Raw genomic sequence first — 54,912 nt, 5'->3', positions numbered from 1 at the left:
GCTCGGTGAACTCGACAAGCTGGTCGGCCTGGACAGCGTCAAGCGCGAGGTGCGCGCCCTCACCGACATGATCGAGGTCGGGCGGCGCAGGCAGCTGGCCGGGCTCAAGGCCGCGTCCGCGCGCCGCCATCTGGTGTTCACCGGCTCCCCCGGCACGGGCAAGACGACCGTGGCGCGGCTCTACGGCGAGATCCTGGCGTCGCTCGGAGTTCTGCAGAGCGGGCATCTGGTCGAGGTGTCGCGGGTCGATCTGGTGGGCGAGCACATCGGGTCGACGGCGATCCGTACCCAGGAGGCGTTCGACCGGGCGCGCGGCGGCGTGCTGTTCATCGACGAGGCGTACGCGCTCTCGCCCGAGGACTCCGGGCGTGACTTCGGCCGCGAGGCCATCGACACGCTGGTCAAGCTGATGGAGGACCACCGCGAGGCGGTGGTGGTGATCGTCGCGGGCTACACGGCGGAGATGAAGCGCTTCCTTTCGGTCAACCCCGGTGTGGCGTCCCGCTTCTCACGGACCATCACCTTCGGGGACTACGCGCCCGAGGAGCTGCTGCGGATCGTCGAGCAGCAGGCCGAGGAGCACGAGTACCGCCTCGACACGGGGACGGGCGAGGCCCTTCTGAAGTACTTCACGGCCCTTCCCAAGGGCCCCGCGTTCGGCAACGGCCGCACCGCGCGCCAGACGTTCGAGGCCATGGTGGAGCGGCACGCGGGGCGGGTCGCCCAGTTCGACGAGCCGAGCACGGACGACCTCACCCTCCTGTATCCGGAGGATCTGCCGGAACTGCCGTGACCGCGACGGGCTCGGCGGCCTCCGGCGACCGGGGGCGCGGGGCGGGCACGGCTGGCTTGAGCCGGGCGAGCAGCCGGGCGCGCTCCTCGGCGAAGGCCGGGTCCGCCTGGTAGTCGCCGTGGCCCAGGATCGGTGCGGGCAGCGGGTGCTCCGCGGTGCGTCCGTAGACCAGGGGGTCCTTGAGGGCGTCCCGGTCGACCTGCGGTCCTTCGCCGTCGGGCAGGACCCGGACGGGGCCGCCGATCGGGTCGGTCGTGCGGTGCAGGTTGCGCCAGCAGTCGACCTCGCGGTGCAGCGAGCTGAGGGCGGCCGGGCCGAAGTGGGCGGGGAACCAGCGTCCGTAGAGGCGCTCGAGGGGTGAGCCGTACGTGAGCAGGGCGACCCTTTTGCGGACGGAGGGCCACAGCTGCCAGGCGGCCGCGGCGGCCAGGACGCTGCCCTGCGAGTGGCCGGAGATGACGAGCCTGCCGCCCGTGGCGCGCGTCGCGCGGGTCCAGGTGTGCATGCGCCAGGTGAGGTCGGGGACGGCCCGCTCGGCGTAGCAGGGCGGGGCGAAGGGGTGGGCGGCGCGGGGCCAGAACGTGCCGACGTCCCACAGGATGCCGATGGTGCGGCGCGCGGACGGGTCGCGGTAGGCGCGGCGGCCCCAGGTCACGAACAGTATGAAGCCGAAGCCGATCAGCCAGGAGCCGAGCGCCTGGGAGGTCTCGGCCGCCCCTTCGAAGAAGAGGGGCAGTCCCTGCGCGGCCTCGCTGGGCACCTCCTCGCTGACCCAGGCGCCGACGAGCGCCCCGGCGCCGAGCAGCAGCGTCACCGCCGAGGTGATGCCCACCAGGAGCGGGGCCCGGTCGGTGAGGGCGGCACGCGCGCGTGTGCCCGCGATGCGGCGGCTGCGGGCCGTGTCCTTCGGCTCGCCCGGGTATTCGAGCGGGATGGTCTCCCTCTCCCGGCGGGCCCGGCGCCAGGTGCGCACTCCGAGCCAGCCGCAGAGCGCCGCGAGGACCACGAGGAGGGGCGGGATGACGGACGCCTGCCAGGTCAGGAGCACGGGCGGGCCGTCTATGGTGCCGCCGGAGCCGGGCGCCCCCGCGCCGTCGAGCCAGTCGGCCACGCGCTGCGCGCCGCCGCCGGACATCACGCCGCCGAGCGCGCAGGAGAGCATGGCGACGGCGGGTCCCGCGAAGCCCCGCAGGGCGGTGCGGGGGTCGGGGGCCGTGCGGTAGAGCGCGCGGGCGACCACCGCGAGCGCGATGACCAGGAGCCCTTGGGTCAGGGCGATGCCGCCGAAGGTCGCGTTGCCCGGCAGCCTGCCCTCGGAGGTCCAGCCGGGGCGTGACCACCCGGCGTACAGGAGGGTCAGGACGAGCAGGGTGAGTGCGCCCAGGGGCAGCCGGTTGATCAGCTTCTTGTCGAGCCGCCGGTCGAGCTTGTTCTCGCTGCGGCCTCTGCGCCAGACCACATGGACGACGAGCGCCCCTCCTAGGAGGAGGGCCACCTCGAGGGTCCAGCCGAGGACGTCGAGCAGGGCGGGCCCGCCGGGCCGCCGGTCGTGGCTCGCCGCCGATGTGCCGACCGCGGCGGCCACCGTGAGGAATCCCGCGGCGGTGTGCGCGGCGCGCAGCCGGGCCACGAGACGGCGTCCGTACCAGAAGCCGGGCCTGCCGAGCGCGGTGCGTCCGGCCTCCTCCTCCGGGTCGTCCTGGTGGGGCAGCGGCGTCTGGGACTCGTACGCGCTCCAGGTGCGCTGGGACAGGTACCAGAGCAGTCCGGTGAGCGCGGCGGGCACGAGCGCGGCGAGGGCGAGGCGGCGTCCCGGCTGGCTCCACCAGCCGCCGTGCCCGGAGGCGTCGGGCGCGAGGAAGCCGAGCCACGCGCGCTCGGCGGCGCACTCGGGGGTGCCCGCGCACTGCCAGGCCGTCAGGTCGATGGCGACCTCGCAGGCGGCGGCGACGAGCAGGACGGTGAGGGTGAGTCCGGTGAGGCGCACCAGGAGGCCGTACGTACGGACCGTCCTCCTCATGCGGCGCGACGTGGGACGCATCCAGTGCGCGAGATTGACCACCATGAAGGGCAGCAGCAGGAGCCACAGGGCCCGCGAGCCGTTCCCGGAGGTCAGATTGCACCAGACGTACGCCTCGGGGACCGGCTTGCCCCGGTAGTCGTCGGGGCGCTTCTCGGCGTCGGCGTCCTCGCTGCGGCGGAAGACGGCCGCCGTCTCGTCACCGGAGACGCGGACGGTCCTCGGATCGCCCAGCATCTCTTCCGGTGTGGTGCCCCCGACTCCGTGGACGAGGAGTTCGAGAGCTGTCTCTTCTCTTTGATCAGCCGCCACTGTTCCGCTTCCCCCGAAAGTGCGCGCGTTCCCCCGAACGTGCGCGTGGTCAGGCCTGAAGGATCTCCGCTGACGGCCCCGTCCACACCTCCCGTCACGTAATCTCCCCGTTCAGGGTGAGTGCGCGGTCTCGGGCGGTGGGTCGCCTGTCGGTGGCGCATGCGAGGATGAGCCAGCGCATTTGACGGGTGCGACGGGTGTGACGAGGAGAAGGGCCGGGACGGACGTGAGTGAGAATCAGAACCTCCTCGCGGAGCAGCGCCGCGCCCTCATCCTCGACGAGGTACGACGCCGGGGCGGGGTCCGTGTCAATGAACTGACCCGCAAGCTGGGTGTGTCGGACATGACGGTCCGCCGGGACCTCGACGCGCTGGCCCGCCAGGGCGTCCTGGAGAAGGTGCACGGCGGCGCCGTCCCGGTGGTCGAGGCGAGCACGCACGAACCGGGGTTCGAGGCCAAGTCGGGCCTGGAGCTGAACGCCAAGGAGGACATCGCGCGCACCGCGGCCTCCCTGGTGGCGCCGGGCACGGCGATCGCGCTCTCCGGCGGCACGACGACGTACGCGCTGGCCCACCACCTCCTCGACGTGCCGGACCTGACGGTGGTGACGAACTCGGTGCGGGTCGCGGACGTGTTCCACTCCGCGCAGCGCACCTCGGGCCAGCGTCAGGGCGCGGCCACCGTGGTCCTCACGGGCGGCGTGCGCACCCCATCGGACTCACTGGTCGGCCCGGTCGCCGACCAGGCGATCCGCGCTCTGCACTTCGACGTGCTCTTCCTGGGTGTGCACGGCATATCGGTGGAGGCCGGTCTGTCCACGCCCAATCTCGCGGAGGCGGAGACCAACCGGCGTCTGGTGCAGTCGGCGCGGCGGGTCATCGTGGTCGCCGACCACACCAAGTGGGGCACGGTGGGCCTGAGTTCGTTCGCCACCCTGGAGCAGGTCGACACGCTCGTGACGGATGCCGGGCTCCCCGCGGGGGCGCGGGTGGAGATCTCCGAGCATCTGCGGCGCCTGGTGGTCACGGGCGAGCCCGACGAGCCGATCGCCGAGGAACGGTCCGACCAGGGCGAGCACGGCGAGAGCGCCGGACAGGCGGAGAACGCCGGGAGCGACGCAGACATCTGACGGCCCGCCAGCTATGGTGACGGTGCGCGGTCAACCACCCGATCCTGCTTGGGGGCTGAGTTCGATGGCACGCCGACTGAGGCCCGTGGGGCTGGAGTTCGCCGAGTCCGCTCCGTTGCGTCTGGTCTTCGCCCGCGAGGTGAGCGCGCCACCCGAGACGGTGTACCGCGCCCTCGCCGAGGACACGGCCAACTGGCCCGAGTGGTTCACGGCCGTCACGCTGTGCCGGCCCACCGAAGGCGCCGACGGCGGCAAGGGCCGCGAGGTCCGCCTCAAGGGCGGCACCCGCTTCTGGGAGACCGTCGTCGCGACCGATGTGGCAGAGCGGTACGCCTACCGCGTCGACGAGTCGAACGCCCCGGGCCTGCGCGCCCTCCTGGAGGAGTGGCGGCTGACCCCGGCCGGCACCGGCACCCGCGTGCAGTGGACTTTCGCCGCGGACGGCGCCGCGCCTTTCCGCTTCACCCTGAAGCTCGCCAGGGCGGGCATGGGCCGGGCCTTCCGCGACGCCGTCACGAACCTGGACCGACGCCTGGCTGCGGCCAACGCCTGAGCCCTTTGGAGTCCACCCGCTAGACCCAAGTGCCGTTCGCAAGCAGCGACTTGATGGCAGCCTCGTACGGCGTGATGTCCAGGCCCTGTTCGGCCAGCCACGTGTCCGAGTAGTACTTGTCCAGATACCGGTCACCCGGGTCGCAGAGGAGCGTGACGACGCTGCCGGTCTGACCCGCGGCCACCATCTCGGCGACGATCTTCAGGGAGCTCCAGAGTCCGGTTCCGGTGGAGCCGCCCGCCTTGCGGCCGATCGCCTGCTCCAGGGCCCGCACGGCGGCGACGCTCGCGGCGTCCGGCACCTTCATCATGCGGTCGATCGCGCCGGGCACGAAGCTCGGCTCCATCCGGGGCCTGCCGATGCCTTCGATGCGGGAGCCGCAGTCGCTGGTGGCGTCCGGGTCGTGGTTGGTCCAGCCGTCGAAGAAGCAGGAGTTCTCCGGGTCGGCGACGCAGAGCCTGGTGTCGTGCTGCATGTAGTGGACGTAGCGGGCGATGGTCGCCGATGTGCCGCCGGTGCCCGCCGTGGCGACGATCCACGTGGGTTCCGGATAGCGCTCCAACCTCATCTGCTGGTAGATCGACTCGGCGATGTTGTTGTTGCCGCGCCAGTCCGTGGCCCGCTCCGCGTAGGTGAACTGGTCCATGTAGTGCCCGCCGGTCTCGACGGCGAGGGCGGCCGACTCGGCGTACATCGTGCGTGAGTCGTCCACGAAGTGACACTGGCCGCCGTGGAATTCGATCAGTCGACACTTCTCGGCGCTGGTCGTGCGGGGCATCACCGCGATGAAGGGCACCCCGATCAGCTTCGCGAAGTACGCCTCGGAGACGGCCGTCGAGCCGCTGGAGGCCTCGATGACCGGCCGCCCCGGCCGGATCCAGCCGTTGCAGAGGCCATAGAGGAAGAGCGATCGGGCAAGGCGGTGCTTGAGGCTGCCGGTCGGGTGGGTCGACTCGTCCTTGAGATACAGGTCGATGCCCCACGCCTCCGGAAGCGGGAAGCGCAGCAGGTGGGTGTCGGCCGAGCGGTTCGCATCGGCCTGGACCTTGCGCACGGCTTCTTTGAGCCAGGCCCGGTACTCGGCGTCGCCGCGGTCCACGTCGAGCGTGGTCATCGGCCCATCGGCTTGATCCTGCTGTGTGGTGCTCACCGCGCGGCTCCTAGGCGTCAATGCGGGCCGCGCTCCGAGCGGGCCGGACGCCTCGATCATATGCACCTTCCGCACGCTTCTCACCTGCATAAACACACCTTTGAGACCCTCAAAGGCACACCTGGCGCAGTCGGCTGGTACATAGACACGGCACACTGATGAGGGGACGTCGTCCACTTATGACCACGTCTTCATACGCACTGGTGCTCGACGCCAGGTGCGTGCAGACTGCACCGCACGGGGCGGCGGTCTCGTACAAAACGGCATACCGAATCGCTCAAGGGGGCGGAACGTCATGGCGGAGCCGGATTTCACGGCTACAGGCGTGCGGATCGGACGACGGCTGCGATCCCTCACCCGGGCGGGTCAAATCCGTATCACCGACGGCAGGTTCGAGCTACTGACCAGTTATGGCAGGGAGATCGACAGCGCGCCGGTCCAGGCCGTGCGGGCCGGAAAGCCTTGGTTCGCCGCCGACGACCGGGCCCTTGCCGAACTGAACGGCACGCGCTACCGCCTCACCCTCGCCGATCATGATCCGGCGCCCGGCAAGGCAGGTCCGCCGACGGTACGCAAGTTCATCGACGCGGTGCGCAGGGCCGGAGGCCACAGGGCACGCGCCTGAGGAACCCGCGCGCTTGCCGCGCGGGCGGTGCGCGTCCCCGCCCACAGCCCGACGCAGGCGGTGCGAGTTGCACGCCCGCACCCCCTGAGTCACTCTGGTGTCACATCACTCTGGGTTCACCGGCGATGACGCTGCGAACCAGCCCGCCGGCCGCAACAGCAGCCGGCAGACCCCGCGGCCGCTGCTGAATCCGATCGTCGCCTTCTTCCGGACGCAATTCGGGGAGTCGCAGCCGTGATCAGCCAGCCAAGCAGGTATTGCACGGTCGAGCTTCAGGCTCAGCCGTCGCGGATCGGCCAGGTCCGCAGAATCGTATCGGCGCAGTTGCGCTACTGGCATCTCGATCCGTTGATAGACCAGGCCGCGCTCGGTGTGACCGAGCTCCTGACCAACGTGCACCGGCACGCACAGCCGGACAAGGTGTGCACCGTGGAGATCGAGCTGCTGCTCGACCGCCTCACCGTCTCCGTGCACGACCACGATCCCCGCCTTCCTCAGGTGCGCGACGCGGAACCGTTCGCGACCTGTGGCCGCGGGCTCGCCATGGTCGCCGCGGTCAGCGAGAGCTGGGGGGTACGCCCCCACGGTGACACGGGCAAGGTCGTCTGGTTCACCCTTCCGGCCCCTACGTCCGCCGCAGCACTGCCGTCCAGGTACCCGGCGTACGGCGCGGCCACGGCCGAGCCCTTCGCGGACCTGGGCGCAGGGCCGCGGTCCCTCGCCGACGGCCACGCGCCCGGACATGCTCCCGCCCGGTCGGCCGTTGTCGGCTGACCGGGCGGTGACAGGCTCCGCGGGCCGGGCAGTTCCCGCCTCCGCGGGCGGGGCGTCCTACGTCACTCGGTGGCGATGGCACGCAGGACGTCCAGGCGTGCGGCCCGCCGTGCCGGACGCAGACCCGCGAGGGCTCCCGCCGCCAGGCCCACCAGGACGACCACCGACAGTTGCACCGGTGGCACCGCGAACGCGAAGGCACTGCTCGTCGCGCCGTCCGAGGCCTTGACCAGCACCCAGCCGAGGAAGCCGCCGAGCACCAGGCCCCCGGCCGTGCCGAAGGCGGCGACGAGCACCGACTCCCAGCGGACCATGGCCCGCAGCTGCGCCCTCGTCTGCCCGACGGCACGCAGCAGGCCCAGCTCACGGGTCCGTTCGTGGATCGCGAGGGTCAGCGTGTTGGCGATGCCCAGCAGGGCGATCAGAACGGCGAGCGCGAGCAGGGCGTACACCAGCGTGAGCATCATGTCGATGCCGCCCGCCGCGGACTGCGCGTACTCGTCGCGGGTCTGCACATCCGGATTGCCGTACTCCTGCGCGGTCCTGGAGACCGCGGCCTTCCCAGCGTCCGCGCTCACGCCGTCCTTGAACGTGACGGACACGAGGCTGTCCGCGTCCTGCATGCGGTGCGGCGCCCAGGCCTCGCGGCTGATGACGTAGTCCCCCGCAAGCTCCGAACGGCCGTACAGCGCGCGGACGGTGAAGGTGGCCTTCTTGCCGTCGGTGAAAGCCAGTTCGGCCTTGGAGCCGACCTTGAGGTCCTGCTTGTCGGCCTCCTCGCGCGTGATCGCGATGCCGTCGGCGCCGAGACCGTCCAGGGATCCGTCGACCTTGCCGAGGTCGAAGGACTTGGCGAAGGGCCCCGGGTCGGTGACGGTCAGGGCCCGCCCCTTCCCGTCGACCTCGGCCGCGCCCTTGCCGAGGCCGACCGCGGTCGCGACCTCCGGCCGCTCGGCGAGCGCGGGGGCCAGCTTGGGGCTGAGTCCGCTGCCGCCCGCGCCGAAGCCCGGGGTGCTGATGGCGAGGTCGCCGGCGAAGGAGCGGTTGACCGTCTGGTCCATCGTCGCCTTCAGCGAGGCGCCGAAGACCGTGAAGAGCGAGACGACGGCGACACCGATCATCAGGGCGCTCGCGGTGGCGGCGGTCCGCTTGGGGCTGCGCAGGGCGTTGCGCCGGGCGAGCCCGCCCGAGACGCCGCGCAGCCGGTCGAGTGGCCCGCCGAGAATTCGAACCGCTCGCGAGGAGGCGACCGGCCCCAGCACCACGAACGCGGCGAGCGCGAGCACCGCACCGGCCCCCGCCAGCCACATGGACGGGCTGACCAGGACGCCGGTCAGCGAGAGACCGACGGCGGCGAGCGTGAGGACCGTGCCCACCACGGCACGTGTGCGCGAGGCTCCGGAGTGGTCGACCGCCGTCTCGCGCAGGGCGGCCAGGGGTGCGGTGCGCCCGGCGCGTACGGCGGGCAGGAGGGCGGAGCCGAGGCACACCACGATGCCGACGGCCAAGGGCAGCAGCATCGACAGGGCGCTGACCACCAAGTCGCCCTCGGGGAAGGGGAATCCGATGGCTGGGAAGAGCGCCTGGAGCCCGGCCGCGATCCCGATGCCACCCGCGAGGCCGGCGGCGGACGCCACCACGGCGACCACGCTCGCCTCGACCAGCGTGGAAGCGGTGACCTGCCGACGCGAGGCGCCGAGTGCGCGAAGGAGGGCGTTCTCGCGGGTGCGCTGGGCGACGACGATCGCGAAGGTGTTGTGGATGCTGAAGGTGGCGACGAGGAGGGCGACGCCGGAGAACACGAGCAGGAAGCTGGTGAAGAGCGTCAGGAACTGGCCGGAGATGTTGTCGGTGTTCTCCGCCGCCGACGCCTCACCGGTGATTGCCTCAACTCCCTTGGGCAGTACGGGAGTCAGCGCGTCGACCAGTTCTTGCTCGCTCACGCCGGGTCCTGCCCGCACCTGGATGGTCGCGGCCTCGCCGGGCTTCGGTGTCAGGTACTTCTCCGCGTCGGCCTGCGTCATGCCGGTGAAGGTGGTCTGCGCCATGCCGTCCTCGCCGCCGAAGGTCGCGAGGCCCACGATCGTCACCTTGACGGGGTCGGGGGTGCGCAGCGTGGTCGTGTCACCGATCTTCAGGTCGCCGGTTTCGGCGGCGCCCCGGTTGACGACGACCTCGCCGGACTTGGCGGGGGCGCGGCCTTCGGCCAGCTGGTAGGCGTTCAGCTCGCGGTCGTCGATCCAGTTGCCCGCGAGGGTGGGCGGGCCTTCGCCGCCGATGGGCTCCTTGTCCTTGCCGAGGAGCTGGCCCGCGCCCTGGATGCCGGGCGCGGCGGCGGCGACGCCCTCGATCTGCTCGATCTGCTCGACGAGGGAGGTCTTGACGGGCCGGCGGGTGCCCTGGCTGTCGTCGGGGGTGGTGATGGTGTCGGCGCTGCGGACGACTGCGTCGGTGCCGCTGGTCGCGTTGCCGAACATCGTGTCGAAGCTGCCGCGCAAGGTATCGCCCATGACGAGCGTGCCCGCAAGGAAGGCGACACCGAGCATGACCGCGAGGAACGTACCCGCGAAGCGCCGCTTGTGGCCGCGCAGCGAGGACAGGCTGATGCGCGCGGACGCGCTCAGGGAACCGGTCGGGGAGCCGGTCGGGGAACCGCTTGAGGAACCGCTTGAGGAACTCATGACGGTGCTCCCTTCGTGCCGAGTGGGGACGAGGCCTTCGTGTCGAAGGCCTCGAAGGCCTCGAAGGCCTTGAGCCGGTCGAGGACCTTGTCGGCGGTCGGGGCCGCCATCTTGTCCACGAGGCGGCCGTCGGCCAGGAAGACGACCTCGTCGGCGTGGGCGGCGGCCACCGGGTCGTGGGTGACCATGACGACCGTGCGGTCCATCTGCCGCACCGCGCGGCCGAGGAGACGCAACACCTCTTCGCCGGAGCGCGAGTCGAGGTTTCCGGTCGGTTCGTCGGCGAAGACGACGTCGGGCCGTCCGGCGAACGCCCGTGCCACGGCGACGCGTTGCTGCTGTCCGCCCGAGAGCTCGGCGGGCCGGTGGTGGAGCCGGTCGCGCAGCCCCACGACGTCGATGAGGGCGTCGGTCCACTCCGCTGACGCATCGTCATCACGCCTGCCGGCGAGGTCCATCGGGAGCGTGATGTTCTCGGCCACGGTCAGCGTCGGCACCAGGTTGAAGGCCTGGAAGACGAAGCCGATACGGTCGCGGCGCAGCAGCGTGAGGCGTCGGTCGTCGAGCGCGCCGAGGTCGGTGTCGCCGATGTGCGCGACGCCCGAGGTGAGGGTGTCGAGACCCGCTGCGCAGTGCATCAGGGTGGACTTGCCCGAGCCCGACGGGCCCATGATCGCGGTGAACCGTCCGGCGGGAAAGCCGACGCTCACCCCGTCCAGGGCCCGTACGGCGGTGTCGCCGCTGCCGTAGACCTTGACGGCCTCGGTGACGCGGGCGGCGTCGCGGGTGGCGGTGCCGCGCTCTCCGGTCGCGGTGGTCATGCCGCACCACCCTTGGAGGTACGCCCGAACTCCTCGTTCAGGACGGACAGGCGCCGCCAGTACTCGTCCTCGTCGATCTCGCCGGAGGCGAAGCGACGGCCGAGGACGGCGATGGGCGAGTTCTCGTCGATGCGGTCGACGCGGTCGATGCGTACGTCGTGCTCGCCGCCGCCCCGCTGCCATGGCGCCCGGCGGCCACGCCAGACGGTGCGGCGCAGGAAGGTGATGCCGCCGATCACGACGGCCGCCCAGATGAGCGGGAAGAACAGGATCCACGGGCCGGGGCCGCCGTCGAAGTGAGCCAGGGTGTTCATGGTGTCCATCTCCTCGGGAGCGGGGTGGGTTGGTGCGATGCGTTGGTGCGATGCGTTGGTGCGATGACTCGAGAGTCGCGCTCCGAGGGGGTCCGGGTCGTCGTACGGCCAGCGGCAGTGCGTGTACCACTGCGGGAGTACGTGGGGGCTGCGGGGCTGCTCCCGGCGGGGACGGGGCGGGGTCACGGGCGGGGTCACGGGCGGGGCGAACGGCCGTGTACGGCGGTGTACGGCCGTGTCTAGATTTCTGTACCTACTAGTATGTACAGTGGGTGCATGAGCACCCCGGAGCGCCTGATCGAGTCCACCCGCGAACTGCTGTGGGAGCGCGGCTACGTGGGCACGAGCCCCAAGGCGATCCAGCAGCACGCGGGCGCCGGGCAGGGCAGCATGTACCACCACTTCACCGGGAAACCCGACCTCGCACTCGCCGCGATCCGGCGCACGGCACAGGAGATGCGCGCCACGGCCGACAGCCTGCTGGGCGGTACCGGATCGGCGTACGAGCGCATCGAGGCGTATCTGCTGCGCGAGCGCGACGTGCTGCGCGGCTGCCCGGTCGGGCGGCTGACGATGGATCCGGAGGTCGTCGCGAGCGACGAGCTGCGCGCACCCGTCACCGAGACGCTCGACTGGCTGCGCGGGCGGATCACCGGAATCGTCGAAGAGGACCAGGAGCGGGGGGAGTTCGCCGCCACGCTCGACGCGCGGGCGATCGCCGCGGCGGTCGTCGCGACGGTCCAGGGCGGCTACGTGCTGGCCCGCGCCTCGGGGTCGCCCGCGGCGTTCGACACCGGCGTACGAGGGCTGCTGGCACTCCTGTTCGCCGCCACGACTCCCACTCCGTAACCCCCGCCACCCCTCCTCGGTCACCGCCCCTCCCCCGCAAAGGACTTGAAGAGCCGTGCACATCACCCGCAACCGCCCCGACAGCCAGGCGGGCTCCGCCGAGAACTTCACCGGCACGGTGTGGCTGGACGAGATCGCCGCACCTCCGGCCCCTTCGCGGCTACGGATGTTCAACGTCCACTTCGCCCCCGGAGCCCACACCGCCTGGCACCGCCACCCGCACGGCCAAGTCCTGCACGTCCTGGAGGGCGACGGCCTGGTGCAGCGCAAGGGCGGCGAGGCGGAGGTCATCCGCGCGGGCGACACCGTGTGGATCGCGCCGGACGAATGGCACTGGCACGGCGCCGCGCCCCGCACCTTCATGACCCACCTCGCGGTCGTCGAGGCGGCGGACGACGGCACGACCACGCACTGGGACGCGCGCGTGGGCGCGGACGAGTACCCGTCGGCTTGAGCCCGAGGAGCGAACCACCATGCACGCGATGCAGTACGAGATCACGCTTCCGGCCGACTACGACATGGCCGTCATCCGCCACCGGGTGGCGACCAAGGGCCACTTGCTGGACGACTACCCGGGCCTCGGCGCCAAGGCGTACCTGATCCGTGAGCGCGGGGTCGACGACTCCCCCGTGAACCAGTACGCACCGTTCTACCTCTGGAACACCCCCGAGGGCATGAACTCCTTCCTCTGGGGGCCCGGTTTCCAGGGCATTGTCGACGACTTCGGGCGGCCGGAGGTGCAGCACTGGACGGGTCTCGCCTTCGCCGAGGGGACGGCATCGGGTGCACCCGCGAGGTCTGCCGTACGACGCCGGATCCCCATCCCGGCCGGGGCCCGCCTCGGCACCTTCGCCACCGAACTAGCTGACGAGACAGCGCAGTTGGCAGGCCGTGGTGGCGCCGTGTATGCCGCGGCGGCGATCGACCCGCGCACCTGGGAGGCACTGCTCTTCTCCGCCTGGGACCACGAATCCGACGCCCCCAAGGGGGAGGGAGAGGTGTTCCAGATCCTGCATGTGTCCGCGCCGGAGCGGGGCTTCCTCACGCGGGGGCAGCAATGGTGAGCACAGCTGCAACGGTTCGCACGGTCCTGGGAGACGTAGCACCCGAGGCCCTCGGCGTCTGCGACGCCCACGACCACCTTTTCCTGACGAGCCCTCAACTGCCCGGCCAGGAGCTGGACTCAGCCACCGCCGCGACACAGGAGCTGTCGGCATTCCGGGAGGCGGGCGGCGAGAGCCTGATCCAGTGGACACCGCACGGGATGGGGCGTCACACGGGCGACCTGCCCTTGCTGTCCCGAACGTCCGGAGTGCGCATCGTCGCAGCCACGGGCCTGCATCAAGCGGCGAACTACACACAGGAGTTCCTGGCCCGCCTCCGTACCGAAGGGCTCGCAGACGTCTTCGTGCGGGAGTTGACGACGGGCATCGCCCACACCGGCGTACGGGCGGGCCTGATAAAGGTCGCGGGCGGCTTCCACCGCCTTGACGCGCATGCCCGCTGGACGATGGAAGCGGCGGCCGGGGCCCACCACGCGACCGGCGCTCCCATCGCCGTCCACCTGGAGCTTGGCACGGGCGCGCTGGACGTACTCGACCTGCTCTGCGGGGAGTTGGGCGTACCCCCGGCGAAGGTGATCCTCGGGCACCTGAACCGCTCCCCCGACCTCACGGTCCACCACCAGGCCGCCGAAGCCGGCGCCTACCTCGCCTTCGACGGCCCGTCCCGCGCCAACCACGCCACGGACTGGCGCATGCCCGAAGCCGTGCGGGCCCTGGCAGAGGCAGGCTTCACGGACCAGCTGCTCCTGGGCGGCGACACGACGACGTCCGGGGCGCGCGCGGTGAACGGCGGCCCTGGCCTGCCGCACCTGCTGGGCGGGGTGCGGCGACGGCTCGAACTCGCCGCGGGGAAGGACGTGGTGGAGCGGATGCTGACGGTGAATGCGGGGCGGGCGTTCGCGGTGGAGTGGGCGTAGGAAGTGGGCCTTAGGCAGCGACCGTAGGAAGTCGCCGTAGGAAGTCGCCGTAGGAAGTGACCCGCCCTCGCGGCTCGCGCGGGCCGGGTGGCCTGCTCAGACGGTCGCGGTCCGGAAGTCCGCCATCAAGTGCGCGAGCAACCGGCCCGGCGCGTCGTCCTGGATCGTGTGGCCCGCGCCGTCCACCCAGGTCAGTTCCGCGTGCGGCATCCGCTCGTGCAGGAACTCGGCGAACTCCGGTGGCAGCAGGCGGTCTTCGCGGCCCCAGATGATGCGGGTCGGTACGGTCACCTTGCCGAGGAGAGGCTCCAGTTCGTCCGTCTGGGACTGGGCGAACTGGCGATACTGACGGTAGAAGGCCGCCTGCCCCTCCGTGCCTCGCCATGGGTCGACGTACGCATCCAGGACGCCCGGCTTGTAGCCGGTGTGCGTGGCGTGACGGAGGTGGCCGGCCACCAGTGACTCGTGGGCGTAGTCGGGGAGTTGCTCGAATACGTGCGCGTTCTCGCGGATGAGCTTGAAGTATCCCGTCCCCCACGCGCCCCCGCCGACCGCGTCCACCAGCGTGAGGTCAGCGAACTCCGCACCTTCCAGGAGCAGGGCCCGCAGCGCCACCGCCCCGCCCACGTCGTGCGCGACGACACCAGGGCGGGACAGGCCCCAGTGCGCGAGGAGGCGGGCGAAGATCCTGCCCTGCGCCGCAAGGCCGACATCCTGCCCCTCCCGCTGCTCCGACTGCCCGAAGCCGAGCAGGTCCCATACGTAGACCTTGCGCGTGCGGGCCAGGGCAGGGGCGATCTCGCGCCAGATGTACGACGAGAACGGCGACCCGTGAAGGAGTACCAGCGGACCCAGCGGACCCAGCGGATCCAGCGGATCGCCGCCGCCGTCCTCACCGAGCGATGCCCACCTCACGTACCCGTCCGGCGTCTCGAACTTCTCCCCCAAGTGCCACGTCATCAAGTACCTCCCACTGCTGGTGCGGTCCCGCTCCGGCGTCTCTCGCCTCGGGGTTCGACGTTACCAGTAGAAGCGGTTAAGGGGTAACGTACGAATTCGCGTATTGCACTGGTCGTTCCAAAACCTGTACCGTACCGACATGGCCCGACCGAGAACCTTCGACGAGGAACGGGCCCTGGACGCGGCGATGCACGCCTTCTGGGCGAATGGCTACGAGGCCACCTCGACCCAGGACCTGTGCGACGCCACCGGCCTGGGTCGCAGCAGCATCTACAACACCTTCAGCAGCAAGCACGAGCTGTTCACGCGAGCCCTCGCCCGGTACATCGACTCCATGACCTCCGTCCAGGTCGAGATCCTGGAGGACACCGAGCGGTCCCCGATGGAGCGCCTTCGCGCCCTGTTCGCCCGAGTCGTGGACTCCGAGTTCGAGTGCCGCGAGGACGGGCACAGCATCGGCTGCCTGACCGTCAACACGACCGTGGAGCTCGCCGGGCGCGACCCCGAGGCCGCCGAGCTGCTCGCGCGCGATCTCGCGGTGCGACTGGCCGCCATCGGCGCCGTCATCCGTGCGGGACAGAGCGGCGGCGACATCGCTTCCACGCGGGACGCGGGCGACCTGGCCCGTTTCCTCAACGCCGTCATCGGCGGCATGCGGATCTCGGCGCAGGGGGGCGCGGATCGCGCCGCACTGACCGCCATCACCGAGACCGCCCTGGATGCGCTGACTCCGATTCCCGCTCCCTGACCGTCGAGTCGAGCCGCCGCGGCCGCCACGGCCGCCACCCCCGACGCCCTCATCGCCCCCATCACCCCTTCAGCGGCCGATCGGCCGACCTGCTGAACCGGCCGACCTGCCGAACCAGCTCACTCGCCTTGCCCCCGCACGCCTGCGTTTTGCACTGACCAATCCATAACGTACGACCTCCTCATCACCCCGCCCCTCCCCCCTGAACAGGAGCCCCCATGCCCCGCGCCGTCTACCTCCTGGCCCTCGGCATCTTCGCCATGGTGACCAGTGAATTCGTGGTCGCCGGCCTGATGCCGCAGATGGCCGACGGGCTCGATGCCACGATTCCGGAGATCGGCTACCTGATCACCGCCTTCGCCGCAGCGATGGCCTTCGGCGGCCCTGTCCTCACCGTCGCGTTGCTGAGAATGCGTCAGAAGACGGCGCTGATAGTCCTGTTCGGCATCTTCCTTGCAGGCAACGTCCTGGCCGCCCTCGCCCCGGACTACCGCACCATGCTGGTGGCCCGCGTCATCACCGGCATCGCGTCACAGGCCTTCTTCGGCATCTCCATCTCCCTGTGCGCACAACTGACCCGGCCCGAAGTGCGGGGCAGGGCCATCGCGGTGGCCCTCAACGGGCTGATGCTGGGCACGCTCCTCGGTCTTCCGCTCTCCACCGTCATCGGTGAACACCTGGGCTGGCGTGCCGCGTTCTGGGCCATCACCGGGCTGACCGTTCTCGCCGCGCTCGCCACTCTCGTCGGGGTGCCGCGCATCGAGCGCGCCGACGACGGCGGCAACCTCCGCCAGGAGCTGGGTGCCTTCAGCAACCCGCGGCTCTGGCTGACGCTCACCACCAGCACCTTCGTCATCGGCGCCACGTTCTCCGCCTTCAGCTATCTCAACCCGATCCTCACCGAGGTCACCGGTTTCTCCACGGGCACCGTCCCCTTGCTGCTCATCGCGTACGGTGCGGCCACCGTCATCGGCAACACCGTCGTCGGCCGGTTCGCGGACAAGCGCACCGTTCCGGTCCTGCTCACCGGCTTGCTGCTCAACCTGGCGTTTCTCGCCGGGTTCGCCGTCTTCGCCCAACTGAGCGTGGCCGCGGTGGTGTTGATGATGGGCATCGGCCTGGTCGGGGTCACCATGAACCCGGCCCTGGTGACCCGCGTACAGCGCACGGGCAATGCCCGGCCGCTGGTCAACACCGTCCACTCCTCGTTCATCACGCTGGGCATCATCATCGCGACGTCCGTCGGCGGACCTGCCATCGATACGTTCGGCCTGCGGGCGCCGCTCTGGATCGGCGCCGCCCTCGCCGCGCTCGGTCTCCTCACCCTGGTGCCCGACCTGAAGCGGCTGCGCAAGCGCGATCACGTCCGAACTCCCGCCGCCACATCGGCAGTTGCACCGTCGAATCCGGCCACGGAGTCGAACCCGGCCTCGCAGGAGTGCGCCTCCGTCTAGCCGAGCACCCCGAGGGGGTCGTCGAGCACGGGCTGCCAGGCCAGCTCGGCGGCTCCCACCAGGCTGTTGTGGTCCAGCGTGCAGGCCAGGATCGGTACGCCCCCGCTGCGTCCCCACAGGCTCCGGTCGGCGACGACGGCACGCAGCCGCTCGGGGTCGGCCTCCAGGAGCGCGCGGTGCAGGCCGCCCAGGATGATGCGGTCCGGGTTGAGGATGTTCACCAGGCCCGCGAGCCCCAGACCGAGGCGGTCGATGAGCTCCTCGGCCGCGGCGCGGACCGACGGGTCCTGGCCCGCGTCGCGGAGCAGTTCGCGGGCCTGCAGCAGCAAACCCTCGGGGCCCGGCTCGCGGCCCGCCGCGGTGAGGAAGGCCAGCGGGTCCGTCTCGACGTCCAGGCAGCCCCGGCTTCCGCAGTGGCAGGGGCGGCCCTCCGGATTGACCGTGAGGTGGCCGACTTCGAGCGCGAGGCCCGAACTGCCCGTGTGCAGGCGGCCGTCGAGCACAAGCGCTCCGCCGACTCCGCGGTGCCCGGTCGCGACGCACAGCAGATCGCGGGCTCCGCGCCCGGCGCCGTGCCGGTGCTCGGCGAGCGCGGCGAGGTTGACGTCGTTGGCGGCGAACGCGGGTCCCGTGATGCCCGCGTCCCGTACGCAGTCGGCGAAGATCTGGCGGACCTGCGAGCCTGCGGGCCACGCCAGGTGCAGCGGGTTGAGAGCGGTTCCCTCCGGTTCGGCGACGGCCGAAGGCACCGCGAGGCCCGCGCCCACACACCGCCTGCCCGTCTCCCGCAGCAGCTGCGCACCCGCGTCGATGACCGAGCCGAGCACCTGGGCCGGGTCGGCGTCGATCGTCTCGCAGCCGGGGGCGGTGGCGACGATCCGGCCGCCGAGGCCGACGAGGGCGGCGCGGAATCCGTCGGAGTGCACCTGCGCGGCGAGCGCCACCGGTCCGTCCTCCGCGATCGACAGTCCGTGCGAGGGGCGGCCCTGGGAGCCCGCGGGCGCGCTCGGCCGCGCGTCGATCCTGATCAGACCGAGCGCTTCCAGCTCGGCGGCGACGGCTCCGGCCGTGGCACGGGTGACGCCGAGTTCGGCGGTGAGTACGGCACGGGTGGGGGCGCGCCCGGTATGGACGAGCTCAAGGGCGGGCCCGAGCGCGCCGCGCCCGCGCTCCAGGCGCGTACGCGTGGACAGATCCCCCTCGGTACGGGAGGCAGCCTTGCCGTTCATGAGGGCGAGTCTCCCATGATCCGTACGCCGCCTCGCCGTTCACCGGCCATCTGCGCGTGCACCGCCCTTCCGCCACCCTTCCCCTGCCACGCCACGAGAACCCGAGCCGCCCTTCCCCACCGCCCCGCAGGAACCGCCGCTCACCGGTGACCCCCGCCTCACGGAATCTGTCTTGTACGCCACGGGTGCGCACCTCTACCCTGACTTTGTGCCGCTCCTAAACAAAACCACGTCCGCAGCGTCGCGGGCCACTCCCCCGGGCCTCGCCCGGCTCCGTGTCGCACTCACCGTCTTCTTCGCGCTCGACGGCTTCATCTTCGCCGGATGGGTCGTCCGCATCCCCGCCATCAAGGAACAGACCGGCGCCTCGGCGAGCGACCTGGGCCTCGCGCTGCTCGGGGTGTCCGCCGGCGCCGTGATCACGATGACGCTCACCGGACGGCTCTGCCGCCGCTTCGGCAGCCATCCGGTGACCGTGGCCTGCGGAGTGCTGCTGCCGCTGAGCATCGCGCTGCCGCCGCTGACGCATTCGGCACTCTCGCTCGGCCTCGTACTCCTGGTGTTCGGGGCCGCTTACGGCGGGATCAACGTGGCGATGAACAGCGCCGCCGTCGACCTGGTGGCCGCCCTGCGGCGCCCGATCATGCCCAGCTTCCACGCTGCGTTCAGCCTGGGCGGCATGGTCGGCGCCGGGCTGGGCGGGCTCATCGCAGCCTCCCTCTCCCCCACGCGCCACCTGCTCGGCCTCACCGTCATCGGCCTGCTCGTCACCGCCGTGGCGGGGCGCGCACTCCTGCGCCTCGAAGTGCCCGTGCCTCCGGCTGACCGCAAGGACGCGGACGGCACCCCCAAGCGCCTCGACAGCCGCGCCCGCCGCCTGGTCATCGTCTTCGGCCTCATCGCTCTCTGCACCGCCTTCGGCGAAGGCGCACTCGCCGACTGGGGCGCCCTCCACCTCGAACAGGACCTCGCCGCCCACCCCGGCCTCGCCGCCGCCGGCTACTCCTGCTTCGCCCTCGCCATGACCATCGGCCGACTCAGCGGAACGACCCTCCTCGAACGCCTCGGCCAGACCCCGATACTCGTCGCCGGCGGCACCACAGCAGCCGTCGGCATGCTCCTGGGCGCACTCGCCCCCACCATCTGGCTGGCGCTCCTCGGCTTCGCCATCACCGGCCTCGGACTCGCCAACATCTTCCCCGTGGCCGTCGAACGCGCCGGCGCGATGGCAGGCCCCAACGGCGTCGCCACCGCCTCCACACTCGGCTACGGCGGCATGCTCCTCGGACCACCCGCCATCGGCTTCATGGCCGACTGGTTCACCCTCCCCATCGCCCTCACCAGCGTCGCAATACTGGCAGCAGTCGCCGCCCTCATCGGATACACCACCCGCCGCTGAACTGCCCACGCCGAGCCGCGCGGGCAGGCGGCGAGATGAATGCGACGCATCTCCTATCAGCCACGTACTTCGCAGATAGGATCCGCAGGTCGTCGTACCGGGGAGGGACCATGGCAGAGGGTCAAGAAGTCACCGACAAGAGCACGGAAGTTGCCGCCGCCGCCGATGCCGTGGGCGAGGCTGTGCAGCTGGTGTACCGCCCGCAGCCCGCCGACACACTGGTCGGTCTGCGGGTCCGGCAGCGGATCAAGCGGTGGGGGCTGGTGCTGCGGATCGTGTTCCTCGTGCTGTGGGTGGGGCAGTGGCTGCTGGCCACCCTGAGCCGGGGCGGTGTCGACGTGATCGCCACCGTTCTGTTCCTGCTCGTCGTCCTGCTGGTGGGCGGCTACCCGCGGCTCCAGGCCGCCCAGGTGCAGCGGATCGTCGGATGGCAGGGCGAGTACCGCACGACCGTGTCCTCGGCAGGCATCACCACCAGCGGCGACCACAGCACCCTCATCCAGAAGTGGTCGGTCCTCCAGGGCTACCGGGAGACGCCTGGCCACTTCGTGCTGCTCAGCAGGGACCCCAACATCCTGTGCGTCGAGGTCCTGCCGAAGCACGGGCTGAGCACGGCCGACGACGTCGACCGGCTGCGGGCCCTCTTGGACCGGCACACAACCCGCGTCTGACGTAAGCGCGTAAGCGCGTACGGGCATACGGGCATACGGGCATACGGGCATACGCGGAAGAGATCACACCGGGCTGAACCGCACGAACACCCCCCGCCCCCGCTACCGCAGAAGAGGCGTCAGCAAGCGAGGTGTGCGGTCCTCGATGGCCTGCGCCGCGTCCAGGATGCGCTCCTCCGCGTACCGGCCGCCGATGAGTTGGACGCTGACCGGCAGTCCCTCGCTCAGTGACGACGGGACGGTGACCGCCGGGAAGCCCAGGACCGGGACGGCCGTCATCGGCCACATGGCGGCGACCAGTTCCGCCGCGCGCTCGGGGCTCGCCAGGTCCGCGTCCTGTTCGAACGGCAGCTCGGCGGAGACGGGCGTGAGCAGGATGCGGTGGGTGCCCAGGAGTTGCTGTAGCCGGGTGATGAGAGAGGCGCGGCGTGCCCAGCCCTCGATGTACGCGTCCAGGGACGGGCGCTCGCCCCAGATCGCCGCCGCCGCGCCGAAGGAGTACTCCAGCGAGGTGCGGATGTCGTCGTCGCCGACCTCGTTCACCAGCGGCAGCATCGGGCGGAAGTCCTCGTAGATCAGCAGTGCCCAGATGCGCGCGGCCTCGGCGAGCAGCGGCAGTTCGTCGAGTTCCTCGACCTCGTGCCCGGCGTCCGCGAGCCGGGCGGCGGCGTCGGTGACGGCCTGCTCGACGGCGGGGTGGTTCTTGACGGTGCCGATGCCGCGCACCACGGTGACCTTGGCCTTGACGCCCTCCGGGAGCCGGGCGGGCGCGGCGGGGATGCCGTACGGATCGCGCAGATCAGGGGTGGTCATGACGTCCAGCGCGAGCCGGGCGTCGGCCACCGTCCTGGCCAACGGCCCCTCGACGGCGCACGCCTGCACGGTGGGCGGGAAGTCGATCTGTCTCCTGCCCGCGGGAGTGTCGGCGTACGCGGGCGGCATCCAGCCGGAGACGCGGCCGACGGTGGGCCGGATGCCGACCACGCCGCAGCAGGCCGCCGGGTAGCGGATCGAACCGCCGATGTCGTTGCCCTGCGCGATCGGTGTCATGCCTGCGGCGAGGCTGCTGGAGGCGCCGCCGCTGGAGCCGCCGGGTGTGCGGCCCTCGTCCCAGGGGTTGAGGGTGCGGCCGTGGAGGTCGTTGGTGGAGAACCAACGGTAGGAGAAGGCGGGGGCGTTGCTCCGGCCCAGGAGGACCGCGCCGGATTGCCGCAGGGCCGTGACGCAGGCGGCGTCCCCCTCCGCGGGACGGCCGGCGAGGGCGGCCACTCCGTGGCTGGTGGCGAAGCCGCGCTGATCCGTATTGATTTTGGTGGACACCGGTACGCCGTGCAGCGGGCCGAGTTCGTCCCCCGCGGCGACGGCCTGGTCGGCTCGGCCCGCATCGGCCAGCGCCTCGTCGGGGCGGAGGTCGACCAGCGCCCTGAGCCGCGGGTTGGTCTCCTCGATGCGCTCGAGACAGGACCGTACGACCTCCGTGGACGAGACCTCGCGCCTGCGGATGGCGTCGGCCAGATCGGTGGCGCTGCGCTGCCACAACTCGGCAGCCGGGTTCGGGGTTTCCATGATCGCCTCTCGCCTCTGAAGAAGTCTGAAGAAGGTCTGAAGAACTCTGAAGAAGGGGGCGCCCGCACCCGGGAGACTGCCCGGCCGTGCGGAAGCACGGCGGACGTCCGCGCCGCGCAAAAATCAAACGCCGTAATACAACGGCGTTTTATTGAACCCCAGACTCATGTCCGCCACCCCGCTTGTCAAGGGCAGACCAGGATCGCCGCCCTCACTCCTCCGTCGCACCCTCAGGTGCCTCAGGCGCCCCGCCCTGGAGCAGGTCGACCGCCGCAAGGACGGCCCGCGCGCCCCGCTCGTCCGACCAGCTTTCGGGGTCCTCCAGGGTGGACAGCCAGTACCCGCGGAACAGCAGATGCAGGATGTCCGCCGCGAGCGCGGGGGCGGGGGTGCCCGCGGCGACGGTCACCTCCTCCAGCTCGTCGCGCTGGGCGCGCGCCACCGTCCGGACCCGGTCGACCTCGCGCCCCGCGTCGGCGCCCGCCCCGACGATCTCCATCAGGAGACGGCGCATCACCTCGTCGTCGTCCGCGGTGGTGCACATCCACCGCGCGAACGCCGCAAGGCGCTCGGCGCCTTGGGTCCCCTCCAGGACGCCCTCGACCTCGCGCCCCCACTCCTCCTCCGCGTGCCGCATCGCGTTGACCATCAGGTCGGAGCGGCTCGGGACGTAGTTGGTGACCATGGCCGTCGAGCCGCCGAGCTGTTGTGCGACGGCGCGGATGGTCACGGCGCGCACGCCACGCTCGCGGGCCACCCGGATGGTGGCGGCGGCGATCTCGTCGAGCCGCTGGGCTGTGTCTACCTCGATCGGCATGTCATCGACCTCAATACGGAGTGTTGACGCGGTGGCGAACTGCTGCAATGTTGTCATACAACAGCGTTACACAACATTGTTGTATCTCGTTGCCGTATCTCATCTGGTCTCATCTGGTCTCATCTGGCTGGAGAAGCTCCCATGCCTTTCACCTTCGAGCGGATCGGCGCGGCACCCCCCGCCGACGACGCCCGGCAGTACATGGCCCGCATGCGCGACGGCGTGCGGCTCGCCACCGATGTCTATCTCCCCGCCGACGCCGAACGGCAGGGCGACGACGCGACGTTCCCCGCGGTGCTCGTGCGTCTGCCGTACGACAAGAACAGCCGCTACGTGTACTTCGACCGCATCGCGCGCCTGTTCACCGCCCGCGGCTACGCGGTGGTGGTGCAGGACGTGCGCGGAAAGTTTCGCTCGGGCGGCAGCACGGTGCCCTTCCTGCACGAGACGCAGGACGGCTACGAAGCCATCGACTGGATCGTCCACCAGGCCTGGTCGGACGGCCGAGTGGGCATGTTCGGCGACTCCTATTACGGGTTCACCCAGTGGGCCGCCGTCGCCGCCCAGCATCCGGCGCTGCGGGCGATCGTGCCGCGGGTGACCGCGGCGGACTTCAACACGATCTGGCAGCCCGAGGGGCAGAGCGCGCCGGTGTGGCTGGAGGGCGTCGAGTACTTCGCCCACCACTGGGTGGACAACGATTCGTACGAGTACCGGATCGACCGCTCCGGACGGCCCGTCATCGAGCAGTACGAGGAGGCGTTCCGCGCGATCGGCGCCCGCTCCCTGTGGTTCGATCTGCTGGCGCCCCGGCAGGCCGGTCTGTCGACGCAGCCGGGACTGCACCCCTTCGACGCCCGGCCGGTACCGGTGCTGCACTGCGTGGGGTGGTTCGACAACATCGTCACCGCGCACATGCGGGACTACATGGAACTGGCCTCGCGGCCCGGCTGGGACGCCGTCCAGTACCTCTGGGCCGGGGCGGTCGACCACGAGAACTACCGCCTGGCGCAGGCGCCGGTCAGCGACGAGGACGACCACAACACCAATGAGGACGCCCTCGCCCGGATGCTGCCGGACTACGCGAATCCGGCCATCGACTTCTTCGACGTGTTCCTGAAGGGCGTACGTCCGGTGTCCGCGCTGTCCAAGGTGACGTGGGAGCTCGGCCATGCGGGCTGGCGCACCTCGGCCGCCTGGCCGCCGGCCGACGCCACCGCGCGCACCTTCTGGCTCACCGGATCGCCCGGCGCGGGCGGCCCGCTGCCGGGCGCCCTGCTCGCCGACGCTCCCGGCGAGGACGAGCAGAGCGCGCAGTGGACGCACGATCCGGACGCCCCTGTGCCCTCGCTGGTCGACGACTCGTTCGCCTATCTGCACAGCTACCCGGACCTCGCTCCGGTCGCCGCCCGCGACGACGTACTCGTCTTCTCGGCGCCCGTCCTCACCGAGCCCCTGGACCTCGCGGGTCCGGTCGGCGTCGACCTCCATGTCACCGGCACCGCCCCGGAGTTCGACGTCTTCGCCAAGGTCGTCGACCTCGGTCCCGACGGGCGGGCGCACCAGATCGCGCGGGGCCAGGTGTCCGTGCGCGCGGACGGCACGGCCGACGAGATCCATCTCGACCTCGGGCACACCGGCTACCGGCTGCGACCCGGGCACCGCATCGCCCTGATCGTGGCCGGCAGCGACCATCCCCTGTTCCTGCCCACCCCGGGGACCGGCGAGAACCCCTGGACCGCGCTCACCGCCAAGCCCAGCACCCAGACCCTGCACACCGGCGGCACCTGCCCGTCCCGGCTGACTGTCACGGTCGCGCCCACGACCGGCATCTGAACCACCGCAAGCACCACCGGGACCCCAATCCGCGAACCGACTCCTCCGAGGAGCTCCCTCATGAAGGCTCCCAGAACCACCGCCCCGGCCGCCGGCGCCCTGTGCGTCCTGCTCACCGCGACCGCCTGTACGTCGGGTTCCGATGCCGATCCGGCACCGCGCACCCAGAAACTCACCATGACCACGCCCGCCGCGACGGGCGCCCTCGACCACGTCACGTGGAACTTGCCGATGGGTGAGCCCAGGACGCTGGATTCGGCGAAGGTCGCCGACTATTCGCCGAGCACCGTCAAGGCCAACCTCTGCGACTCCTTGCTGCGGCTGAAGCCCGACTACTCCACGTCGCCCGGCCTCGCCTCCTCCTGGAGCCGCCCGAACGACACCACCCTGGTCCTCAACCTCCGCAAGGGCGTGAAGTTCTGGAACGGGCACGCCATGACCGCCGACGACGTGGTCAGCAGCCTGCGGCGACAGGGGGACCCCGCGACACAGAGCGTCAACGCGAGTCTCCTCGCCCATGTGAAGACGATCACCGCGACCAGTCCGCACCAGGTGACCGTCCGGTTCAAGACCCCCGACGAGATGTTCCTCAAGGGGCTGGCGACCAGCTTCGGCACCGTCAACGAAGCCGCGTACGTGAAGAAGGCCGGACGCTCCTACGGGAGCGCCAAGGGCGGCCTGATGTGCACGGGACCGTTCGAGCTGACGTCCTGGAAGCCCGGCGAGTCCATCACCGCCACCCGCAACGCGGACTACTGGGACACCTCCCTGCGCCCCAAGACCAAGACGCTGACCTTCAAGTTCATCACCGACGGCTCCACGCTCACCAGCGCCCTGCTGTCCGGTGAGGTCGACGGCAGTTACGAGATCAGCTCGGCCGGTGCCCGCGCCCTCAAGTCGTCCGACGTCGGAACGCTCCACTACGGGCCTTCGGCGCAGACGAACTTCATCGCCGCGATCGGCGAGGACTCACCGCTGGCCGACCACAAGATCGCCGAGGCCCTCTCGCTCGTACTCGACCGGGACGATCTGATCAAGAACGTGTACGCCGGCGCCGCGCAGAAGCTCAAGACCTTCATCCCGCCGCTGGTGTGGCAGCACGGCGAGGCCGCCGATCTCTACGCCAAGGGGCACGACGCGCTGCCCGCCGTCCCCGAGGTCGACGTCGCCAAGGCCAAGAAGCTGGTGGGCCAGGCCCGCAGCGAGCGGCGCACGCTCACCGTCGCCACGGCGGCGGGGGACCAGCAGTCGCAGCAGACGCTCACGTTCCTCCAGGCGGGCGCGGAGCGGATCGGTCTGAAGATCGTCATCAAGCAGTTGCAGCCGACGCAGATGTCCGGTCTCTTCTTCGACGCCTCGCTCCGCAAGGGCCTGGACGCGACCATGGTCCTCGGGTACGTCGAGATCCCCGACCCGATCTCGTACGCCCAGCTCCTCACCGACCCCAAGTCCCTCTTCAATTGGACCAACTACCGTAACCCCAAGGTGACTTCACTGCTCGGGCAGGCCCAGGCCACGATGCGCCCCGAGAAGTCGGCCCAGCTGTTCACCCAGGCACAGGAGCGCTACAGCACGGACCTGCCCGTGGTCCCGCTGGCCTCCCCGCACGAGCGGCTGTTCCTCAACAAGCGGCTCAGCGGCGCCCCTTCGTCCTTCGCCTACATCAACATGCCGTGGGCGGCCCACCTGGGCGGCACCGGCAAGGGCACCTCGTGATAGCCCGCTTCGTCGCCCGGCGGGCGGCGACCCTGATGGTGACCCTGCTGATCGCGAGCATCGCCATCTACGGCGCCCTGTTCCTGTCCCCCGGCGACCCGGCGACGCTGCTGGTCGGCGGGGGTAAGGAGCCAAGTCCCGGGCTGCTGGCGGAGATTCACCGCCAGTACCACCTGGACGATCCGTTCCTGGAGAGCTACTGGCGCTGGCTGACCGGCATGGTGCGGGGCGACGCGGGTCAGTCCCTCAGCTACCAAGACTCCGTCACCCATCTGCTGGCCGCCCGGATCGGCAACACCGTCTTCCTCATCGCCTACGCCGCCCTGCTCATCGTCGTCTTCGGCGTCGCCCTCGGCGCCCTGGCCGCCCTGCGCGGCAAGTGGGTCGACACGGCGGTGACGGTGCTCTCCACGACCCTCATGGCGGTGCCGGTCTTCGTCATGGCGGTCCTGCTGACCTGGGGGCTCGCCGTGCGCCTGGGCTGGTTCCCGGCCTACGGGTCCGGCGCGGGCTTCGGCGACCGCCTGGAACACCTCACCCTGCCCGCCCTGGCGCTCGCCGCGTCGTGGCTGGCGTACGTAGCCCAGGTGTCCCGGGCCGCGATCCGCGCCGAACTGGTCTCCGAGCATGTTCAGACCGCCCGCGGCCGTGGCATCAGGGAGCGCGTCATCGTCCGCAAGCACATCCTGCGCAATGCCTCCGCGCCGATCGTCTCCGTGTCGGGGGTGGCCGTGGCGGGCCTGATCGCGGGCTCGTCGATCGTGGAGCAGGCCTTCGGTCTCAACGGCGTCGGCGCTCTGCTGATCCAGAGCGCCGCCAAGCAGGACCTGGCCGTGGTGCAGGCCCTCGCGCTGCTCACCGTGGTGGCGTTCGCCCTGATCAACACCGCCGTGGACGTGCTCAGCGCCGCACTCGACCATCGCGTTCCGCTGGGAGGAAGCCGGTGAGCACCTATCAGTTGGCCTCCGCGGCGGGCGACCGGCTCCCGCTCGGCCGGGTCCGCGCCCTCGCCCGCGGCCAGGCGGGGCCGATCGCCGCCGGGGCCGTCGTCGCACTGGTGGTCCTCGCCGCCGTGTTCGCCCCGCTGCTCGCGCCGTACGACCCCAACGCCGTTGATCCCCTTGCCGTTTCGCGGGGCAGCTCGGCGGCGCACTGGCTCGGCACGGACGACACGGGGCGCGACATCCTGTCGCGGCTCCTGTACGGCGCGCGGCCCAGCCTCCTCGCCCCTGCCCTCATCACCCTGATCGCGGGCCTGGTCGGCACGGCGCTCGCGGTCTCGGCGGCCTGGCTCGGCGGCTGGTACGACCGGGCCGTCTCCGCCTTCCTCGACCTCGTCTTCGGCTTCCCCGGGCTCGTCCTCGCCGTGGTGGGCGCGGCGGTCTTCGGGGCGGGCCTGGACATCGCCGTCGTCACCCTCTCCCTCGCCTATCTGCCGTACATCGCCCGCATCGTGCGCGGTGCGGCGCTGCGCGAGCGCTCACTGCCGTACGTCTCCGCGCTCGGCATGCTCGGGCTGTCCGGCCGCCGGATCTGTCTGCGCCACCTGCTGCCGAACCTGCTGCCGCTCATCCTCGTGCAGGCGACGACCTCGTTCGGCTACACGATGCTCGACGTGGCGGCGTTCTCCTTCATCGGACTCGGCACCCAACCACCCACCGCCGAATGGGGGTTGATGGTGGCGAACGGCGCCCCGGGCATCATCGGCGGACAGCCCGAACAGTCCTTGTACGCGGGCCTGGTCATCGTCGTCTTCGTCATCGCCTGCAATCTGCTCGGCGGCGGACTGTCCCGCCGGCTCCTTGGAGAGGACCGGTGAACCGCGTGGGGACTTCCCTCCTCGAGTTCGACGGGCTGCACATCACCCTGCCCGTCAAGGGCGCACACCGTACGGTCATCCACCGCGTGGACCTCACCGTGCCGACGGGCAGCGCCGTGGGTCTGGTGGGCGAGTCCGGTTCGGGCAAGTCGCTCACCGCCCGTTCGGTGCTGCGTCTGCTGCCGCCCGGCGCCCGGGTCGGCGGGGACGTCCGCTTCGACGGCTCCTCGGTCTCCGCCATGGATCCGGCTGCGCTGCGTACGCTGCGCAGCCGCGAAGTGGCGATGATCTTCCAGGATCCGCGGGCGCACATCAATCCGCTGCGCACCGTCGGCGACTTCCTCACCGAGGGCCTGGTCACCACGCGCGGCGAGCGTCGCGGAGCCGCCGAGGCGCGCGCGAGTGACCTGCTGCGCGAGGTCGGCATCGCCGACGCGCCCCGGCGGCTGCGGCAGCGCCCGGCCGAGCTGTCCGGCGGGCTGCTGCAACGCGTGATGATCGCCGCCGCCCTGATCACGGAGCCCCGGCTGCTGCTCGCGGACGAGCCGACCACGGCCCTGGACGTCACCACGCAGGCCGAGGTCATGGCGGTCATCGACGAGGCCCGGGTCCAGCGGGGGCTCGCGATGCTGTTCATCACCCACGACCTGGCGCTGGCATCGGCCGTCTGCGACCGCATCGCGGTCATGTACGCGGGCTCGGTGGTCGAGCAGGTGCCCGCCGCGCTCCTGTACGACGGGTCCTGCCACCCGTACACCCGGGCTCTCCTGGCCTCCCGGCCCGATCCGGGGGCGGGCGCCCAGCCGTTGCGCGCGATCGGGGGCAGGCCGCTGTCGGCGTCCGAAGCCGGTCCCGGCTGTGCGTTCGCGCCTCGTTGTCCGGCGGCCCAGGACCTGTGCACGGCCGAGCGCCCGCTGCCGGAGCCGACCGGCGAGGGCCGTGCCGCCTGCCATTTCCCCCGCCTCGCGCACGAAGGAGCGCCCGGCACGGACAGGAGAACACGCCATGTCTGACACCAGCGTCCCACCGGCCTCTGACACCAGCGTCCCTCCCGCCCTGGAGGCGGTCGGCCTGCGCAAGACGTTCGGGGACTTCGTCGCGATCGACGGCGTCGATCTGTCCCTCGCCGCCGGTGCGTCGCTCGCCGTGGTCGGCGAGTCCGGGTCGGGCAAGACCACCACGGCCCGCATGGTCGCTGGGCTCGAAGCGCCGACCGCGGGCGACGTCCGGTGGAACGGCCGCCCGCTGCCGGGCCGCCGGGCCCGCAAGGCCGTACGCAGGAGTTTCGCGCGGGACGTCCAGATGGTCTTCCAGGATCCGTACGCCTCCCTGGACCGCCATCAGGCCGTCGACGACAGCATCAGCGAGGTCCTGGCACACCACACCGACCTGCGCGGCGGCGCGCTGGCCCGGCGCACCACCGAACTGCTCGACCAGGTGGGGCTCACCTCGGGCCAGGCGCGGTCGCTGCCCCGCGCCCTGTCGGGAGGCCAGCGCCAACGCGTCGCCATCGCCCGCGCGGTGGCCGTGCGGCCGCGCGTCCTGGTGCTCGACGAGGCGGTCGCCGCGCTGGACGTGTCCGTACAGGCCCAGATCGTCACCCTGCTGCGGGACCTGCGCGAACAGTCCGGCATCGCCTACCTGTTCATCACCCACGACCTCGGCATCGTCCAGCACATCTGCGAGGACATCGTGGTGATGCACCGCGGCCGGATCGTCGAGCGGGGGCGCACCGTCTCCGTGCTCGAACGGCCCAAGGCCCCGTACACCCGCAAGCTGATCGACTCGGTGCCGCGCCGGGGCTGGGCCCCGAAACGCGCCGCCACCGCATGACGCCCCACCGGCCCGACCGGAACATCCGCCCCCTGCTCGATGGAGTTATGCCATGTCCTTCTCCCCCGCCCTGACCTACGCGTTCGAGATCCGCGCCCGCCTGGCCGAGTCCCTGCACATCGGCCACGGCGAGGGCGAGGTCACCGAGTTCACCCCGATCGTCGGCGGCACCGTGGACGGCCCGCTGCTGCGCGGCACGGTCCTGGCGGGCGGCGGCGACTGGAGCAGTACGCGCGGCGAGGTCTGCCAGCTCGACGCGCGCTATCTGATCCAGGCCGACGACGGCGCCGTCATCGACATCGTCAACCGCGGCTACTACCACCCCGCCACCGACGGCCCCGACCAGCACGACGGCGACCTCCAGGTCAGCCACGCCGGTCACTACTACCGCACCTCCCCCGTCTTTCGCACCGACGCACCCGCGCACCGCTGGCTCGCCGAGACGGTCTTCGTGGGCCTGGCCCGGCCCGAGGGCGAGAACGCCGTCGCCATCCGCGTGTACGCACTCAGGTAGGCGAGGCCCGCGCGTCCTCGACCGCACCCCGTCCGGCACAATCCACCGTATGGAGATTGCCGAGCACCTCGAAGTTCTCGCCACGGAAGGCCAGTTGCTGGCGCGCGCCGCCGAAACGGCCGGGACGGGCGCCAAAGTACCCACCTGTCCCGACTGGACCGTGCGCGATCTGCTGCGGCACACGGGCGCGGTGCACCTCTGGGCCGCCGCGTACGTCGCCGAGGGGCAGACCTCACGGATGCCGCTGGGCGACCCGCCGGACCTGGACGGCGCCGCGCTGCTCGACTGGTACCGGCAGGCGCACGGCGGCCTGGTCACCACCCTGCGTGCCGCCTCCCCCGACGTGCAGTGCTGGGGGTTCTTCGCGGCGCCGTCCCCGCTCGCGTTCTGGGCGCGGCGGCAGGCGAACGAGACGGCGATCCACCGCGTGGACGCCGAGTCCGCGGTCGGCGGTGCTCCGTCGCCGGTCGGTACGGAGTTCGCGGCGGACGGGATCGACGAACTGCTCCTCGGATTCCACGCGCGCTCGCGCAGCAGGGTGCGTACGCAGGAGCCGAAGGTGCTGCGTGTGCGGGCGACGGACGCCGACGCCGTGTGGACCGTACGTCTCTCGCAGGAGCCGCCCGCCACGGAGCGCGGCGACGAAGGCGACGCCGACTGCGAACTGTCGGGTCCGGCCGAGCACCTCTACCTCGCGCTGTGGAACCGCGCGCCGATCCCGCACGTCACCGGGGACACCGCGCTGGGCACGCTGTGGAGCGAGACGTCGGGGGTGTGACTCTGTTGGGGGTGCGCCTTGCCGGGGTGTGATCCTGCCGCCCCTGCGGGGGCGGCCCGCTACTCGGAGGCGCTCTCCACGAGCATCCGCCGCAGCACCGCTCGTTGCACCGGCCGCACGTCGGCGTGCAGGTGGCGGCCCTTGTCGGTGAGCACGACCCGGACCCCGCGCCGGTCCTCGCTGCACATGGCGCGCTCCACGAGGCCGTCCTTCTCCAGGCGGCCGATGAGGCGGGACAGCGCGCTCTGGCTCAGGTGCACCCGGCCCGCGATGTCCTGCACGCGGTAGGCGCAGTCACCGTCCTCCGCCGCACCCTCGGAGAGCACGTCGAGGACTTCGAAGTCGCTGGCCCCCAGGCCGTGCTCACGCAGGGCGCTGTCGAGTTCGCACAGAGTGCGTGCGTGCACCGCGAGGATGTCGCGCCATTGGTCCACGAGCCCTTGCTCGGCCTTTTTCGCCGCCATGACATCGCACGGTAGCAGAAATCCAGTCTTTGTTGCATCGGAATTAAATGCACTTGCACTCAATGCATGTGCATGTACTGTGCTCCGCATGACTTCTCCGCTCACAGCTGTCTCCGCGTCCCCGGAGCGCTGGTCCCCGCGCCTGTGGGGCACCCTCCTGGTGCTCTGCGCCGCGATGTTCCTCGACGCGCTCGACGTGTCGATGGTCGGCGTCGCCCTGCCCTCCATCGGCTCCGAGCTGAACCTCTCGACCTCGACCCTCCAGTGGGTCGTCAGCGGCTACATCCTCGGCTACGGCGGCCTCCTGCTCCTGGGTGGCCGTGCGGCCGACCTGCTCGGGCGGCGCCGGGTCTTCCTGATCGCCCTCGCCGTCTTCGCCCTCGCCTCGCTGCTCGGCGGGTTCGTCGACTCGGGTCCGCTGCTGATCGCCAGCCGCTTCATCAAGGGCCTGAGCGCCGCCTTCACCGCACCCGCCGGCCTCTCCATCATCACCACCACGTTCGCCGAGGGCCCGCTGCGCAACCGCGCGCTCACCATCTACACCACCTGCGCCGCCACCGGCTTCTCGATGGGCCTCGTCCTCTCCGGGCTGCTCACCGAGGCCAGTTGGCGCCTGACGATGCTGCTGCCCGCGCCCATCGCCGTCATCGCCCTGGTCGCCGGTCTCAAGCTGATCCCGCGCAGCCCCCGCGAGAAGAACACCGGCGGCTACGACGTACCGGGCGCCGTCACCGGCACGGCGGCGATGCTGCTGCTCGTCTTCACGGTCGTCGAGGCACCGGAGGCCGGCTGGACATCGGCCCGCACCCTCCTGTCGTTCCTCGCCGCGGCCGTGCTGCTCACCGTCTTCGTACGCATCGAACTGCGCACCGCGAGCCCGCTGATCCGACTCGGCGTCCTGCGCTCGGGTCCCCAACTGCGGGCCCAGATCGGCGCGATGACGTTCTTCGGCGGCTACGTCTCCTTCCAGTTCCTGGCCACCCAGTACTTCCAGACGCTGCTCGGCTGGTCCGCCCTGGAGACCGCGCTCGCCTTCCTGCCCGCGGGCGCACTGGTCGCCCTGTCGTCCACGAAGGTCGGTTCGGTGATCGACCGGTTCGGCACACCGCGGGTCATCGTGGCGGGCTTCGTCCTGCTCGTCGCCTCGTATGCGCTGTTCCTGCGGGTCAGCCTCACCCCGTCGTACGCCTCCATGGTCCTGCCGTCCATGATCCTGCTCGGCTTCGCGTGCGCCCTGGTCTTCCCCTCGCTCAACATCCAGGCCACCAACGGCGTGCACGACGACGAACAGGGCATGGTCTCGGGCCTCCTGAACACCTCGATCCAGGTGGGCGGCGCGATCTTCCTCGCCGTCGTCACGGCAGTGATCACCGCGTCCTCCGACGGAGCCGACGCCTCGCCGCAGGCCGTCCTCGACAGCTACCGGCCCGGCCTGATCGTGGTCACGGCCATCGCGGTCGCCGGTCTGCTGATCACCCTCACCGGGCTGCGGAAGCGTCGCCCGCAGGAGACCGTCGTGGTCGTGAAGTCCGTACAGCACGAGGCGGACAAGGAGCCGGTGGCCGTCCACGACTGATCGATCGGACGCACCGTCAACACCCCTTCTCCGGCGGGCAGTTCCTTGCCCGCCGGAGGCGCACCCCTGACACTCGGGGCATGGGGCGAAGGACACAGGCCCAGCGGGACGAGGCCACCGTGGAGAGCTGCTTCGCGCTGCTCGTCGCGACGAGCCTGGCGGGGGCCGCCTTCTTCACCGTGACGGCGCCGGTGCACATCTTCGGCGTGGCATCGCCCTCGGCGCACACCCTCGACCGCATCGGCGCGATCACCGCCGCCGCGGTCTTCGTCGTGTCCCTGGTGACGGTCCTCGTGCGCTACCGCCGGACGCGTCAGCCCAGCCAGCCAGGACGCACCAAGCCCGACTCGTAGGCCAGGACCACCAGTTGGGCCCGGTCACGGGCGCCGAGCTTCACCATGGTCCGGCTGACGTGCGTCTTGGCGGTGAGCGGGCTGACGACCAGGCGGCGGGCGATCTCCTCGTTCGACAGGCCGATGCCGACCAGCGCCATCACCTCCCGCTCCCGCTCGGTGAGTTCACCGAGCGGCTCGGGGCCCGTGGGCTCCTTGGAGCGGGCCGCGAACTCGGCGATCAGACGGCGCGTCACACCCGGCGAGAGCAGCGCGTCGCCGTCGACCACCGCACGGACGGCGCGCAGCAGCTCCTCGGGCTCGGTGTCCTTGACCAGGAAGCCCGATGCCCCGGAACGGATCGCCTCGAAGACGTACTCGTCCAGCTCGAAGGTGGTGAGCATGACCACCTTGACGTCGTTCAGGCCGGGATCGCCGGTGATCCCCCGGGTCGCGGCGAGGCCGTCGAGCAGCGGCATGCGGATGTCCATCAGGACGACGTCGGGGCGCAGTTCACGCACCATGCGCACCGCCTCCTCGCCGTCCGCGGCCTCACCCGCGACCTCGATGTCCCGCTGGGCGCCGAGCAGTGCCTTGAAGCCGGCCCTGACCAACGACTGGTCGTCGGCGAGCAGTACGCGGATCACTGGTCCTCCTGAGGTGCCGAGCGCATGGGCAGTACGGCGGTGACCCGGAATCCCCCGTCCGGGCGCGAGCCCGCCTCGATCGTGCCATTCAGGGCGGCGGCGCGCTCCCGCATCCCGGCAAGACCGTTGCCGCTGCCGCCCGCGTCCGCGCCCGTGGCGGGCCCGTCGTCGTCCACGCGCAGGGTGAGCGTCGCGCTCTCGTAGCGCACCAGCACGCGCGCGTTGCGCGATCCGGAGTGCCGTACGACGTTGGTGAGGGCCTCCTGGACGATGCGGAAGGCGGCGAGGTCGACGCCGGGCGCCGGCTTCTTGCCCGCCCCCTGCGTGTCGACCTCGACAGTGAGTCCCGCACTGGCCGCCTGCTGCACGAGCTCGGGCAGCCGGTCGAGCCCGGGGGCCGGGGCCCGGGGCGCCTCACCGGGCGCACGCAGGGTGTCCAGGACCTGCCTGACCTCGCCCAGCGCTTCCTTGCTCGCGGCCTTGATGGTGGTCAGGGCGGTGCGGGCCTGCTCGGGGTCGGAGTCGAGCAGGGCGAGGCCGACGCCCGCCTGGACGTTGATCACGGAGATGCTGTGCGCGAGGACGTCGTGCAGCTCGCGCGCCATGCGAAGGCGCTCCTCGTCGGCCCGCCGCTTCGCGGCCTGCGCGCGCTCGGCACGCTCCTTCATCCACTGCTCACGGCGTACGCGGGCGAGTTCGGACACGGCGATGATGGCGACGACCCAGACGGCGACGACGGTTTCCTCGCCCCACGTCCGGGCGTCGTCACCGTCGGGCGGCAGCCACCGGTAGAGCCAGTGCGCGACGAGGAGATGTCCCGCCCACAGCATCGCGACGGCGCCCCACGCCGCCCGCCGGTGCCCCGCGACGACCGCGGCGAAGCAGCCGACGGCCACGGTGAGCAGGACGGGGCCGTAGGCGTACCCGGCCCCGAGGTAGACCAGCGCGGTCCCTGCCGTGAAGTACGCGACGGGGACGGGATGGCGGTGGCGCAGCAGGAGCGAGAGCGTGCCCGCGAGCAGGAGGAGCCGGCCGAGGATGCCCAGCGGCTCACGATCGAGCTGGCCGTGCGCGGCGAACCCGGAGCCGACCTGCACGAACACGGTGATCGCCAGCGTCGTCAGCCACGGCAGCCTGCTGCCCCCCGTGTCGTCGTCGCGCCGGTTCCACCAGGGCGGCCCGTGCCGCCACGCGGTCGGTCCGCCCCAGGGCAGGGGCGGACCGCCGCGCCTGTGTTCGCGCTGCTCATCCATGACGGCAACGCTAGACCGCGCGGTGCGCGCCGGGCGTCAGCCGCACGTGGCGATCACGCGTACTCCCGCTGTAGTACCTGGACCGCCCCTCCTCCTTGAGCGGCGCCGGTGCGGGCACCTCGTAGTCCCTCGCCAGGTCGGGGCCTACTTGTGCTGCAACAGGCCGACCCCGTGGGCGAGTTGGGTGGACGCGTACGAGAAGAACGCCGAACGGTCCTCGACCACGCGGTTGAACTGCCCGAACAGCTCGAAGCCCACGAGCCCGAACAGCTGGGCCCATGCGGCGACCATCGCCGTGATCACCGCGGGCGGCAGATCGGGCGCGAGATCGGCGGCGATCCGCTCGGCCTCGGGACGCAGCCCGCCCGGCAGCGGCTGCACGGCGACACCACGGCCCTGATGGGCATCGCGCACGATCCCGATGAGCAGCTGCCCGACGCGGGCGGCGGCCTGGACCGTGGAGGCGGGGGCGCTGTAGCCCGGGACGGGCGAGCCGTAGATGAGGGCGTACTCGTGGGGGTGCGCGAGCGCCCAGGACCGCACGGCCTCGCACACGACGGTCCAGCGGCGCAGGGGTTGGGCCGACGCGACCTCGGCGTGCGCGGCCTCGGCGGCGGCGCCGAGGGAGTCGTAGGCGTCGATGATGAGCGCCGTCAGGAGGTCGTCGCGGCTGGGGAAGTAGCGGTAGAGGGCGGAGGACACCATGCCGAGCTCGCGGGCCACGGCGCGCAGGGAGAGCTTGGCGGCGCCTTCGGCCGCCAGCTGTCTGCGCGCCTCGTCCTTGATGGCGGCGGTGACTTCGACTCGGGCGCGGGCCCTGGCCCCGCTGGTAGCGCTGCTCATAGAGGCAGTGTGCCACGAGTGCGGAGCAGTGCACCAAAACGAGATCGGCGCACCACTAAGCGAGCGCCGCACAACTTCGAGAGCACTGCTCTTGAAATGGAGCACCTGTCTCGGGCACACTTCTCTCAAGCGAGAGCAGTGCTCTCGGAAACTCTCCGAACCTTGGCGGTCACCATGGCAGCGTCGTCCTCGTCGTCCTCCTCGTCGTCCCCCACCCCCTACTACCTCAAGGGCAGCCCGATGGCCGTGCGCCTCAACGGCGTGATCGGCTGGCTGGCGCGGCGCGGCATCAGCCTGATGGGTTCGGCCGAGCTCTCCGTGCGGGGACGCAAGAGCGGGCAGATGCAGCGCATCCCGGTCAACCCGTTCACGTACGAAGGCGCCCAGTACCTGGTCTCGGCCCGTGGGCACTCGCAGTGGGTGCGCAACATGCGCGTGGCGGGCGGCGGCGAGCTGCGCGTAGGGCGCAAGGTCCGCTCGTTCACGGTCGAGGAGATTCCGGACGCCGAGAAGCTGCCGGTGCTGCGCGGCTACCTGGAGAAGTGGGGCTGGGAGGTCAACCAGTACTTCAAGGGCGTCACCGCCAAGTCCACGGACGCGGAGATCGAGGCGGCCGCCGGCGACCACCCCGTCTTCCGCGTCACCCTCACGAAGTGACGCTAGCGGTCGAGCGCGCTCAGCGCCCGTCCCGCCAGCGGATGGTTCCGCACCAGCTCGCCGAGCGTCATCGAGCCGCGGGTGATCCTCGCGAACGCGTTCCACGCGGGCCGGAACCCGGTGATCGCAGCGTGCAGCGCCCCCGGACGGCGCTCGAAGAGGGTGAGCATGCGCTTGCCGACGCTCATCTCGACACCGAGGCCCGCCTTGATGGCGAAGGCATAGTTCAGGGCTTGGCGGCGGGCGTCGACCGCGTCGTGCGCCTCGCCGATCCGCACCGCCCACTCCCCCGCGAGCCGGCCCGAGCGCAGCGCGAAGGAGATGCCCTCGCGGGTCCACGGCTCGAGGAGACCCGCCGCGTCACCGCACACCACGACCCGGCCGCGCGAGAGCGGCGAGTCGTCGCTGCGGCAGCGCGTCAGATGGCCGGAGGAGATGCTCGGCTCGAAGCCCGCGAGCCCGAGGCGGGCGATGAAGTCCTCCAAGTACCGCTTGGTGGCCGAGCCTTCGCCGCGCGCGGAGATGACTCCGACGGTGAGCGTGTCGCCCTTGGGGAACACCCATCCGTAACTGCCGGGCATCGGGCCCCAGTCGATCAGGACCCGGCCCGCCCAGTCCTCGGCGACGCTCTGCGGCACCGGGATCTCGGCCTCGAGACCGAGATCCACCTGGTCGAGCTTCACGCCGACATGTGCTCCTATGCGGCTCGCGCTGCCGTCGGCTCCGACGACCGCACGGGCGAGCACCGTCTCACCGCCCTGCAGCACCACGGCGACCGTGCGCCGGTCGGGCACCGCGGAGCCGTGCTGCTCCACGCGCGCGACGGTCACGCCCGTACGCAACTCCGCGCCCGCCTTCTGCGCGTGCTCGACGAGCTGCTGGTCGAACTCGGGGCGGTTGATGAGCCCGAAGAGCATCTGCTTAGAGCGGCGGGTGCGGGTGAACTTGCCGTCCAGGGAGAACGTCACCGCGTGCACCCGGTCCCGGAAGGGCAGTTCGAACCCCGGCGGGAGCGCGTCACGCGAGGGGCCGATGATGCCGCCGCCACACGTCTTGTACCGGGGCAGTTCGGCTTTCTCCAGGACGAGGACGCTGCGTCCCGCGACGGCTGCCGCATAGGCAGCCGACGCCCCGGCGGGCCCTGCTCCCACCACGACGACGTCCCACACGTACTGAGCGTCGTCCGCTGAGTTCTCGCTGCTCACGTTGGTCTACCGCTCCCGATCCAGCTGTTGGCCGCGCTTTCCAAGGCATCCTACGGCGGGCACCCCCGGCACCCTCCTGTGGGAGGATCACAACACCCACATACGTACAACGTCGCACCTACGAGGAGCGTGCCCATGTCGCCGAATCCGATCGCCGGGACCATCGCCTCACTCATGCCGAAGGCGAAGGCGGAGCTCACCGAACTGGTGGCCTTCAAGTCGGTGGCGGACTTCGACCAGTTCCCCAGGAGCGAGAGCGAGGCCGCCGCGAACTGGGTGGCGGACGCGCTGCGCGCCGAGGGGTTCCAGGACGTGGCCCTGCTCGACACCCCGGACGGCACCCAGTCCGTGTACGGCCTGCTGCCCGGCCCTGAGGGCGCTCCCACGGTGCTGCTCTACGCGCACTACGACGTGCAGCCGCCGCTGGACGAGTCGGCGTGGACGACCCCGCCGTTCGAGCTGACGGAGCGAGACGGCCGCTGGTACGGACGCGGCAGCGCCGACTGCAAGGGCGGCGTCCTGATGCACTTGCTCGCGCTGCGCGCCCTGAAGGCCAACGGCGGCGTCCCGGTGAGCGTCAAGGTGATCGCCGAGGGTTCCGAGGAGCAGGGCACGGGCGGCCTCGAGCGGTACGCCGAGGAGCACCCCGACCTGCTGGCGGCCGACACGATCGTCATCGGCGACGCGGGCAACTTCCGGGTGGGCCTGCCGACGGTCACCACGACACTCCGCGGCATGACCCTCGTACGCGTCCGTGTCGACACTCTTGAGGGCAATCTGCACTCGGGGCAGTTCGGCGGCGCGGCCCCCGACGCGCTCGCGGCGCTGGTGCGCGTCCTCGACTCGCTGCGCGCCGAGGACGGCTCGACGACGGTCGACGGGCTCACGGGCGACGAGGCGTGGGACGGGCTTCAGTACGAAGAGGGCGACTTCCGCAGGGACGCCAAGGTGCTCGACGGTGTCGCTCTGGTCGGCAAGGGCACGGTCGCCGACCGCATCTGGGCGCGTCCCTCGGTCACGGTGATCGGCATCGACTGCCCGCCGGTGGTCGGCGCGACGCCGTCCGTGCAGGCCGCCGCGCGGGCGCTGATCAGCCTGCGGGTGCCGCCGGGCGTGGACGCGGCCGAGGCCACCAAGCTGCTCCAGGCGCACGTGGAGGCGCACACCCCGTGGGGCGCGCAGGTGACCACCGAGCAGATCGGGCAGGGCCAGCCGTTTCGCGCGGACACCACGAGCCCGGCGTACGCGGCGATGTCCGAGGCGATGGGTGAGGCGTACCCGGGCGAGGAGATGCAGTACGCGGGGCAGGGCGGTTCGATCCCGCTGTGCAACACGCTCGCCGCGCTCTACCCCCGCGCGGAGATCCTGCTGATCGGCCTGAGCGAGCCCGAGGCGCAGATCCACGCGGTCAACGAGAGCGTGTCGCCGCAGGAGTTGGAGCGGCTCTCGGTCGCGGAGGCGCTGTTCCTCCAGAAGTACGCGGCGAGCTGAGGCACCACCGGTCACCGGGTGCCGACCGGCACTCCCGCCTCCAGGTACAGGGGCACACCGCGCTCCCGCGCGCGTAGGGCCCAGCGCAGCCGTTCGTAGCGCACGGGTGGCAGGAGGCGGGCCGCTTCCTGCTCGGTGACGAAGCGGCAGTCGCGCAGTTCGGGGCCGGGCAGGAGCATCCGCCCGGCCTCGGTGCTGTCGAGGCTGCCGCCGTCGAAGAGGAACCGCATCCCTCCGTAGCCGGGGGGTGCGGGCGGCTCCCAGTCGACGACCAGGAGCCGGGGGGCGTCGGCGAGGTGGATGCCGGTCTCCTCGGCGACTTCGCGCATGCCCGCGCGCGCGGGTGCCTCGCCCGGTTCGACGACGCCGCCGGGGAACTCCCAGCCCGCTTTGTACGTCGGGTCGACGAGCAGCACCCGGTCCAGCTCGTCGAAGAGCAGCACACCGGCCGCGAGCGTCTCCGCCGTGGGCTCCGGGGTCTGCACGATGTCGCAGATCGACGCGGCCCCGGTGCGTACGGCGTCAGCGATGCGCTCGGCGGTCTCCCAGGGGGTGAGCGCACCGGTGTCGATGCGGTGGGCGTCGGCGCCGAGCCAGCCCGCGAGCGCGGCTCCGTAGGGTTCGATGTGGTCGAACGACCACTGCCGCACGCGTATCTCACCGACCGGCAGATCGGGGACGGGTCTAGCGGCTATGCGCTGGCGCAGGATCGTTTCGTCCGGGTCCAGGACCACGTGGCGTACGGCGATCCTGCGCGAGGCGAGGCCGCCGAAGATCTCGTCGCGGTAGTCCTGCCGGAGCAGGGTCATGGGCACCACCAGGACACCGCCGACCTCGGCGAGCAGGGCCGCCGCGGTGTCGACGACGAGCCGCCGCCAGATCGGCAGATCCTGGAAGTCGCTCACCTCGGCGAGGCGCTTGGGCGGCAGGAGGTCGGGCAGTCTGCCGCCGATGACCTCGGGGTCGAAGAGTGTGCTGTTCGGGATCAGCTCGATCAGTTCCCGTGCGGCGCTGGTCTTCCCCGCACCGAACGCGCCGTTGACCCAGACGATCACGGTTCCCCCTCTTCTGTTGGCCCCCTGTGGCTTGCCCGCAACACCCTGCCACGGAAACCAGGCCCTGATGAGGCGCCCAACGTGCGGGCCGAAAGGTGCCACAAACTGTCAAGCGATTCACATTCACTTCACCCCATCGGGTGGCAGTAGCCCTGCATGAATCGTTCCCTCACTCCAGGGCACTCCCTCCCCCGCTAGCGTGATCCGCCAGGCGCCCCAGCCCCTGGTGACCTCCTGAATCCGGCTCTTTCGACGCACCCCGTTGCCACGAGGACCCGGCCGACGTCGACACTGGGGGGACATGTGCAACTCGATGCACTGAACGAATTCGCCTTCGAAGAATCCGACCAGCAGCCGCGCGTGTACGGCCACAACGGCGCGGTTGTCATCGAACTGCACGGTGAGATCGACCTGTTGGCCTACCAGCGGATGGCCCCGCTCCTCGACCCGATCACCGGTGGAACGGCGACCACCGTGGTCATCGACCTGACCAGGACCACGTTCTTCGACTGCTCCGGCGTCGCCCTGCTGGTCCGCGCACACCGCCGCACGGCGGAGAGGGGCGCCCACCTCTTCGTGGTCTGCACCCATCGCCTGACGCTCCGCATCCTGCGCCTCACGGGCCTCACACCCATGCTGGCGCCCGTCCCTTCGCTGGAGAGGGCCTTGGAGAAAGCCCTGGAGGACAAGTGAGTCCGCAGCGGCGGGCCTTCACCTTCGCTCGGTGCCGGTCCGGGCAGCACGCGCACGGTTGGGCCACCTGGTTCTGGTGTACGCGTGGAAGTGGTCTCCCCCGTGGCCCTGCCCCAGGGTGCAGTGCAGGACATCACCGGGCCTCTCGTCCCAGCACAGGCCGGGAATGTCACGCGCGTACTTCGGGGCTTTCATGCGGGATGCTCCGTCTGGTGGAGAGGGCCGGTATGCGAAATCCGACGATCTCAATCCCGCTGGGCGGTACGGGACATGACGGCGCGTGACACGGATCGGATCATGCGGACGGCGGCTATCGCCCCGTCGGTAACGCCTTCCGCTCCCGTCGGAACGGATTTCTCGCCTCAGCCTTGCTTGCCGTAGAGGCGCAGCGTGATGGGGGCGCACACGAGGGTGATGGCGGCGGTCGCGGTGAGGGACCAGGTGAGCGCGCCGCCGACGTTGCCGGTGTCGTTCATCAGCCCCCGGGCCGCGGTCGCGACGTGGCTGAGTGGGTTGACGTCGACGAACGCCTGGAGCCAGCCGGGCATGGTGCCGGGCTGTACGAAGACGTTGCTGGCGAACGAGAGCGGCATCAGTACGGCGTTGGCGATGCTGAGGACGACCGCCGCGTCGCGGATGAGCAGGGCGACGGCGGCCCATACCAGGGACAGCGAGAGCCCGAAGGCGATGACCAGGGCGACCGCGGCGAGGACACCCGGCACGCCGCCGTCGGGGCGGTAGCCCATGACCAGACCGAGGCCGACCACGATGGCGGAGGCGAACAGGTAACGGGCGGCGTCGCTGAGCAGTCCGCCGAGCACGAAGGCGCCGCGCCAGACCGGCAGCCCCCGGAAGCGGTCGAAGGCTCCGCTCTGTACGTCCTGGGCGAGTCGGGCACCCCCGTACATGGTGACGATGGCGATGCTCATGCTGAGCACGCCGGGCAGCAGAGTCTTGAGGTATTCGCTGGTCGAGCCGCTGATGGCACCACCGAACAGGTAGGTGAACAGCACGGTGAGCAGGATGGGGATGGCGGCCGAGTCCACCAGCTGTTTGGGGTCGTGCCCGAGCTTGAGCATGGCGCGCCTGCCGAAGGTGGCAGAGGCGAGCAGGGCACCGGCGCGGTGGCGTTCGCGTCCCTCGGCGAGCAGCGCGTCGATCGGGTCGGCGTCCGCCGGGGTGGGGCGTACGGAGGCGGCGGAGGTGGAGGCGGCAGAGGTGGTCATGCGCTGAGTTCCTCCTGGTCGATGGTCGGAGCGTCCTCGTGGTCGATCGTGGCCGCAGCGTCCTGCTGTCCGGTCAGGGCGAGGAAGGCCTCGTCCAGACTCGGTCGGCCGACGGAGAGATCGGCGATGCCCACCCCGGCGTCGGCGAGCCGGGTCGCGGCCCGCCCGACCAGCCGGCCCACGTCCGTCGCGTCGGGCCGGGCGGCGAGCAGGATCGACAGGGAGTGCGGGTCGGCGGCGGGTTGGACCGTTCCTTCCAGGGCATCGGCCAGGATCCGCAGCGCTTGCGGACGCTGCCCGCCTTCGAGGAGCCTGAGGTGCAGGGTTCCCGAGCCGACCCGGGACTTGAGCTGGGCGCTGGTGCCTTCGGCCACGATCCGGCCGTTGTCGATGACCGCGATCCGCTCGGCGAGCTGGTCGGCCTCTTCCAGGTACTGGGTGGTCAGCAGCACCGTGGTGCCGACCGCGGCGATCCGGCGGACCAGGTCCCACACCTGGTTGCGGCTGCGCGGATCGAGGCCGGTGGTCGGCTCGTCGAGGAACAGCAGGTCGGGGGTCACGAGCAGGCTGGCGCCGATGTCGAGCCGACGGCGCATACCGCCCGAGTAGCCGCTCACCGGCCGGTCGGCCGAGTCGGTCAGATCGAACGCGGCGAGCAGGTCGTCGGCGCGCTTTCTGCACGCGGCGGCGGAGAGTCCGTGCAGCCGGCCGAGGATCAGCAGGTTCTCGTGACCGGTCAAGTCCTCGTCGAGGGAGGCGAACTGGCCGGTCACCGCCACTCGGGCCCGGATCGCAGCCGTCCCAGTCAGCACGTCGTGCCCAAGGACACGGGCGGTGCCGCCGGAAGGCCGGGTCAGGGTGGCCAGTATGCGGATCGTGGTGGTCTTGCCCGCCCCGTTGGGGCCGAGGAACCCGAACACCTGCCCGCGCGGGATCGTCAGATCGATCCCGTCCAGCGCCCTGCGCTCTCCATGGACCTTGACCAACCCGCGCGCCTCGATCGCCGGCTGATCCTCACCCGAGCTCTTTTTTGACATGCTGTCAGAGTTAGCTAACTCTTACGACGTGTCAAGGTTCTGGCCGAGCGCATACCATTCCTGGAATGGCCGACTCGCACGACACCGCCACGCCGCCACGCCGCCGCCGGTCCGACGCCCGGCGCAGCGTCGACGCCATCCTCAACGCGGCCCGGGTCGTGCTCGGCGAGCGGCCCGACGCGAGCATGGAGGACATCGCCGCCACGGCCGGCGTCACCCGCCAGACCGTCTACGCGCACTTCCCCTCACGCGACGCCCTGATCGCCGCCCTCATCGAGGCCGCGGCGGCCGAATACCTCTCCGCGCTCGACGCCGCCGGCCTCGACACCGCTCCGCCCGCCGAGGCGCTGGCCCAGTTCCTCGACGCCGGGTGGCGGTTCCTTCGCCGCAACCCCCTCCTGCTCAACCCCACCGCGCCCCTGGCCCCGCGGCCCAACCGCAACGCTCTCTCCGAGGTCGTGCCCCCGCGGCTCGAACGGCTCATCCAACGAGGCCAAGGCACGGGCGACTTCGACGCGTCCCTCCCCGCCGCATGGCTCACCGCCGCCGTCATCGGGCTCCAGCACGCTGCCGCCGCAGAGGTCGCCGCCGAGCGCCTGACCACCCACGAGGCGGCGGCCCTGTGCCTGAAGAGCACGCTTCGCCTCTGCGTCGGCCAGGCGCCCCGCTAGCGCTCCGCCCCGCACGGCCGCCGACGGCGGCTCACCCCTTGCTCGACCCCAACGTCAGCCCCGCGATGAAGTGCCGCTGCAGGAGCAGGAAGACCAGGACCGTGGGGAGCGCCACCAGGACCGAGCCTGCTGCCAAGAGGTTGTAGTCCGTGAAGAACTGGCCCCTCAAGTTGTTCAGGGACGACGTGATCGGGAGTTTGTCGGGGTTGGAGATGAAGATGAGGGCCCACAGGAAGTCGTTGTAGATCCAGGTGAATTCCAGTGTGGCGAGCGCTGCCAGGGCGGGGCGGCACAAGGGCAGGGTGATGCGCCAGAACTGGGTCCACACCCCCGCTCCGTCCACGATCGCCGCCTCCAGGATTTCCTGCGGCAGCGTGCGCATGAAGTTGGAGAGCACGAAGACGCAGAAACCCACCTGGAAGCCGATGTTGACGATGATGATCGCCCAGTAGGAGTCGTAGAGGGTCAGCGAGTCCGACATCCACCAGGGGAGGGGGATTTTGAGGAAGAGGACGTAGAGCGGGGTGACCAGGACCTGTGGTGGCAGCAGGTTTCCCGCCGTGAAGAACATCAGGAGGATCATTCCGCCGCGGATCCGCAGGCGGGAGACGGCGAATGCCACGAACGCAGCCAGGAAGAGCGTGATGAGGACCGCCGGTACCGCGATGAGCAGGGTGTTGGTGAAGTACTTGCCCATGCCGGAATCGCTGTAGGCCTGGCGGTAATAGTCGAACGACAGGTGCTCGGGGAACGAGAAATAGCCGTGCTTCGCCGTCTCCTCGTACGGCCGCAAGGAGGCATAGACCGCGAGGAGGAGCGGCGCGAGGAAGCCCAGGGTCACCGCCATCAGGAAGAGGTGCACCCCGAAACGGCCTCGGCGACGGGTGCGGCCGGTGGGCTTTTCGGCGGGCGGCGCCGGGGCGGCGGAACGCGGCGTGGTGTGGATGTCGGCGGTCATCGGTCGCGCGCACCTCGCAGCTCTTGGACCAGGAACGTCACGATGAATCCGAGCGAGACGGTCAGGAGGACGACCGCGATGGCGGAGCCGAATCCGATGCGGCTCGCCTCGCCGATGATGTTGTCGGTGATGAGCACGGAGAGCAGTTCCAGGCCGTTGCGGCCTTTGTTGACCGCGTAGACGATGTCGAAGGCGCGCAGAGCTTCGATGACCGTGATGACGCCGACGATGACATTGACGGGGCGCAGCGTCGGGAAGACGACCCGAAAGAATGTCTGGCGGGCGTTCGCACCGTCTATCTGCGCTGCTTCTTTCAGCGCGGGGTCGACGGATTTCAGCCCGGCCAGATAGAGGATCATGACGTAGCCCGTGTGCCGCCAGCTCGCGGCCAGCATCATCATCCAGAGGTTGATGTCGGAATTCCCGAGCCAGTCGATCGGATCGTTCTGGTTGTCGAGGATCGTGTTGACCACGCCCTGGTCGGTGCCCAGGAGCAGCTGGGCCATGAAGCCGACCACGGCGAGCGAGAGCACCACCGGCATGTAGAGCACCGACTGGTAGAAGCGGCTGAAGCGGACTCCGCGGTCGATGACCACCGCGAGGAGCAGGCCGAACGGCGTGGCCACCAGGCCGAGGAAAGCGATCCACAGGAGGTTGTGGCGGACGGCGGGCCAGAACGCCGGATAGTTGTCGACGAGGTTCTCGTAGTTCTTTCCGCCCACCCACTGGATGTCGCCGATGCCGTCCCAGGACGTGAAGGACAGGCCGATGGAGGCCAGGGTCGGGCCCCAGATGATGAAGATGTCGAGGAGTACGGGGATTCCCAGCAGCACACCGAGCACGGCGACGTCACGGCGCGTGAAGCGCCGTGGTCCCCGCCGTCCGGCGCGCCGCGCGGAATTCCACGGCATGGATTTCCGCGGCACGGTCTTCTGCGGCACGGTCTTCTGCGGCACGGAGCGCGATCCCTCGCTATTCAGCTGACGTCCGACGAGAAGATGTCCTTCTTCTGCCGCTCGATGCTGTTGACCAGGCCATCGACATCATTGGGGTCGTCGATGAAGTCCTGGAGCGCCTTGATCATGACCGTCTGCGCGAAGTCGGGCCGGGTGTCACGGTCGAGGAACTGCGAGATCTGTTTGGCGCCGGCGACGAGTTCGGCCGACTTCTTCTGCAGCGGGCTGTACTTGCTGGTGTCGGCGCCTTCGTTGACCGCGACGTTGTTCGGGTCGCCGGCCAGGTAGATGTCCTCGGCCTTCGGTGTCCCGAGATACTTCAGGAGTTCCTTGGCGCCGTCGAGGTTCTTCGACTTCTTCGCCACCAGGAATCCGTCGATCGGCGCCTCCACGGCGTCCTGCCCGTGCGCCGGATCGATCTCGGGGAAGGCGAAGAAGTCGATGTCGTCGCGTTCGTCCGCCGGGAACTGCTGGCCTGGGTGCGGCATCCCGAAGACGGCCATGCCCGTCTTGCGCTGCTGGAGCCCCTGGCCCGCTTCTTCCCAGGTGCGGCCGAGCGCGCCCTTCTGGTAGTACGGCATGAGTTCGCGCCAGAGATCGAAGACCTTCTTGACCTTCGTGTCGGTCCAGGCTTCCTCGCCGGCCATCAGGCTCTTGTGGAACTCGTATCCGTTGAGGCGCATGTTGATGTAGTCGAAGGTGCCCATGGCGGGCCAGCCGTCCTTGTCGCAGAAGGCGACGGGGATGCCGTCCTTGCTCATCTTCTTGGCGAGTGCGATGAACTGGTCCCAGGTCTTGGCCTGTTCGTAGCCCTGTTTCTCAAAGAGACTCTTGCGGTGGAAGACGGCCCATGGGTAGTAGTAATACGGCACGAAGTACTGCTTGCCTTCGTGGGTGGACTGCTCCCGCAGGGCGGCGGAGAACCCCTTGAAGCCCTTCCATACGTCACTGATGTCGACCAGCAGGCCCTTCTCCGCGAAGTACTGCATGCGGTAGCCCGCGAACCACATGAAGACGTCGTCGGGCGTGCCCTGCAGATAGCGCGTGATGTTCTGCTGGAACTCGTTGTGCTCTGTCGTGTTGACCTTGACGGTCTTCCCCGACTTCTTCTCATAGGCGTCGAAGGCGGCGGCGAACGCTTTCTTGGGCACGGCGTCCGAGGAATTGGAGCCCATCGAGACTTCGTCCTTGTTGCCGCCCGGTCCGTCGCCACAGGCCGTGAGCAGGGCCGGAAGGGTGAGCGCTCCGGCTCCGGCGGCCGCACCACGCAGGACATTCCGCCGTGACATCCGATGTCCTGACATGCTTCGAGGCGTGGCAGAACCCATGAACGATGACTGTGCCATGTCCCCCTCCTCGGGGTGCAACCGAACACAACCGAACGCGAGGGTTGCGATCCCACTCCCAAGTGACCTACCAGTCAAGGGTTTTGGCGGGCGGTTGCTCGAACCGTTACGCCCCTCTTCCAACAGACTTCAACACGGCCTAACGTAAGCGCGCACCTCTGACACGTACATGCAGCCCCCCAACTTCTGCGAGTACGGAGGAATGTAACGATGCGTCATATCTCACCCCTCGCAACTCGTCGAAGAGTCGTCGGATCGCTGGCCGCCGCACTGCTGTGTGCCGCGGGCCTGGCCGCACCGGCGGCGGCACGCGACACCGGCGGTGCGAGCGCGGCAGAGCGGCCCGCTGCCGCCGAGCGGCCCGCCGCCGCAGAGCCGAAGCTCCCCGGCAACCTCGCCCTCACCCCTCCCATGGGCTTCAACAACTGGAACTCCACCCACTGCAGGGCCGAGTTCGACGAGGCAATGGTCCAGGGGATCGCGGACGTCTTCGTCGAGAAGGGCCTCAAGGACGCCGGATATCAGTACGTCAACCTCGACGACTGCTGGGCACTTCCCGAGCGGGACGCCAACGGCAAACTGGTCCCCGACCCCAAGCGATTCCCCAATGGGATCAAGGGAGTTGCCGACTACGTGCACTCCAAGGGGCTCAAGCTCGGCATCTACACCAGCGCCGGCACCAAGACGTGCAGCGACATCGGTTTTCCCGGCGCACTCGGCCATGAGGTCAGCGACGCGCGGCAGTTCGCCGACTGGGGCGTCGACTACCTCAAGTACGACAACTGCAACAACCAAGGTGTCGACGCCAAGAAGCGGTACACCGCCATGCGCGACGCGCTCAAGGCCACCGGCCGCCCCATCGTCTACAGCCTCTGCGAGTGGGGCGAGAACAAGCCCTGGGAGTGGGCCGCCGACGTCGGCCATCTGTGGCGCACCACGGGCGACATCAGCGACAACTGGTCCTCGATGCTGTCGATCATGAAGCAGAACCTGCCGCTCGCACCGCACGCGGGTCCGGGCCGCTGGAACGACCCGGACATGCTCGAGGTCGGCAACGGCGGCATGACCGACACCGAGTACCGCACGCACTTCTCGATGTGGTCCATCATGGCCTCGCCGCTGCTCATCGGCTCCGACCTGCGCAAGGCCACACCCGAGACCTTCGAGATCATCGGCAACAAGGAAGTCATCGCCGTCGACCAGGACCCGCTGGGCAAGCAGGGCGAAGTGCTGTCCTCACAGGATGGCCGCTGGGTCGTCGCCAAGGAGATGAAGGACGGCAGCCGGACGGTCGCGCTCTTCAACGAGACGGGCACCGCCCAGCCGATCGCCACATCGGCGAAGGCCGTCGGCCTCCCGGACGCCGAGGGGTACACGCTGCGCGATCTTTGGCAGCACAAGAGCTACAACACGGCGGGCACGATCTCGGCCACCGTCCCCGCGCACGGCACCGTACTGCTGCGGGTCGCCGCGGACGGCGAGTGGTCCAAGAACCCACCGGCGGTCGAACTCGGCCTGAGCGCCGACCCGTTGGTGGAGGCGGGCAGGCCGCAGAAGCTGACGTCCAAGGTCACCAACCTCGGCCGCACCTCCGCGCAGAAGGTGTCCGCCACGTTCACCGGCCCCTCCGGCTGGCGGATCAAGGCGACCTCACCCTCGACCGCGAGCTCCCTGCGTACGGGCAAGTCGCTGAGTACGTCGTGGTCGGTGACCGCACCGCAGGGCGCGGCCCCCGGAGCGTACGACCTGACGCTCAGGACCAGCTACCGCTCCCCCGCGGGCACCCGCGCCGAGAGCGTGCTGCCGCTGACGGCCCATGTCGTCGTGGCGCCACCCGCGGGCAACTCGGCGGTCAGTGAGCTGCCATGGATGTCGACGGTCAACGGCTGGGGCCCGGTCGAGAAGAACACCAGCAACGGCGAGAGCGCGGCGGGCGACGGAAACCCGCTCACCATCGGCGGGGTGGTCTACTCCAAGGGGCTCGGGGTGCACGCCGACAGCGCCGTCGAGTACTACACCGGCGGATCCTGCGAGCAGGTCACCGCGCAGGTGGGTGTCGACGACGAGAAGGGCGCGAAGGGAACGGTCACCTTCGAGATCTGGGCCGACGGCAAGAAGGCCGCGTCGACCGGCGTACTCACCAACGCCGATGCCGCGCGGGGCCTTTCGGCGGATGTGACCGGCGCCCAGGTCGTACGCCTCGTCGTCACGGACGGCGGCGACGGCAGGGACTCCGACCATGCGGACTGGGCGCAGCCGGTGCTCAGTTGCTGAGCCGTTGACCTGCTGAGCCGCGTGAACCCTTGACCCGCGGGCAGGGCCGGGCCGGGCCGACGTCGTTCGGCCCGGCCAAGGCCGGCCCGCGGACAGGTCAACTCCCCACGGCGGGACGCAGGTCCATCGCGCTGGGCTCCTTGATCAGCGCGGCGGCCGCGGCCCCCACCAAGCCCGCGTCCGTCCCCATCAAGGCCGGGCCCACGGTCAGATGACGTACGAACGAGAGCGTCGCGTACTCCCGCAGCGCCCTGCGCAGCGGGTCGAAGAGTACGTTCCCCGCCTTCGCGACCCCGCCCCCGATCACGGCGATGTCGATCTCGACGAGCGTGGCCGTGGCGGCGATCCCCGCGGCCAGCGCCTGCGCCGCCCGCTCGAACGAGGCGACGGCGACCGGGTCGCCGGCCCGCGCGGACACGGCCACCGCGGCGGCGGACGTGTCGCCGTCGGCCCCCGGACGCCAGCCGCCCTCCAGCGCACGGCGCGCGATGTTGGGCCCGCTGGCTATGCGCTCCACGCACCCACGCGCCCCGCACGGGCAGGGGTCGCCGTCCAGATCGACGCTGATGTGCCCGATGTGCCCCGCGTTGCCGGTGGGGCCGGGGTGCAGCGTGCCCCCGAGGATCAGTCCGCCCCCGACTCCGGTGGACACCACCATGCACAGCGCGTTGTCGTGCCCGCGCGCCGCGCCCTGCCAGTGCTCGGCCGCCGTCATCGCGACGCCGTCGCCGACCAGCTCGACCGGGAGGCCGCCGGTGGCCGCGCGCACCCGCTCGACCAGCGGATAGCCGCGCCAGCCCGGCACGTTGACCGGACTGACCGTGCCCGCCGACGCGTCCACGGGACCCGCGCTGCCGATGCCGACCGCCCGCGCCCCGCCCCACAGCGGGGAGCGCGTGAGCTCGCCTATGACCTCTTCGACCGCCCGCATCACGGTGTCGCCGTCCTCGCGCGCGGGCGTGGGCCGCTGGGCGCGCAGCAGGATCCGGCCGCGGCCGTCCACCAGGGCGCCGGCGATCTTGGTGCCGCCGATGTCGAGTGCGGCGACGAGGTCCGTGTGCATCAGTGTCAGATCTCCTGGTGAAAGGGCAGGCCACCCTTTTTGTGAAAGGGCAGGCCGGAGAATGCGATGGACAGTCTCTCTCGCATCTGACAACGTTGTCCAGGTTCTATGCTCGACGCCACATCACTTACGCACCACTTCAGCCCACCTACGTCGACGACAGGACAGCGCACCGTGGCCGAGACCGCCAGCCGACCCGAGCGACCCGAACCCCGCTACGGCAACCGTCCGACCATGAAAGACGTCGCCGCCCGCGCCGGAGTCGGCCTCAAGACGGTCTCCCGCGTGGTGAACGGCGAGCCGGGCGTCACCCCGGACACCGAACGCCGCGTCCAGGAGGCCATCGACGCCCTGGGCTTCCGCCGCAACGACAGCGCGCGGGTGCTGCGCAAGGGCCGCACGGCCAGCATCGGTCTGGTCCTCGAAGACCTCGCCGACCCGTTCTACGGCCCGCTGAGCCGCGCCGTGGAGGAAGTGGCCCGTGCCCACGGCGCGCTCCTCATCAACGGTTCGAGCGCCGAAGACCCGGACCGCGAGCAGGAGTTGGTGCTCGCGCTGTGCGCGCGCCGGGTGGACGGTCTGGTGGTCATCCCGGCCGGTGACGACCACCGCTATCTGGAGCCGGAGATCGCCGCCGGTGTCGCCACCGTCTTCGTCGACCGCCCCGCAGGGAAGATCGACGCCGATGTCGTGCTCTCCGACAGCTTCGGCGGCGCGCGCGACGGCGTCGCCCATCTGATCGCCCACGGCCACCGCCGCATCGGCTTCATCGGCGACCAGCCGCGCATCCACACCGCCATAGAGCGCCTGCGCGGCTACCGCGCGGCCATGGAGGACGCCGGTATCCCCGTCGAGGAGGAGTGGATGTCCCTGGGCACCACGTCGCCGGACCGCGTGGGACCGGCCACCAGGACGATGCTGGAGGGCCCGGACCCCGTGACGGCGATCTTCGCGGGCAACAACCGTGTGACGGTGACGGTCGTCCGCGTCCTCGCCGGTCTCTCCCGTCCCGTGGCCCTCGTCGGCTTCGACGACATCGAGCTGGCGGACCTGTTGCAGCCGGGCGTGACCGTCGTCGCCCAGGATGCCGCGCAGTTGGGCCGGACCGCCGCCGAGCGCCTGTTCCGTCAGCTCGACGGCGCGTCCGACGCACCGGAGCGCATCGAACTCCCGACCCGGCTCATCCAGCGCGGGTCGGGCGAACTGCCGCCAGCGGGCTGACGGTTGGCGGCGCGGCGGGAGTCGCTGCTCGCGCTACTTGGCGGAGGGCGTGAGGTCCCCGCGGCGCGGGCCCGAGAAGCTCTGCAGGCGGGCCAGCGTCATGCCGGTGAGCCGGGTGACCTCGCCGACGTCCAGGGCGCCGCAGTCCAGGCCGCGCAGCAGGTAGCCGGCGAGCGCCTTGGCCGATGCCGGCTCGTCCGCCACGTCGCCGCCCTCGCGGTGGGCGGCGTACGCGGACAGGCGCGCGGCGGCCGGCTCGAAGCCCTCGCGGTAGAAGGCGAACACGGCGGCGTAGCGCGTGGGGATGTGGCCGGGGTGCATGTCCCAGCCCTGGTAGTAGGCGCGGGCCAGGGCGCGGCGCGTGAGGCCGTAGTGCAGCCGCCAGGCGTCGTGGACCTTCTCGGTGGTGCCGATCGGCAGGACGTTGGTGGAGCCGTCCGAGACGCGTACGCCGGTGCCCGCCGCCGCGACCTGCATGATCGCCTTGGCGTGGTCGGCGGCCGGGTGGTCGCTGGTCTGGTAGGCGGCGCTCACGTGCAGACAGGCGCTGTAGTCGAAGGTGCCGTAGTGCAGGCCGGTGGCGCGGCCCTCGGCCGCGCCGATCATGCGGGCCACGGTGGCGGTGCCGTCGGCGGCGAGGATGGACTGGCTGGTCTCGATCTGGATCTCGAAGCCGATCCGGCCCGCCTCCAGGCCGCGTACCTTCTCGAACTCCTCAAGGAGGCGCACCATCGCGGTGACCTGCTCGGGGTACGTCACCTTGGGCAGCGTCAGGACGAGGCCGTCCGGCAGGCCGCCCGCCTCCATGAGGCCGGACAGGAAGATGTCGAGGGTGCGGATGGCGCGGTCGCGCACGTTCTCCTCGAAGCACTTCATGCGGATGCCCATGTACGGGGCCGCGGTGCCGTTCTTGTACGCCTCGGAGATCAGGCGGGCCGCGCGGGCGGCGTCCTGGTCCTCGTCCGCGCCCTTGTAGCCGTCCTCGAAGTCGATGCGCAGGTCCTCGACGGGCTCGCGCTCCAGCTTGGCGCGTACGCGGTCGTAGACCGGCGCGGCGAGGTCGTCGGCGAGGCCGAGGACGGCCGCGAAGGACGCGGCGTCCGGAGCGTGCTCGTCGAGGGCCTTCAGGGCCTGGTCGCCCCACGTACGGATGGTGTCGGCGCCGAAGAGCTCCCCGGGGACGTACACCGTGTGGACCGGCTGGCGGGTGCCCGGGTCTCCGGGATAGCGGCGCTCGAGCTCCGCGTCCACCGGGGCGAGGGAAGCGCTGATGCCCTCGCTGACCGCGCCCGCGAGACTCGTTGCCACCTTCTCTTGCTGACCCATTCCTGCACCCTCCACACGCTCAGGACCACACACTCAGGACCACTCGAACTACTGCGAACTTCCGCTTCACGGAATCAACAATCCGTATGGCGAAGTTATCCGGCGACCTTCCCGCTGGTCAACACCCTCTCGTCTGCCGGACCTCGTCCGTTCACCCGTGTCTCAGATCCTGCTTCCGCACTCGCGCGCCCGCACCTCATCCTGACCGTCACCCATCGAAGGAGACCGCGTGCCGAACGACACCCGAGTTACGCGCCGCCTCGGCCTGCAGACCGCGCTCGCCGCGGTGGCAGTGCCCCTGTTCACCACCGCGCTCGCCGCGTCACCCGTACACGCGGTGGAGCGCGCGGGGCGCCGCCTGGAGATCATGTCGTTCAACCTCCGCTACGCGAGCACCACGCCGCCCAACACCTGGGCCGACCGCCGCCCGGTGACCCAGGAGCTCCTTCGCCGCGCGCGCCCCCACGTCATCGGCACCCAGGAAGGCCTCTACCAGCAGGTGCGGGACATCGCCGAGGACCTGGGCCCGCACTACGACTGGATCGGCACCGGCCGGGCGGGCGGCAGCCGCGACGAGTTCATGACCGTCTTCTACGACACCCGCAGACTCGCGCCGGTCGAGTACGACCACTACTGGCTCTCCGACACGCCGAACGTCATCGGATCGAACACCTGGGGCGGCGGCTCCATCCGCATGGTCACCCAGGTCCGCTTCCGCGATCTGCGCACGGACACCGAGCTGTATGTACTCAACACGCACCTCGACAACGCGAGTCAGCACGCACGCACGCGTGCCGCCAGTCTGATCTCGGAGCGCATCGCCGCCCTCGACCCGTCCCTGCCGCTCCTGGTCACGGGTGACTTCAATGTCGCGGCCCACAAGAACGCGGTCTACGACACGATGCTCGGCGCCGGTCTCGTCGACACGTGGGACGCGGCGGCCGAGCGCAGCAAGGCGTACGCCACCTTCCACGGCTACAAGCCGCTGGTGCCCGACGGCGACCGGATCGACTGGATCCTGGCGACGCCCGAGGTGCGGGCCCACTCGGCGGCCATCAACACCTTCTCGCTGGGCGGCCAGTTCCCGAGCGACCATCTGCCGGTGCAGGCGAGCCTGACCCTGTGACGCGCCGAGGCCCTCACCCCGCGCGCGGGGTGAGGGCCTCGTACGGTCGACGAGATCAGCCCTTGCGGGTGTTGACCTCTTCGGTGAGGGCGGGGACGACGTCGAAGAGGTCGCCGACCACGCCGTAGTCGACGAGGTCGAAGATCGGGG

General features: G+C 70.7%; 52 protein-coding genes (1 of these 52 only partly in view). 30 read left to right on the top strand and 22 right to left on the bottom strand.

What is annotated here, in order from left to right; all coding sequences use genetic code 11:
* Nucleotides 1–793, top strand: the 3' end of a protein-coding gene (locus ACFUPX_RS13335; protein ID WP_383320426.1) for a right-handed parallel beta-helix repeat-containing protein. Its footprint begins 1,643 nt before the window's first position; 793 of the gene's 2,436 nt are visible here — the last part of the coding sequence; its start codon lies beyond the left edge, outside the window; it ends in the stop codon at nucleotides 791–793.
* On the opposite strand, the gene ACFUPX_RS13330 is transcribed toward ACFUPX_RS13335, so the two are convergent.
* Nucleotides 753–3,050, bottom strand: coding sequence for a hypothetical protein (locus ACFUPX_RS13330; protein ID WP_383320563.1), 2,298 nt, complete (start codon nucleotides 3,048–3,050; stop codon nucleotides 753–755). The genes ACFUPX_RS13335 and ACFUPX_RS13330 overlap by 41 nt on opposite strands.
* Nucleotides 3,051–3,351: 301 nt before the next feature.
* On the opposite strand from ACFUPX_RS13330, the gene ACFUPX_RS13325 reads away from it, so the two are divergent.
* Both ACFUPX_RS13325 and ACFUPX_RS13320 read left to right on the top strand, forming a co-directional pair.
* Nucleotides 3,352–4,254: a DeoR/GlpR family DNA-binding transcription regulator gene (locus ACFUPX_RS13325; RefSeq protein WP_383320424.1), complete on the top strand. Its 903-nt coding sequence runs from the start codon at nucleotides 3,352–3,354 to the stop codon at nucleotides 4,252–4,254.
* 64 nt (nucleotides 4,255–4,318) lie between these two features.
* Nucleotides 4,319–4,807, top strand: coding sequence for an SRPBCC family protein (locus ACFUPX_RS13320; protein ID WP_383320422.1), 489 nt, complete (start codon nucleotides 4,319–4,321; stop codon nucleotides 4,805–4,807).
* A gap of 19 nt (nucleotides 4,808–4,826) precedes the next feature.
* Here ACFUPX_RS13320 and ACFUPX_RS13315 read toward each other — a convergent pair whose 3' ends face one another.
* Nucleotides 4,827–5,921 (bottom strand): PLP-dependent cysteine synthase family protein, encoded by a 1,095-nt coding sequence (locus ACFUPX_RS13315; RefSeq protein WP_383320561.1) that lies wholly within the window; start codon nucleotides 5,919–5,921, stop codon nucleotides 4,827–4,829.
* A gap of 331 nt (nucleotides 5,922–6,252) precedes the next feature.
* On the opposite strand from ACFUPX_RS13315, the gene ACFUPX_RS13310 reads away from it, so the two are divergent.
* Nucleotides 6,253–6,582, top strand: coding sequence for a hypothetical protein (locus tag ACFUPX_RS13310; protein ID WP_383320420.1), 330 nt, complete (start codon nucleotides 6,253–6,255; stop codon nucleotides 6,580–6,582).
* A gap of 234 nt (nucleotides 6,583–6,816) precedes the next feature.
* Nucleotides 6,817–7,356 (top strand): ATP-binding protein, encoded by a 540-nt coding sequence (locus ACFUPX_RS13305; RefSeq protein WP_383320418.1) that lies wholly within the window; start codon nucleotides 6,817–6,819, stop codon nucleotides 7,354–7,356.
* Nucleotides 7,357–7,418: 62 nt separating this feature from the next.
* Here the strand turns inward: ACFUPX_RS13305 and ACFUPX_RS13300 are convergent, their stop codons facing one another.
* From ACFUPX_RS13300 to ACFUPX_RS13290, 3 genes are read right to left on the bottom strand one after another with little or no spacing between them, the layout of a single operon-like run.
* On the bottom strand, nucleotides 7,419–9,980 hold the full coding sequence (locus ACFUPX_RS13300; RefSeq protein ID WP_383320559.1) for an ABC transporter permease: 2,562 nt from the start codon (nucleotides 9,978–9,980) through the stop codon (nucleotides 7,419–7,421).
* 53 nt (nucleotides 9,981–10,033) lie between these two features.
* Nucleotides 10,034–10,858 (bottom strand): ABC transporter ATP-binding protein, encoded by an 825-nt coding sequence (locus tag ACFUPX_RS13295; protein WP_383320416.1) that lies wholly within the window; start codon nucleotides 10,856–10,858, stop codon nucleotides 10,034–10,036.
* Nucleotides 10,855–11,172: an SHOCT domain-containing protein gene (locus ACFUPX_RS13290; RefSeq protein ID WP_383320414.1), complete on the bottom strand. Its 318-nt coding sequence runs from the start codon at nucleotides 11,170–11,172 to the stop codon at nucleotides 10,855–10,857. Before ACFUPX_RS13290 ends, ACFUPX_RS13295 begins: the two co-directional genes overlap by 4 nt.
* A gap of 276 nt (nucleotides 11,173–11,448) precedes the next feature.
* On the opposite strand from ACFUPX_RS13290, the gene ACFUPX_RS13285 reads away from it, so the two are divergent.
* Genes ACFUPX_RS13285 through ACFUPX_RS13270 form a run of 4 tightly spaced genes read left to right on the top strand, consistent with a single transcriptional unit; the run spans nucleotide 11,449 to nucleotide 14,002 of the window.
* Nucleotides 11,449–12,021 (top strand): TetR/AcrR family transcriptional regulator, encoded by a 573-nt coding sequence (locus ACFUPX_RS13285; RefSeq protein ID WP_383320412.1) that lies wholly within the window; start codon nucleotides 11,449–11,451, stop codon nucleotides 12,019–12,021.
* Nucleotides 12,022–12,076: 55 nt separating this feature from the next.
* Nucleotides 12,077–12,475 (top strand): cupin domain-containing protein, encoded by a 399-nt coding sequence (locus ACFUPX_RS13280; protein ID WP_383320410.1) that lies wholly within the window; start codon nucleotides 12,077–12,079, stop codon nucleotides 12,473–12,475.
* 19 nt (nucleotides 12,476–12,494) lie between these two features.
* A complete protein-coding gene (locus ACFUPX_RS13275) occupies nucleotides 12,495–13,085 on the top strand; it encodes a DUF4865 family protein (protein ID WP_383320408.1) in 591 nt (196 codons plus the stop codon).
* Nucleotides 13,079–14,002: a phosphotriesterase gene (locus tag ACFUPX_RS13270; RefSeq protein ID WP_383320406.1), complete on the top strand. Its 924-nt coding sequence runs from the start codon at nucleotides 13,079–13,081 to the stop codon at nucleotides 14,000–14,002. The genes ACFUPX_RS13275 and ACFUPX_RS13270 overlap by 7 nt, the downstream gene beginning before the upstream one ends.
* A gap of 96 nt (nucleotides 14,003–14,098) precedes the next feature.
* Here the strand turns inward: ACFUPX_RS13270 and ACFUPX_RS13265 are convergent, their stop codons facing one another.
* Nucleotides 14,099–14,962 (bottom strand): alpha/beta fold hydrolase, encoded by an 864-nt coding sequence (locus ACFUPX_RS13265; protein ID WP_383320404.1) that lies wholly within the window; start codon nucleotides 14,960–14,962, stop codon nucleotides 14,099–14,101.
* 139 nt (nucleotides 14,963–15,101) lie between these two features.
* Between ACFUPX_RS13265 and ACFUPX_RS13260 the strand changes: the two genes are divergently transcribed.
* On the top strand, nucleotides 15,102–15,710 hold the full coding sequence (locus ACFUPX_RS13260; protein WP_383320402.1) for a TetR/AcrR family transcriptional regulator: 609 nt from the start codon (nucleotides 15,102–15,104) through the stop codon (nucleotides 15,708–15,710).
* Between the two features lie 218 nt (nucleotides 15,711–15,928).
* Entirely contained in the window at nucleotides 15,929–17,164 is a 1,236-nt protein-coding gene (locus tag ACFUPX_RS13255) for an MFS transporter (RefSeq protein ID WP_383320400.1), read from the top strand.
* Here the strand turns inward: ACFUPX_RS13255 and ACFUPX_RS13250 are convergent.
* Nucleotides 17,161–18,393, bottom strand: coding sequence for an ROK family protein (locus ACFUPX_RS13250; RefSeq protein ID WP_383320398.1), 1,233 nt, complete (start codon nucleotides 18,391–18,393; stop codon nucleotides 17,161–17,163). The genes ACFUPX_RS13255 and ACFUPX_RS13250 overlap by 4 nt on opposite strands.
* Nucleotides 18,394–18,601: 208 nt before the next feature.
* Between ACFUPX_RS13250 and ACFUPX_RS13245 the strand changes: the two genes are divergently transcribed.
* Both ACFUPX_RS13245 and ACFUPX_RS13240 read left to right on the top strand, forming a co-directional pair.
* Nucleotides 18,602–19,792: an MFS transporter gene (locus ACFUPX_RS13245; protein ID WP_383320396.1), complete on the top strand. Its 1,191-nt coding sequence runs from the start codon at nucleotides 18,602–18,604 to the stop codon at nucleotides 19,790–19,792.
* A gap of 110 nt (nucleotides 19,793–19,902) precedes the next feature.
* Nucleotides 19,903–20,463 carry a YcxB family protein gene (locus ACFUPX_RS13240; RefSeq protein ID WP_383320394.1) on the top strand — a complete coding sequence of 187 codons (561 nt, stop codon included), beginning with the start codon at nucleotides 19,903–19,905 and terminating at the stop codon, nucleotides 20,461–20,463.
* 102 nt (nucleotides 20,464–20,565) lie between these two features.
* Here ACFUPX_RS13240 and ACFUPX_RS13235 read toward each other — a convergent pair whose 3' ends face one another.
* Both ACFUPX_RS13235 and ACFUPX_RS13230 read right to left on the bottom strand, forming a co-directional pair.
* Nucleotides 20,566–22,029: an amidase gene (locus tag ACFUPX_RS13235; RefSeq protein WP_383320392.1), complete on the bottom strand. Its 1,464-nt coding sequence runs from the start codon at nucleotides 22,027–22,029 to the stop codon at nucleotides 20,566–20,568.
* A 211-nt stretch (nucleotides 22,030–22,240) separates the two neighbouring features.
* Nucleotides 22,241–22,846 carry a TetR/AcrR family transcriptional regulator gene (locus ACFUPX_RS13230; protein ID WP_383320390.1) on the bottom strand — a complete coding sequence of 202 codons (606 nt, stop codon included), beginning with the start codon at nucleotides 22,844–22,846 and terminating at the stop codon, nucleotides 22,241–22,243.
* A 141-nt stretch (nucleotides 22,847–22,987) separates the two neighbouring features.
* On the opposite strand from ACFUPX_RS13230, the gene ACFUPX_RS13225 reads away from it, so the two are divergent.
* From ACFUPX_RS13225 to ACFUPX_RS13190, 8 genes are read left to right on the top strand one after another with little or no spacing between them, the layout of a single operon-like run.
* Complete coding sequence (locus ACFUPX_RS13225) at nucleotides 22,988–24,682, top strand: CocE/NonD family hydrolase (protein WP_383320388.1); 1,695 nt, start codon at nucleotides 22,988–22,990, stop codon at nucleotides 24,680–24,682.
* A gap of 60 nt (nucleotides 24,683–24,742) precedes the next feature.
* Nucleotides 24,743–26,398 (top strand): ABC transporter substrate-binding protein, encoded by a 1,656-nt coding sequence (locus ACFUPX_RS13220; protein WP_383320386.1) that lies wholly within the window; start codon nucleotides 24,743–24,745, stop codon nucleotides 26,396–26,398.
* Entirely contained in the window at nucleotides 26,395–27,345 is a 951-nt protein-coding gene (locus ACFUPX_RS13215; RefSeq protein ID WP_383320384.1) for an ABC transporter permease, read from the top strand. The genes ACFUPX_RS13220 and ACFUPX_RS13215 overlap by 4 nt, the downstream gene beginning before the upstream one ends.
* Nucleotides 27,342–28,217 (top strand): ABC transporter permease, encoded by an 876-nt coding sequence (locus ACFUPX_RS13210; protein WP_383320382.1) that lies wholly within the window; start codon nucleotides 27,342–27,344, stop codon nucleotides 28,215–28,217. Before ACFUPX_RS13215 ends, ACFUPX_RS13210 begins: the two co-directional genes overlap by 4 nt.
* Nucleotides 28,218–28,222: 5 nt before the next feature.
* On the top strand, nucleotides 28,223–29,230 hold the full coding sequence (locus tag ACFUPX_RS13205; RefSeq protein ID WP_383320380.1) for an ABC transporter ATP-binding protein: 1,008 nt from the start codon (nucleotides 28,223–28,225) through the stop codon (nucleotides 29,228–29,230).
* Nucleotides 29,223–30,050, top strand: coding sequence for an ABC transporter ATP-binding protein (locus ACFUPX_RS13200; RefSeq protein ID WP_383320378.1), 828 nt, complete (start codon nucleotides 29,223–29,225; stop codon nucleotides 30,048–30,050). The genes ACFUPX_RS13205 and ACFUPX_RS13200 overlap by 8 nt, the downstream gene beginning before the upstream one ends.
* Nucleotides 30,051–30,102: 52 nt before the next feature.
* The gene (locus tag ACFUPX_RS13195; protein ID WP_383320376.1) at nucleotides 30,103–30,564 is read left to right on the top strand and encodes a DUF3237 domain-containing protein; all 462 of its coding nucleotides are present in this window, start codon (nucleotides 30,103–30,105) and stop codon (nucleotides 30,562–30,564) included.
* Nucleotides 30,565–30,613: 49 nt separating this feature from the next.
* Entirely contained in the window at nucleotides 30,614–31,342 is a 729-nt protein-coding gene (locus tag ACFUPX_RS13190; RefSeq protein ID WP_383320374.1) for a maleylpyruvate isomerase family mycothiol-dependent enzyme, read from the top strand.
* A 59-nt stretch (nucleotides 31,343–31,401) separates the two neighbouring features.
* On the opposite strand, the gene ACFUPX_RS13185 is transcribed toward ACFUPX_RS13190, so the two are convergent.
* Entirely contained in the window at nucleotides 31,402–31,806 is a 405-nt protein-coding gene (locus ACFUPX_RS13185) for a MarR family winged helix-turn-helix transcriptional regulator (RefSeq protein ID WP_383320372.1), read from the bottom strand.
* A gap of 88 nt (nucleotides 31,807–31,894) precedes the next feature.
* On the opposite strand from ACFUPX_RS13185, the gene ACFUPX_RS13180 reads away from it, so the two are divergent.
* Both ACFUPX_RS13180 and ACFUPX_RS13175 read left to right on the top strand, forming a co-directional pair.
* Nucleotides 31,895–33,382, top strand: a complete 1,488-nt coding sequence (locus tag ACFUPX_RS13180; protein WP_383320370.1) for an MFS transporter — start codon at nucleotides 31,895–31,897, stop codon at nucleotides 33,380–33,382.
* Between the two features lie 80 nt (nucleotides 33,383–33,462).
* On the top strand, nucleotides 33,463–33,735 hold the full coding sequence (locus ACFUPX_RS13175) for a DUF6332 family protein (RefSeq protein ID WP_383320368.1): 273 nt from the start codon (nucleotides 33,463–33,465) through the stop codon (nucleotides 33,733–33,735).
* On the opposite strand, the gene ACFUPX_RS13170 is transcribed toward ACFUPX_RS13175, so the two are convergent.
* From ACFUPX_RS13170 to ACFUPX_RS13160, 3 genes are all read right to left on the bottom strand, one after another.
* Nucleotides 33,696–34,361, bottom strand: a complete 666-nt coding sequence (locus ACFUPX_RS13170) for a response regulator (protein ID WP_383320366.1) — start codon at nucleotides 34,359–34,361, stop codon at nucleotides 33,696–33,698. The genes ACFUPX_RS13175 and ACFUPX_RS13170 overlap by 40 nt on opposite strands.
* Complete coding sequence (locus ACFUPX_RS13165; protein WP_383320364.1) at nucleotides 34,358–35,614, bottom strand: sensor histidine kinase; 1,257 nt, start codon at nucleotides 35,612–35,614, stop codon at nucleotides 34,358–34,360. The genes ACFUPX_RS13170 and ACFUPX_RS13165 overlap by 4 nt, the downstream gene beginning before the upstream one ends.
* Nucleotides 35,615–35,758: 144 nt before the next feature.
* Nucleotides 35,759–36,457, bottom strand: coding sequence for a TetR/AcrR family transcriptional regulator (locus tag ACFUPX_RS13160; RefSeq protein ID WP_383320362.1), 699 nt, complete (start codon nucleotides 36,455–36,457; stop codon nucleotides 35,759–35,761).
* A gap of 174 nt (nucleotides 36,458–36,631) precedes the next feature.
* Between ACFUPX_RS13160 and ACFUPX_RS13155 the strand changes: the two genes are divergently transcribed.
* Nucleotides 36,632–37,114: a nitroreductase/quinone reductase family protein gene (locus ACFUPX_RS13155; RefSeq protein ID WP_383320360.1), complete on the top strand. Its 483-nt coding sequence runs from the start codon at nucleotides 36,632–36,634 to the stop codon at nucleotides 37,112–37,114.
* Nucleotides 37,115–37,116: 2 nt separating this feature from the next.
* On the opposite strand, the gene ACFUPX_RS13150 is transcribed toward ACFUPX_RS13155, so the two are convergent.
* Nucleotides 37,117–38,319 (bottom strand): geranylgeranyl reductase family protein, encoded by a 1,203-nt coding sequence (locus tag ACFUPX_RS13150; protein WP_383320358.1) that lies wholly within the window; start codon nucleotides 38,317–38,319, stop codon nucleotides 37,117–37,119.
* A gap of 135 nt (nucleotides 38,320–38,454) precedes the next feature.
* On the opposite strand from ACFUPX_RS13150, the gene ACFUPX_RS13145 reads away from it, so the two are divergent.
* Nucleotides 38,455–39,810, top strand: coding sequence for a dipeptidase (locus tag ACFUPX_RS13145; protein WP_383320356.1), 1,356 nt, complete (start codon nucleotides 38,455–38,457; stop codon nucleotides 39,808–39,810).
* Nucleotides 39,811–39,821: 11 nt separating this feature from the next.
* Here ACFUPX_RS13145 and ACFUPX_RS13140 read toward each other — a convergent pair whose 3' ends face one another.
* Nucleotides 39,822–40,865, bottom strand: a complete 1,044-nt coding sequence (locus tag ACFUPX_RS13140; protein ID WP_383320354.1) for an NUDIX domain-containing protein — start codon at nucleotides 40,863–40,865, stop codon at nucleotides 39,822–39,824.
* A 303-nt stretch (nucleotides 40,866–41,168) separates the two neighbouring features.
* On the opposite strand from ACFUPX_RS13140, the gene ACFUPX_RS13135 reads away from it, so the two are divergent.
* Nucleotides 41,169–41,558, top strand: coding sequence for an STAS domain-containing protein (locus ACFUPX_RS13135; protein WP_383320352.1), 390 nt, complete (start codon nucleotides 41,169–41,171; stop codon nucleotides 41,556–41,558).
* A gap of 362 nt (nucleotides 41,559–41,920) precedes the next feature.
* Here the strand turns inward: ACFUPX_RS13135 and ACFUPX_RS13130 are convergent, their stop codons facing one another.
* Nucleotides 41,921–42,784 carry an ABC transporter permease gene (locus ACFUPX_RS13130; RefSeq protein WP_383320350.1) on the bottom strand — a complete coding sequence of 288 codons (864 nt, stop codon included), beginning with the start codon at nucleotides 42,782–42,784 and terminating at the stop codon, nucleotides 41,921–41,923.
* Entirely contained in the window at nucleotides 42,781–43,821 is a 1,041-nt protein-coding gene (locus tag ACFUPX_RS13125) for an ATP-binding cassette domain-containing protein (RefSeq protein ID WP_383320348.1), read from the bottom strand. Before ACFUPX_RS13125 ends, ACFUPX_RS13130 begins: the two co-directional genes overlap by 4 nt.
* Nucleotides 43,822–43,886: 65 nt before the next feature.
* Here ACFUPX_RS13125 and ACFUPX_RS13120 point away from each other — a divergent pair, with 65 nt between their 5' ends.
* Nucleotides 43,887–44,492 (top strand): TetR/AcrR family transcriptional regulator, encoded by a 606-nt coding sequence (locus ACFUPX_RS13120; RefSeq protein ID WP_383320346.1) that lies wholly within the window; start codon nucleotides 43,887–43,889, stop codon nucleotides 44,490–44,492.
* A 31-nt stretch (nucleotides 44,493–44,523) separates the two neighbouring features.
* Here the strand turns inward: ACFUPX_RS13120 and ACFUPX_RS13115 are convergent, their stop codons facing one another.
* The 3 genes from ACFUPX_RS13115 to ACFUPX_RS13105 form a co-directional block, all read right to left on the bottom strand.
* Nucleotides 44,524–45,450 (bottom strand): carbohydrate ABC transporter permease, encoded by a 927-nt coding sequence (locus tag ACFUPX_RS13115; protein WP_383320344.1) that lies wholly within the window; start codon nucleotides 45,448–45,450, stop codon nucleotides 44,524–44,526.
* Nucleotides 45,447–46,361: a carbohydrate ABC transporter permease gene (locus ACFUPX_RS13110; RefSeq protein ID WP_383320557.1), complete on the bottom strand. Its 915-nt coding sequence runs from the start codon at nucleotides 46,359–46,361 to the stop codon at nucleotides 45,447–45,449. Before ACFUPX_RS13110 ends, ACFUPX_RS13115 begins: the two co-directional genes overlap by 4 nt.
* 65 nt (nucleotides 46,362–46,426) lie before the next feature.
* Nucleotides 46,427–47,695 carry an ABC transporter substrate-binding protein gene (locus ACFUPX_RS13105; RefSeq protein WP_383320342.1) on the bottom strand — a complete coding sequence of 423 codons (1,269 nt, stop codon included), beginning with the start codon at nucleotides 47,693–47,695 and terminating at the stop codon, nucleotides 46,427–46,429.
* A 267-nt stretch (nucleotides 47,696–47,962) separates the two neighbouring features.
* Here ACFUPX_RS13105 and ACFUPX_RS13100 point away from each other — a divergent pair, with 267 nt between their 5' ends.
* Entirely contained in the window at nucleotides 47,963–50,026 is a 2,064-nt protein-coding gene (locus ACFUPX_RS13100; protein WP_383320340.1) for an NPCBM/NEW2 domain-containing protein, read from the top strand.
* A 97-nt stretch (nucleotides 50,027–50,123) separates the two neighbouring features.
* Here the strand turns inward: ACFUPX_RS13100 and ACFUPX_RS13095 are convergent, their stop codons facing one another.
* Nucleotides 50,124–51,089, bottom strand: a complete 966-nt coding sequence (locus tag ACFUPX_RS13095; protein ID WP_383320338.1) for an ROK family protein — start codon at nucleotides 51,087–51,089, stop codon at nucleotides 50,124–50,126.
* Nucleotides 51,090–51,323: 234 nt separating this feature from the next.
* Here ACFUPX_RS13095 and ACFUPX_RS13090 point away from each other — a divergent pair, with 234 nt between their 5' ends.
* Nucleotides 51,324–52,310 carry a LacI family DNA-binding transcriptional regulator gene (locus tag ACFUPX_RS13090; RefSeq protein WP_383320336.1) on the top strand — a complete coding sequence of 329 codons (987 nt, stop codon included), beginning with the start codon at nucleotides 51,324–51,326 and terminating at the stop codon, nucleotides 52,308–52,310.
* Between the two features lie 33 nt (nucleotides 52,311–52,343).
* Here the strand turns inward: ACFUPX_RS13090 and ACFUPX_RS13085 are convergent, their stop codons facing one another.
* Nucleotides 52,344–53,636 (bottom strand): DUF6986 family protein, encoded by a 1,293-nt coding sequence (locus ACFUPX_RS13085; RefSeq protein ID WP_383320334.1) that lies wholly within the window; start codon nucleotides 53,634–53,636, stop codon nucleotides 52,344–52,346.
* Between the two features lie 229 nt (nucleotides 53,637–53,865).
* On the opposite strand from ACFUPX_RS13085, the gene ACFUPX_RS13080 reads away from it, so the two are divergent.
* Nucleotides 53,866–54,762, top strand: a complete 897-nt coding sequence (locus ACFUPX_RS13080; protein WP_383320333.1) for an endonuclease/exonuclease/phosphatase family protein — start codon at nucleotides 53,866–53,868, stop codon at nucleotides 54,760–54,762.
* The last annotated feature ends 150 nt before the right edge of the window (nucleotides 54,763–54,912 follow it).

It is taken from the genome of Streptomyces sp. NPDC057302 (assembly GCF_042667685.1).
In the GTDB taxonomy this organism is placed as follows: domain Bacteria; phylum Actinomycetota; class Actinomycetes; order Streptomycetales; family Streptomycetaceae; genus Streptomyces.
The sequence above is the reverse complement of the archived record's forward strand: the minus strand, read 5'-3'. Positions and strand labels throughout refer to the sequence as shown.

What these genes read in the sequence shown, in the direction of transcription:
- ACFUPX_RS13250 (WP_383320398.1), bottom strand. Translation starts at nt 18,393, where the DNA reads ATGAACGGCAAGGCTGCCTCCCGTACCGAGGGGGATCTGTCCACGCGT.
- ACFUPX_RS13265 (WP_383320404.1), bottom strand. Translation starts at nt 14,962, where the DNA reads ATGACGTGGCACTTGGGGGAGAAGTTCGAGACGCCGGACGGGTACGTG.
- ACFUPX_RS13120 (WP_383320346.1), top strand. Translation starts at nt 43,887, where the DNA reads ATGGCCGACTCGCACGACACCGCCACGCCGCCACGCCGCCGCCGGTCC.
- ACFUPX_RS13225 (WP_383320388.1), top strand. Translation starts at nt 22,988, where the DNA reads ATGCCTTTCACCTTCGAGCGGATCGGCGCGGCACCCCCCGCCGACGAC.
- ACFUPX_RS13330 (WP_383320563.1), bottom strand. Translation starts at nt 3,050, where the DNA reads ATGCTGGGCGATCCGAGGACCGTCCGCGTCTCCGGTGACGAGACGGCG.
- ACFUPX_RS13115 (WP_383320344.1), bottom strand. Translation starts at nt 45,450, where the DNA reads ATGACCGCCGACATCCACACCACGCCGCGTTCCGCCGCCCCGGCGCCG.
- ACFUPX_RS13275 (WP_383320408.1), top strand. Translation starts at nt 12,495, where the DNA reads ATGCACGCGATGCAGTACGAGATCACGCTTCCGGCCGACTACGACATG.
- ACFUPX_RS13190 (WP_383320374.1), top strand. Translation starts at nt 30,614, where the DNA reads ATGGAGATTGCCGAGCACCTCGAAGTTCTCGCCACGGAAGGCCAGTTG.
- ACFUPX_RS13175 (WP_383320368.1), top strand. Translation starts at nt 33,463, where the DNA reads ATGGGGCGAAGGACACAGGCCCAGCGGGACGAGGCCACCGTGGAGAGC.
- ACFUPX_RS13295 (WP_383320416.1), bottom strand. Translation starts at nt 10,858, where the DNA reads ATGACCACCGCGACCGGAGAGCGCGGCACCGCCACCCGCGACGCCGCC.
- ACFUPX_RS13240 (WP_383320394.1), top strand. Translation starts at nt 19,903, where the DNA reads ATGGCAGAGGGTCAAGAAGTCACCGACAAGAGCACGGAAGTTGCCGCC.
- ACFUPX_RS13180 (WP_383320370.1), top strand. Translation starts at nt 31,895, where the DNA reads ATGACTTCTCCGCTCACAGCTGTCTCCGCGTCCCCGGAGCGCTGGTCC.
- ACFUPX_RS13200 (WP_383320378.1), top strand. Translation starts at nt 29,223, where the DNA reads ATGTCTGACACCAGCGTCCCACCGGCCTCTGACACCAGCGTCCCTCCC.
- ACFUPX_RS13270 (WP_383320406.1), top strand. Translation starts at nt 13,079, where the DNA reads ATGGTGAGCACAGCTGCAACGGTTCGCACGGTCCTGGGAGACGTAGCA.
- ACFUPX_RS13235 (WP_383320392.1), bottom strand. Translation starts at nt 22,029, where the DNA reads ATGGAAACCCCGAACCCGGCTGCCGAGTTGTGGCAGCGCAGCGCCACC.
- ACFUPX_RS13290 (WP_383320414.1), bottom strand. Translation starts at nt 11,172, where the DNA reads ATGAACACCCTGGCTCACTTCGACGGCGGCCCCGGCCCGTGGATCCTG.
- ACFUPX_RS13155 (WP_383320360.1), top strand. Translation starts at nt 36,632, where the DNA reads ATGGCAGCGTCGTCCTCGTCGTCCTCCTCGTCGTCCCCCACCCCCTAC.
- ACFUPX_RS13125 (WP_383320348.1), bottom strand. Translation starts at nt 43,821, where the DNA reads ATGTCAAAAAAGAGCTCGGGTGAGGATCAGCCGGCGATCGAGGCGCGC.
- ACFUPX_RS13095 (WP_383320338.1), bottom strand. Translation starts at nt 51,089, where the DNA reads ATGCACACGGACCTCGTCGCCGCACTCGACATCGGCGGCACCAAGATC.
- ACFUPX_RS13105 (WP_383320342.1), bottom strand. Translation starts at nt 47,695, where the DNA reads ATGTCACGGCGGAATGTCCTGCGTGGTGCGGCCGCCGGAGCCGGAGCG.
- ACFUPX_RS13110 (WP_383320557.1), bottom strand. Translation starts at nt 46,361, where the DNA reads ATGCCGTGGAATTCCGCGCGGCGCGCCGGACGGCGGGGACCACGGCGC.
- ACFUPX_RS13260 (WP_383320402.1), top strand. Translation starts at nt 15,102, where the DNA reads ATGGCCCGACCGAGAACCTTCGACGAGGAACGGGCCCTGGACGCGGCG.
- ACFUPX_RS13310 (WP_383320420.1), top strand. Translation starts at nt 6,253, where the DNA reads ATGGCGGAGCCGGATTTCACGGCTACAGGCGTGCGGATCGGACGACGG.
- ACFUPX_RS13185 (WP_383320372.1), bottom strand. Translation starts at nt 31,806, where the DNA reads ATGGCGGCGAAAAAGGCCGAGCAAGGGCTCGTGGACCAATGGCGCGAC.
- ACFUPX_RS13320 (WP_383320422.1), top strand. Translation starts at nt 4,319, where the DNA reads ATGGCACGCCGACTGAGGCCCGTGGGGCTGGAGTTCGCCGAGTCCGCT.
- ACFUPX_RS13255 (WP_383320400.1), top strand. Translation starts at nt 15,929, where the DNA reads ATGCCCCGCGCCGTCTACCTCCTGGCCCTCGGCATCTTCGCCATGGTG.
- ACFUPX_RS13285 (WP_383320412.1), top strand. Translation starts at nt 11,449, where the DNA reads ATGAGCACCCCGGAGCGCCTGATCGAGTCCACCCGCGAACTGCTGTGG.
- ACFUPX_RS13220 (WP_383320386.1), top strand. Translation starts at nt 24,743, where the DNA reads ATGAAGGCTCCCAGAACCACCGCCCCGGCCGCCGGCGCCCTGTGCGTC.
- ACFUPX_RS13160 (WP_383320362.1), bottom strand. Translation starts at nt 36,457, where the DNA reads ATGAGCAGCGCTACCAGCGGGGCCAGGGCCCGCGCCCGAGTCGAAGTC.
- ACFUPX_RS13195 (WP_383320376.1), top strand. Translation starts at nt 30,103, where the DNA reads ATGTCCTTCTCCCCCGCCCTGACCTACGCGTTCGAGATCCGCGCCCGC.
- ACFUPX_RS13130 (WP_383320350.1), bottom strand. Translation starts at nt 42,784, where the DNA reads ATGACCACCTCTGCCGCCTCCACCTCCGCCGCCTCCGTACGCCCCACC.
- ACFUPX_RS13100 (WP_383320340.1), top strand. Translation starts at nt 47,963, where the DNA reads ATGCGTCATATCTCACCCCTCGCAACTCGTCGAAGAGTCGTCGGATCG.
- ACFUPX_RS13165 (WP_383320364.1), bottom strand. Translation starts at nt 35,614, where the DNA reads ATGGATGAGCAGCGCGAACACAGGCGCGGCGGTCCGCCCCTGCCCTGG.
- ACFUPX_RS13085 (WP_383320334.1), bottom strand. Translation starts at nt 53,636, where the DNA reads ATGGGTCAGCAAGAGAAGGTGGCAACGAGTCTCGCGGGCGCGGTCAGC.
- ACFUPX_RS13090 (WP_383320336.1), top strand. Translation starts at nt 51,324, where the DNA reads ATGAAAGACGTCGCCGCCCGCGCCGGAGTCGGCCTCAAGACGGTCTCC.
- ACFUPX_RS13230 (WP_383320390.1), bottom strand. Translation starts at nt 22,846, where the DNA reads ATGCCGATCGAGGTAGACACAGCCCAGCGGCTCGACGAGATCGCCGCC.
- ACFUPX_RS13145 (WP_383320356.1), top strand. Translation starts at nt 38,455, where the DNA reads ATGTCGCCGAATCCGATCGCCGGGACCATCGCCTCACTCATGCCGAAG.
- ACFUPX_RS13315 (WP_383320561.1), bottom strand. Translation starts at nt 5,921, where the DNA reads ATGACCACGCTCGACGTGGACCGCGGCGACGCCGAGTACCGGGCCTGG.